Source organism: Pseudomonas sp. RIT-PI-r (assembly GCF_001297015.1).
In the GTDB taxonomy this organism is placed as follows: Bacteria; Pseudomonadota; Gammaproteobacteria; order Pseudomonadales; family Pseudomonadaceae; genus Aquipseudomonas.
This window is the reverse complement of record NZ_LIGE01000025.1, coordinates 346,028-403,698: the sequence shown is the minus strand read 5'-3', so window position 1 is coordinate 403,698 and position 57,671 is coordinate 346,028. Positions and strand designations below refer to the sequence as shown.

Sequence of the window (57,671 nt, the reverse complement as noted above, 5' to 3'; positions counted from 1 at the left end):
GAATCGCCAGGCCGCTGTTGCCCTGGCGGATAACGATTTGCGCACGGTCGACCTGCGGCGGTACGGTGATGGCTTCAATCGGGATTTGCGCCCCGGGGCGGGCGCTGCCCAGTTGCACCGGCGTCAGCGTATGAAAGCTGATCGGGTCGCTGCGGCAGGCGCCGAGCAACAAGCACGCAGCGAGCACGGTGATTTTCAGCGGTACAGCCATGGTTAAGCTCCTGTGCTCAATTGCGTGGCGGTCCTTTCAGGTCCAGCGGCGCCGCGTTGTCTGGGCGACCGCGAATCAGCGATTCCGGATGGCGACCAAGGTAATCCGAGAGTTCACGCAGGGAGCGCGACATGCGCCCGAGTTCGTCGAGGGTCTCGGTGAGCTTTTCGCGTTGCGGTGAATCTTCGGCCAGGGTCGAGCTGGCGGACTGTAGGGTTTTGCTGACGTCGGCGAGGGTGTTTTGCACGCCTGGCAAGGTCTTCGCGTTGAACTGGGTCAGGCCTTTGCGCAGTTCGACCAGGTTGCTATCGAGGTTGCTGGCAATGCGATCGACTGGCAGCTTGTTGAGCTTGTCGACCACGGCTTCGAGTTTTTCCTGCAGTTGCTCAAGGCTGCCCGGCACGGTCGGGATCATCACCGGGCGCAACGTCGGATCGAACGCGACTTTCTCGGCTTTCGGGAAGAAGTCCAGGGCAACGTACAGCTGCCCGGTCAGCAGATTGCCGCTGCGGGCCTGCGCACGCAGGCCATTGTCGATAAAGGTACCGATCAGACGAATCCCGGCCGCTTCGTCGTTGGGGTCATGCTTGAAGGCAGTGAGCATTTTGCCGTAGGCCATGCCCAGGCGCTGCGGGTAAATGACGATGCCGACGTTGAGCGGGAAGCTGCGTTTTTTCGCATCGAAATCCAGATTGATCCCGACCACCCGGCCGATCTCCATGCCAAGGAACTCCACCGGCGCATCAACTTTCAGGCCGCGCAGGGATTGGTCGAAGCGCAGACTCAAGTATTGCGCCTTGCCGTTGGGCGGAGCGAGGGCAGTGCTCTGTTCGGCAAACAGTTCGAAGCCTTTGTCTTCGGCTGCTGCGACGTCGTTGGGGCTGTATTCCGGGGCACGGAAGGCGATGCCGCCGACCAGCAGGGTCGAGAGCGACTCGGTCTTCACCGCAAAGCCGTTGGCGCCGACATTGACGTCGATGCCGCTGGCGTTCCAGAAACGCGTGTTTTCGGTGACGAAGGCATCGTTCGGCGCATGGATGAACACTTCGATATTGACGCCTTTGCCGTCGGGGTCGAGGGCGTAAGTGACGACTTGGCCAACCGGAATCTTGCGGTAGTAAACGGGGGAGCCGATGTCCAGCGATCCGAGGTCCGAAGCATGCAGCATGAAACGCTTGCCGGGTTCGCCGTAGGTAATGGGGGGCGGGTTTTCCAGGCCTTTGAAGTGCTTGGCGCGGGCATTGGACTGGCCGATGTCGGCACCGATGTAATCGCCGGAGAGCAGGGTGTCGATGCCGGAAACACCGCCAGCGCCGATCCGTGGGCGCACGACCCAGAACTGTGAGTCTTCACGGGTGAAGGTTTCGGCCTGTTTGGCCAGCTTGATGGTGGCGTTGACGCTTTTCTGGTCATCGCTCAACTCGACATCCGTGACCTGGCCGACAACCACGTTGCGGTACTTGACCTCGGTTTTGTTCGCCGTCAGCCCGCTGCCGGTCTTGAAGGTGACCACGATGGTCGGGCCTTCCTGGAGGATGTTGTGCACCACCAGCGAGATGCCCACCAGCACGGCGACAATCGGCACGATCCATACAAGTGAAATGCCGAAACGGCGGGTTTTGACTGGGGCCTGGCCAGGTGCTCGCGGCTCGTCGGTGGCTGACGACTTCATCCATGTCCTCCTCGATTGATTGGGCACTGAGCGTCAGGAACGCAAAAGCACCTCATCAATATAGAAGTGCTTGGCGATAGAGCAAATCTGTATAGCGCACGCGCCGTGATTCCCCTGTAGGAGCTGCCGCAGGCTGCGATCTTTTGATTGATCGTTCCCACGCTCTGCGTGGGAACGCAGCCGGGGACGCTCTGCGTTCCAAACAAGGTCAAAAGATCGCAGCCTGCGGCAGCTCCTACAGGGATTTGGGGTTTAACCGAGCATTTCCCGCAGCCGATACCAGAACATCCCCAGTGCCAGCAGTGGCGAGCGCAGGGCCGTGCCGCCGGGGAAGGCCATGTGCGGCACGCCGCTGAACACGTCCATACCTTGACTGTGCCCGGCGTGAATGGCCTCGCCGAGCAGTTTCGCGCACCAGTGCGTCACGTTCAGGCCATGCCCGGAATAGCCCTGTGCGTAGAACACGTTCGGGTGTTGCTTGAGCCGACCGACCTGCGGAAAGCGGTTAGCAGTGATGCCGATCTTGCCGCCCCACTGGTAATCGACGCGCACGTCGGCCAGTTGCGGGAACACCTTGAGCATCTTCGGGCGCATGTAGGCGGCGATGTCCGCTGGATCGCGCCCGGAGTAGTGGCAGGCACCGCCGAACAACAAGCGCCGATCGGCCGAGAGCCGGTAATAATCGAGGCCGACTTTCTGGTCGCACACTGCCAGATTGTGCGGAATCAATTGCGCGGCGCGCGCCTCGGACAACGGTTCGGTGGCGATGATGTAACTGCCGGCCGGCAGCACTTTGCCACTGAGTTGTTGTTCGAGTTCATCCAGATGCGCATTGCAGCCGAGCACCAGGCTGCCGGCACGCACTGTGCCATGGGCGCAGCGCACCTGCACCGTCGCGCCGTGGATAATTTCCAACACCTGACTTTGCTCGAAGATCTGCACGCCCAGCGCTGCCGCCAGACGCGCCTCGCCTTGCACCAGATCCAGCGGGTGCAGGTGGCCGGAGCCCATGTCGACCAGGCCACCGGCATAAATGTCGGAGTTCACCACTTGCTGGCGAATCTGCTCAGGGCCGATCAGGCGGGTTTCGTGGGCGTAGCCGAGTTCAGCGAGGTCAAGCCGTTCGTCCTTGAAAGCATCGAACTGCGCCTTGGTGTTCGCCAGATCGCAGAAGCCCCAGCTCAGGTCGCACTCGATGCCGTTGTCGCCGATGCGCTGGCGTACCAGCTCCACCGAATCGATGCCGGCGCGCTGCAAGTAACGCACGCCTTCCTGACCGACATACTTGGCGAATCCGTCGACGTCATGACCGATGCCGCGAATCAACTGCCCGCCATTGCGCCCGCTGGCGCCCCAGCCGATGCGCCGCGCCTCGAGCAAAATCACCGAGAGCCCGCGCTGAGCCAGTTCGATGGCGGTGTTGACCCCGGTGAACCCGCCGCCGATCACGCAGACATCGGCAGTCAGATCACCGTCCAGCGTTGGATACGGTGTGGTCGCCCGCGCTGACGCTGCGTAATACGAACGGGCATGTTCCTGGGTGTACTGATTCATTTGTTCGACTTCACTTTGCTCCAGGACCGGGTCATCAGACGCATGATCGCTTGGGGCGGGGTAGTAGAGATGTAGAGCTTGTCGAGGACTTCTTGAGGCGGGTAAACCTCAGGGTTGTTGACCAAGTCCTGATCCATGTACTGCTTGGCGGCCGGGTTCGGGTTGGCGTAACCGACGGACGCGCTGACCTTGGCGATCACTTGTGGATCGAGCAGGTAATTAATGAAGGCGTGGGCTTCTTTGGTGTTGCTGGCGTCAGCGGGGATGGCCAACAGATCGAACCAGAGGTTGGCGCCTTCTTTCGGAATGGCGTAAGCGATGTTCACGCCGTTCTTGGCTTCCTTGGCGCGGTTGGCGGCCTGGAACACGTCGCCGGAGTAACCGAAGGCGACGCAGATATCGCCGTTGGCCAGATCCGACACGTATTTCGACGAGTGGAAGTAGGTGATGTACGGACGGATGCTCAGCAGTTTGGCTTCGGCTTTCTTGAAGTCTTCCGGGTTCTCGCTGCGCGGGTCCATGCCCATGTAATTGAGCACGGCGGGAAAGACTTCGTCAGCGGAGTCCATCATCGACACGCCGCACTGGCTGAGCTTTTTCAGGTTCTCAGGCTCGAACAGCACGGCCCAGGAATCGATGTGGTCGATGCCCAGCACTTGCTTGACCTTGTCGACGTTGTAGCCGATGCCGTTGGTGCCCCACAGGTACGGCACCGAGTGCGCGTTGCCCGGGTCATTTTTCTCCAGCAGTTCAAGCAGCTTCGGATCAAGGTTCTTGAAGTTCGGCAGTTGCTCGCGATCCAGTTTGAGGAACGCGCCGGCTTTCACCTGACGGGCGAGGAAATGGTTGGACGGCACGACCACGTCGTAGCCAGTGCGACCGGCGAGCAGTTTGCCTTCCAGGGTTTCGTTGGAGTCGAAAACGTCGTAGATCACCTTGATTCCGGTTTTGGCCTGGAAGTCGGCGAGGGTGGTTTCGCCGATGTAGTCGGTCCAGTTGTAGACGCTGACTTGTGGCTGGGCTTGGGCTCCGATGCTGCACATCAGGGCCAGAGCGGCGGGAACCATGGTTTTCAACAGACGCATTTCGACACCTCTTAAATTTATTGGATTTCTCAGGTGGTTCGCTAATCCCTTGTGGGAGCGAGCCTGCTCGCGAAAGCGGTGGGTCAGGCAACATCAATGGTGACTGTGCTGACGCCTTCGCGAGCAGGCTCGCTCCCACAGGGATTTGTGCAGATTTGGGTTAGACGCTCAGCATCAGGAACTCACGCTCCCACGAGCTGATCACGCGCTTGAAGTTTTCATGCTCGGCACGCTTCACCGCGACATAGCCACGCACGAACTTGTCGCCAAGGTATTGCGCGACGGTTTCGCACTCTTCCATTTGCGTCAGCGCTTCTTCGATGGTGATCGGCAGGCGCAGGTTGCGGCGTTCGTAGGCGCGGCCTTGTACGGCGGCGCTTGGCGCGATGCCTTCGACCATGCCGATGTAACCGCAGAGCAGACTCGCCGCGATCGCCAGGTACGGGTTGGCGTCGGCCCCCGGCAGACGGTTCTCGACGCGCATGGCTTCAGGGCTTGAGGTCGGCACACGCAGGCCGACGGTGCGGTTTTCTTCGCCCCATTCGACGTTGACCGGTGCCGAGGTGTCCGGCAGGAAGCGGCGGAACGAGTTAACGTTTGGCGCGAACATCGGCAGCACTTTCGGGATGTACTTCTGCAAACCGCCGATGTAGTGCAGGAACAGCTCGCTCATTTGCCCATCGTCATTGGCGAAGACCGGCTTGCCGGTGGCGATGTCGACCACGCTTTGGTGAATGTGCATGGCGCTGCCCGGCTCATCGCCGATTGGCTTGGCCATGAACGTCGCGGCGACGTTGTGCTTGAGCGCCGCCTCACGCATGGTACGTTTGAACACGGTGATCTGGTCGGCCAGATCCAGCGCGTCGCCGTGACGGAAATTGATTTCCATCTGTGCCGGGCCGTCTTCATGGATCAGTGTGTCGAGGTCCAGACCTTGCAGTTCGCACCAGTCGTAGACGTCTTCGAACAGCGGATCGAATTCGTTGGCGGCATCGATGGAAAACGACTGACGACCGCTTTCCGCACGGCCCGAGCGACCCAGCGGTGCCTTCAGCGGCAAGTCCGGGTCTTCGCAACGTTGGGTCAGGTAGAACTCCATTTCCGGCGCAACAATCGGCTTCCAGCCCTTGTCGGTGTACAGCTGCAGGACTTTCTTCAGCACGTTGCGCGGCGACAGCTCGATCGGGTTGCCGAACTTGTCGAAAGTGTCGTGGATGACGATGGCGGTCGGCTCGATCGCCCATGGAATCACGTAGACCGCGTCAGCCACTGGCTTGCAGACCATGTCGATGTCGGCAGGATCGAGCAGGTCGTAGTAGATGTCGTCGTCGACAAAATCCCCGGTTACCGTTTGCAGCAGCACACTTTCCGGCAGGCGCATGCCTCGCTCATGCAGGAACTTGTTGGTCGGTGCGATCTTGCCGCGGGCAATGCCGGTCAGGTCACTGACCACACATTCGACTTCGGTAATCTTGTGATCTTTCAGCCACGTGAACAGCTGATCGAAAGGGGCATTCATAAAGACCTCGTTATTGGTTTTATAGACGCCGGGGAGGGCGGGTTTCATCTTCCGCCCCTTCCCCTGTGGCGCGTTGACGACTATCTTGGGCGAGCCTTGCAGTTCCATCTATCCACTTTAAGCAGCACCAAAGCGCACCAAAAGAGTGCGCAAGGTCACCCCATGACAATGTGCAATCCGCTACAAGTCCAAGCGTTCAACACCGCCGATGTCGCCGAACAAGTCCGTGCTACACCGGGCTGGGTCCAGCATTACCAACAGATGTCGCCGGGGCATTTTGCCGGGCAGATCCGCTATCTGGATCTGCAGGGCGTCGAGGTCTATGAAGAGCAGATGAACACCCGGGTCGAGCAGAATTTCAGTGCGCCGTCGGGTGCTTTGGCGTTCTGTTTTGATCGCAGTGACAACGCGCTGTACCTGCTCAATGAAGAGAGCCGCAACATCTGGATTACCCCGGAGAACTATCAGGAAATCGCCGTGGTGTTCGGTCCGGAGTTTGTCCGTCAGCACGGTCTGGATGTGGCGAAACTCGAAGGGTTGTTCATGACGCAACTCAACTGCGGACAGAATGCCCTGTTCAGTCGCTGGTTAAGTTCGACTCTCACGAAGTTGTCGCAAACTGTTGATCCGCTTGATAAAGATTCGCTGACAAAGCAGCTGCTCGAAGACTGTTTGTTCATCCTCGACAACGCTCATACCAGCCTTGATCGCGGCGGGTTACAGAAACGTAGCGAAGAACGAATGATCATGAAACGGGTCGGGGAGTGGGCGGCGGATTCGCCGGAAGATACCCTCAATCTGCTCGAACTGTCGCACGTGGCAGGGGTACCTTTGCGGCAATTGCAACAAGCGTTCAAGGCCTACACCGGGATGACCCCGAGTCACTGGCTGCGCTTGCGTCGGTTGAACAGTGCACACCGCGAATTGCTCAAGCGCCGGCCCACGGAAACGACGGTTGCCGAGGTGGCGATGCAGTGGTCGTTCTGGCATTTGGGAAGGTTTTCCAGCAGTTACCGGGCGTTGTTCAAGGAGTTGCCGAGCGAGACCTTGAAGCGCTCATGAATGCCGTCGTGGATAAAAAGGCTTTGTGTCGGCGCGCAAGTTAAATAGAATCACTCTCATTTGAAACTGACTTCGCGCAGGACTCTTGAGATGACTGAAGCAGCGACGCCATCGCCGCAGCACCTGCACGAACTGTATCGCGATCACCGAGGCTGGCTGGAAACCTGGCTGCGGCGGCGCATGGGCAATGCGTGGGATGCGGCGGACTTGAGTCAGGACACGTTCCTGCGCGTGCTGTGCAGCGCTCAGCCGATTGTCGATATGCGCGAGCCGCGCGCGTACTTGCTGACCGTGGGCAAACGCCTGCTGAGCAATTTCTACACGCGCCGCAGTCTGGAAAAAGCCTATCTCGCAGCCCTCGCGCAATTGCCGGAGGAGTGCGTGCCGTCGCCCGAGCAGCGCTGGGTGCTGCTGGAAACCCTGCAAGCGCTGGATGAATTGCTCGATGGCTTGCCACGGCCAGTGCGCCGGGCGTTTTTGTGGAGTCAGCTGGAAGGCCTCGGTTACCGTGAAATCGCCGAGCGTCTACAAGTCTCTGAACGAACTATAAAACGTTATATGGCAACGGCTTACGAGCATTGCTTGATGTTGGATCTATGATGCGAATAGCGCCCAACGTACAAGCGCGCGATGTTGCACGTGCCGCTGCGCAATGGTTGGCGTTACTGGAATCCGGTGATGCTACCGATGACGATCACGCGCGGCTGCAGCATTGGCGCAACAGCGATAGCCGCCATGAAAACGCCTGGCAGAAGATTCAATTGCTGCGCCAGCGCTTTTCCAGTCTGCCGACAGAATTGGCCATGGCCACACTCGATCGCCCGGATCTGGCGCGGCGTGCAGCATTGAAAAGGGCGCTGGGGCTGGCGGCGTTGGTGCCTGCGGCGTGGTTGATCAGTCGCCAGTTGCCGCTCGACGTTTGGCGCGCCGATTTACAGACCGCCACTGGCGAGCACACCCGAACACGGTTGGCCGACGGCAGCACCTTGCAACTGAACACCGCCAGTGCGGTAAACGTCGATCTGGCCAGCCGTCAGTTGACCTTGGTGCGCGGCGAAATGGCGCTCAACGTTCCGGGTAGCACGGCATTGACGGTCAACGCGGCGTACGGTCGGATCATCGTCAGCCGCAGCGAAATCTGTGTGCGCCTCAACGAGCGTGATTGCGATGTTTCGGTGGTCAGCGGCTCGGTGCAATTGCAGCCCTTGCACGGGCCGGCGCTGCAGTTGAACGCCGGGCAACAGGTCAATTTGCAGGCCTCCGGCGCCGCACCGATCGCGCTGTTCGACGCCAAAATGCCGGGTTGGCGTGACGGTGTGTTAATGGCGCAAAACCAGCCGTTGGGGGATTTCCTGCGCGAGTTGAGCCGTTATCGCTCGGGCCTTTTGCGCTGGGAGCCGGCACTGGAAGGTCTGCGTGTCACCGGCAGTTTCCGTCTCGACGACACCGATAAAGTCCTGGCCCTGCTGGCGGCGAGCCTGCCGCTGGAGGTGCATTCGCGCACGCGTTTCTGGGTAACGCTGACGCCGCGAAAAAATATCGTCTGAAGCCTGTCCCTTTTTTTCGCCTCACCGGTCATTGCAGGTAAGTGAACAAAATCGAGAGCTTCTTCCAATGCCCGCAGTATTCCCAAGTCGTTTGCGTCCGTTGTTGCAATTGAGCCTCCTGCTGAGCCTGAGTGCCAGCCCTGTGTTGATCCAGTCCAGTTGGGCCGAAGACGCCGCTCGGCGCAGTTACCAGGTACCGGCCGGTAGTTTGAGTGCAGCACTGACCCGCTTTGCCGGGTTGGCCGGGGTCAATCTGTCGGTCGATCCGGCACTGGTGAGTGGCCGCAACAGCAACGGCTTGTCCGGCGAATTCGCTGTGGAGGAGGGGTTTGCTCGCTTGTTGCTGGGTTCCGGTCTGCAACTGCAACCGTTGGGCGATCAGGCCTACACACTGATTCCAGTCGCCGAGGGCAGCAGCCTGCAACTGGCGCCGACGTCGATTCTTGGTGCCACCGGTTCCAGTGATGCTGATGTGTTTGCCGGCGGCCAGGTCGCGCGCCGTGGCTCGCAGGGTTTGCTGGGGTCGAAAGATTTCATGGAAACCCCGTTCAGCATGACCACCTACACCAGCGAGGCGGTGAAGAATCAGCAGGCGCGCACCTTGGGCGATCTGATTGCCAGCGATCCGTCGGTGCGCGCGACCAACCCGGCCGGTGGCCGCTACGAGCAGTTCACCATCCGTGGTTTCAGCCTGTTCAACAGCGACGTCGCCTACAACGGGCTCTATGGCGTGCTGCCCACTTACACGATCGACATGGAAATGGCCGATCGCGTCGACATCCTCAAAGGCCCGAGCCAACTCATCAACGGGATTTCGCCACGGGGCAGTGTCGGTGGCGGGATCAACGTGGTGCCCAAGCGTGCCACCGACAAACCGATCACCTCACTGACGGCCAATTACGCCTCGAACAATCAGGTCGGCGGCGCGGTGGATGTCGGCCGGCGCTTCGGCGAGGACAATCAATTTGGCCTGCGTTTCAACGGCGTCAAACAATCCGGCGACACCGAGTGGGATCATCAAAGTGTCGACCGTGACATGGCCGTTCTAGGCCTGGATTTTCGCGGTGAACGCCTGCGCCTTTCGACCGATATCGGCCACACCGAACGCGACACCGACGCACCGCAGGAGCGCGTGCAAGTCGCGGCCAACGCCAAGGTGCCGAGCGCGAACAGCGTGCATCGCAACTACGCGCAACCGTGGAGCCAGGCGAAAACCGAGGACACCTTCGGTACGTTCAACGCCGAGTTCGACGTCAATGATTCGGTGATGCTGTACGGCGGCGTCGGTGCGCGCAAAAGTAACCATGACTTCTTGCGCCACGCCGTTTCCGTGACCAACGACGCCGGTGATTTCAGCGTTCTGCCACGCGACTTCACCCGCGACGAAAACGTGCGCACGGCCACGGCGGGCGTGCGCAACTGGTTCCACACCGGGCCGGTGAGTCACGAGGTCAATCTGGCGGCCAGCTACTTCTACATGGATTTCGAGAACGGCGGCGCGCGTTACGCGGCAGGGCGCAGCAACCTGTATGACCCGGTGGAAACAGCAAAACCCGGCACGCCGACACGCAATGACGCCAAGGTCTACACCGAAAACCGCTTCAGCGGCGTGGCGTTGTCCGACACCCTGGGCTTTTTCGATGATCGCTTGCTGCTGACCCTCGGTGCGCGCTGGCAGCGGGTGAAAGTTGATGACTGGAGCGATGACGTTAAAGGCGACACGGCTTACGACGAGGAAAAGGTTTCGCCATCGGGCGGCATTCTGTTCAAGGCGACCGACAAACTGTCGTTGTACGCCAACTACATGGAAGGTTTGAGTCAGGGCAAGATCGCGCCTTCGACATCAGTGAACGAGGATGAGATCTTCCCGCCATTTATCAGCCGTCAGGTTGAAGTCGGTGCCAAGTACGACGCCGGCGCCTACGCATTGACGGCTGCAGTGTTCCGCATCAAGCAACCAGCCTATGAAACCAACGCCACCACGCGGGTCTTTGGCCCCAATGGCAAGCGCGAGAACAATGGCGTGGAGCTGAGCGTGTTCGGTGAACCGCTCAAAGGTTTCCGTTTGCTTGGCGGCGTGATGTACATCGACAGCGAACTGACCCAGACCAGCAACGGCACCTTCGACGGCAACCGGGCGCCGGCGACGCCGAAATACAACGTCAATCTCGGCGCCGAGTGGGACGTGCCGACCGTGCAGGGGCTGACGCTGACAACGCGGGGCATCTATTCGAGTTCGCAGTACCTGGATCAGTCGAACGAGAAGGAGATCGACTCGTGGGAGCGCTTCGACGTGGGCACGCGCTATGCCTTCAAGGTTGACGACAAGACCATCACCTTGCGTGGCAATATCGAGAATGTGCTGGACAAGCGTTATTGGAGTTCGGCCGGGGCCTCGGATGACAGTGAGCCGGGGTTGACGTTGTCGACACCGAGGACTTATCTGCTGTCGGCCACGGTGGATTTCTGACTGAATGCACTGCTCACCGAGCGTGGGCAGTCACACTCCCGCCGGGCTGGAAAAGCTTCGACAGAGGGCGCAGCGCTCTACTGCCTTGAGACGCCCGGCACATCCATATTGATCTTGCGCCAGAACGCTTCAGAGAAACTGTAAACCGAGAAGGCAATCAGCCCCGCGGCCATCACCATTAGAATCAGCCATCCCGCTGGCAGGTTCTGCAGGGCGTCGAGGGCTTCCTTCATACCCGGTGGGTCCATGGCTTTATAAGCGGAACCGCTGATGGCCAGCAGCACGGCAATTTCGATAAACACCACGCCACGGGCGATCAGACCGAACCGCGACACCGGGCGGACGTAACGCATGACGTCTTCGTCGGCCTCGAAATATTGCTCGAATGACGCCTTCCAACCTTTGATGATGTGAGCGATTCCAACACCCAGCGGAATGAGCGCGATCAGATACACCAATAAGTTCGAGTCTTCCCAAGACAAAAAATGCGCCAGCCAGTCCTTGCTCTGGCCGCCGGAAGCGCCCGAGCTTTTAATGCCGCTGATCAGCAGGCCCAATGCAAAGAATGCCAGAGCACCGTTGACCAGACCGCCGGCGAACAGACCGGCGCGAATCACCAAACCCTTGAGGTTTTTGCCGTGATGGTCGACATCGCGGGTCGCTTGCAGGAAACGCCAGGCGGCAAAAGCGAGCAGGCCGGCTACGACAATCCCAACGAGAAAATAGCCGAACGGCTGAGCCAGCAAGGCCTCGAGGCTCCTGTGGCTGTCCTTGGGTTTTGTCGAATCATGGGCTGCCAGCAACGCGAAGATACCGATGATCAGGTAAAGCACACCTCTAGCGGCGTAGCCTCCCCGGGCGAGTATGACAAGGCTGCGTTGCGCGGACATTGGATGGATTCTCGAGAGTGATTCAAGAGCAGACCCTTCTCACTTGGAGGGGTTCTATTGCCAAAGGGGAAAACTGTCGGGCCACATCATCTTTGAACTAATCATCCGGCGTGCGCCCCTAATGTCGTGCTGCCAGCCACGCGGTTAGGGCTGTCGGCATTCCCCACTCATGCACGCAGGGTTGATCAATCATGAAGAGCGAACAGGTAGAAGGTGTAGCAGAAAAGCTGGCCGGCAAGGCGCAGAGCGCGGTCGGTAGACTGATGGGGGACTCGGCAATGGAGGCTGAAGGTGTTGGTCGTCAGGCGGCTGGCCAACTGACCAAAACCTACGGCGATACACTCGACAGCGTTTCAACGTTCGTTAAAGAGAAACCCGTCGCCGCACTCGCCATTGGCGCGGCCGTCCTGCTCTTGGTCAATCGACTGCTGCGCCGCTGAGCCTAGGTGTAGGGAGTTGCCAACCTGAGTCATTCCTCGCTGGTGCCTGGTATCGTTATTGACGATACCTGCCAGCGATACAGGCGATTGGTACATCGGTAAGCCGCTGGTTAAGGTCATGATTGGGGTGTGGACCATGCCCGCCATTCCGGGCAAACACCTGACCCACGCCCATCAGCGGAACCGACATGCGATATCGACGCCTCGACCTTAATCTATTGGTTGCGCTGGATGCTTTGCTGAGCGAATGCAGCGTCAGCCGGGCGGCCGAGCGTCTGTGCCTGGGGCAGTCAGCTGCCAGTTCGGCACTGGGCCGCTTGCGTGAACATTTCAACGACCCGTTACTGGTACAAGTGGGACGCCGCCTCGAACCCACGGCGCTGGGCCTGGAGTTGCTGCCAAAAGTGCGTGCTGCGTTGGCGTTGACACGGGAAGTCGTCGACGCGCCGCTGAATTTTGACCCGGCGAACTGCGACCGACACATCACTCTGGTAGCCTCCGATTACGTCGCCGATGTGCTGCTCTCAAAGGTCAGCCGTGTATTGGCGCGTATCGCTCCGAATATTCGCTTGAGCCTGCGCGACATGCCTGTTCCGCGCGACGGCGATGTCGTCAGCGAAGCGCTCGATTATCGGCGCAGTGATTGCGTGATCGTGCCGCAGCGACGGTTGAACCCGGCCTATCCCCATGTGTCGCTCATGACGGATCAGCTCTGTTGTATCGTCTGCGCCCAACAGCCAGAGTTTAGCGAGCAACTGAGCATGGCCGACTATCGCACCGCGGCGCATGTGGTGCGCGAGTTTGCCGACGGGCACAACCTGGCGATGGATGCCATGCACCTGCATGAACTCGGCATTGAGCGACAAGTGGCCGTGACCGTTGAAAGCTTTGTACTAATGCCGCAATTCATTGTCGGTACCGCACGCATTGCCACGGTGTTTCGACGACAGGCGCAACGCTTCGCCCAGTGTTATCCATTACGCGTCCACCGGGCGCCGTTGGCTTTTCCCGAGGCCGTTCAAGTCTTGCAATGGCATCCCTATCAAGAGCATGACCCGGTCATGCAATGGTTTCGCGGCCTGCTCCTGGAACAGGCCGCATTGCTCGATCAACCCTCTGCCTGATCGCCGCTGTCGGCGACCAATCCGGCCTTGGCGATGGCCAGCAATGCGCAGCGTTCGTCGTTGTCCGAGGTATCGCCACTGATGCCGATGGCCCCGAGCACCATGCCCTCGGCATTACGAATCAGCACGCCGCCCGCTACGGGAATCACCTCGCCGCCGGTCAAACTGTTGATCGCGTCGAAAAACGCCGGCATGGCCTGCGCGCGTCGCGCCAGTTCGCGCCCACCAAAACCCATGCCCAGGCAACCGCGTGCCTTGCCGGTGGCGATTTGCGGGCGCAGGAAAGTGGCGTGTTCGTCGCGCAAAACCGCCAATGGATGGCCGGCGGCATCCAGCACAGCGACGCCCAGAGGCTTGATTCCGGTTTCCCGAGCAATGCAAATGGCATCGCTGGCCATGTTCGTCGCAGTCAGTAGATCAAGTTGTTGCATGGCCTCTGTCCTCATACGGCCCACTTACCCAGTTGGGCCACGCGGTCGCGGGTGTAAAGATCGGTCCATTTCAGCGAGTTGAAATCGGACACTTGCTTGGGGTTGTAGGGGCTGCGATCCATGCGTACCGGTTGGCCGGCCTTGTACACCGCTTTGAGGCGCGAACGATCCTGAAGGATGCGGATGTCATCCAGCGGTGAACCGTCGAGCACGAGGAAATCTGCCTGTTTGCCCACTTGCAGCGAGCCGAGGGTTTCACCGCGCGGCATGCAGCGCGCACCAACAGCGGCCGCGGCGTATAACGCTTCGGCCGGGGTGAATCCAAGCCGAGTCACCAGCAACTCCAGTTCACGAGCATGCCACTCTCCGTAAGGCGTCACCGCGAAGCCGCTGTCACTGCCGCAGGCAAAGGGTACGCCAGCCGCTTTGGCCCGTTTGAGTACCGCCGAACCGACCTCCAGTGTGCGAGCACAATAACCGGCATAACCGGTGCTGATCGCCGGGTCATGGGGCTGGCAGAAATCCACGGTGTTCTGCGGGAACGTCATGGTCGGGGCAAGGATGCTGCCGGCCTCAAGCAGCGCTTCGATGCAGGCGTCGTCCATGTAAAAGGCATGAAAGACCAGATCAACGCCCGCGCGCGCCGCGTACATCACAGCTTCGCGTCCGTACGCATGGGTGGCGACCTTGCAGCCCAGACGATGCGCTTCCTCGACCATTTCGAAGGTTTCGTCGGCAGTGAAGGCCGCAATGATTTCGCCGTTGGGGCGGCGGTGCGTGCCGTCCATGGCGATCTTGATCAGGTCGACGCCGTCCTTGGCCTGCTTGCGGATCTCCGCGAGGGCGTCGCTACGGCTGGTGACCAACTGCGCGGTGAAGTATTCCGGGGCGCCCACCCGACTCGGGAACCAGTCATTGAGACTCTGCCGATTGGTGATGACGCGGCTGCTGGCTGCGATCCTCGGCCCTTCAAATAAACCTGCGGTCACCGCATTGCGCACCGCAATGCTGAGCTGGCCACTGTCGCCGGGGCAGACCATGCTGGTCACGCCGGCGGCCAGCACGTGTTGCGCGAAGAACATCCCGCGCAATGCGCGAAATTCGTCGCTGGTCCACAGATCAATATCTTCCTCGCTCTGCGCGTTACCAAAGGCCAGATGTGTGTGCACATCGACCAGCCCCGGCATGACGAAATTATCCCCTGCATCCACCTGTGTATCGCCTGGATTGGGAGCGGGTGCCAGTGCGGTGGGCCCGACGTAACTGAGCAGGCCGTTTTCGACGATCAATGTCTGTTGTTGGCGGGTTTGCAGTCCGGTGCCGTCAAACAGGGTCTGGCATTTCAGGTGCAGGGCAGTCATGGCGTCTTCGCTTTGTGATTGTTCTGCACATGAGGCTAAAGAGCAGGCGAGGGGGCCACCAGCAGATTGCATCGATGGCTGAGTATTGACGGCGTCAATAGGTGCGCCAGCGCTTGAATCCGGTAATGCAAAACGCCGGACAATCGAGAGATTGTCCGGCGTTTTGCATGGCGTGTTTTTTCAGTGATTCAAGCAGTACGGCCGCCCAAGGTTTCGGCGATCCAGTCAGCAATGTAATGCCCGGCATTGATGCTGTTGTCGAAGCTCGAATGCTGCACGCCACCTTCACGTTCGGTGAAGACTTTCAGCTCACATTTTGGACTGTTGACCAGTTGTTCGTAGGTGCGATGCGCCCACTTCAACGGAATCTGCGAATCCTGCTCACCATGGGTCACGAGGAAGGGCACCTTGATGCGGTCGAGCACGCCATCGAGGTGGACGTCTTCGGCGATGCTCATGAACTCTTCGACGTCCTTGGCGCCCCACACCCAGCAGACATGCGCCCAGTAGTGCGGTACCGGGAAGCTGCCTTCCTTTTCCAGTCGACGCTTTTGCACATCACGCCAGTCATGGTTGGCGCCCCATACGACGCCGCAGGCGAAGCGTGGTTCGAAGGCAACCGCGCGCGGGCAGTAATAACCGCCCAACGAGACACCTTCCAGACCGATACGTTTGGCATCAACGTCGCTTCGGGTTTCCAGCCAATCCACCACGCGACTGGCCCAGTGCTCACTGTCGAATCGTGCAGTCAGGCCATGCAGGCGCAGCGCTTCGCCGGTACCGGGCTGGTCGATGATCAGCGAAGAGATACCGCGTTTCGCCAGCCAGGCTGGCAGGCCCACGCGGTATTTCATTTCTTTGGTCGAGTCCAGACCGTTGACCTGTACCAGTATCGGCGCCGGCCCCTCGACGCCTTCGGCGCGCACGAGCAAGCCGGAAAGATGTTTGCCCTCGTAAGGAATTTCCACCCGTTCGCAGTTTTCCCGCGACAGTTCGATGCCGCGCTTGAAGGTCTGCAGAAAACGTTGATAGAGCTCGGTACGCCCCGGTGCGCCGTGGGCTTGCAGGCGCTCGCAGGTCAAATAATAGGTGGCGGCGCGGTTGTATTTTTCGCCAGCCGAGAGCATCCGGCCGTTGCCTTCGTCTTCTTCGGCCAGACCGCAGAGCTTGTCGGCCATTTTCGCCCAGGTTTCGCGAAAGGCACGGGTGCCGGCCGCGTCTGGCTGTTTCGCAGCCTCTTGCAGTGGGGCGCACATCTCTTCGATTTCACCCATGCGCGCGCCCATTTCAATGGCCAGGTCGACAGAGAGATTCCAAACGTAGTTGGTCGGGAAATAGCGAAACATGATTATTGTTGTCCTTATGGTTGCCTTGGCATTCCCAAGGCACGTTAAGGATCACCCGACTAATTGGCCAATCGTGACGGCGGATACGAGGTATCGCGAGATACGATGGGCACGTGTTGCAGATGCTGGATGGATTCGCTGATGCGTTCGCGCAGCCAGCGGTGCATCGGGTCGCCGTCAACGCTGCGGTGCCACAGCATGTACTCGCGCATGACCGGAATCTTCACCGGCGGCGGCAGGATGCGCAGCGGCAGATAGTGCGCGTAGAGGTTCGCCAGGCGCTGGTGCATCGTGGCGATGCGCTGCGTGCCGACAATCAATTGCGGCAGGGTATTGAAGTCGTTCGTGATCACTTCAATGCGCCGATTGAAACCGTATTGATTCATGAACCATTCTTCGATGCTCATGTGTCGGGTACGGCCAAAGCCCACCGAGACATGGCCCATCTCCATGTACTCCTCAAGAGTAAGGCTGTCGCCGACATGCGTATTGCCTTGCCACACCACGCACACGTGTTCTTCCTCGAACAGCAGGCGCGAAGGGTGGCCGTCAATGATGTAGCGCTCGGGAACGATCATCAGGTCGACCTCGCCACGCATCAGCAACTCGCCGGAATTGTCGCTGGGGCCAAGCATTTCGAAAGTGATGTTGGGCGCTTCCTGATGAATGTTCTGGATCACTTGGGCGAACAGCACGCTGATCAGATAGTCCGAGGTCACCAAGCGAAAATGACGCTTGCTGGTGGCCGGGTCGAACACCGGTTTGGCGGTGATTGATGACTGGATCGTCAGCAGGACTTCACGCACCGGTTTGGCCAGTTCCGTGGCATAGGGCGTGGGCTGCATCTTGCGTCCCACCTGCACCAGCAACTCATCCTCAAAGTAGGCGCGCAATCGCGCGAGCACGCCGCTGGTGGCGGATTGGGTCATGTGCAGGCGTTCAGCGGCGCGGGTGATGTTCTGCTCTTCGAGCAATACATCGAGCGCGACCAGCAGGTTCAGGTCCAGATGGTTGAAACGCATGGGCAGGTCCGTTTTTGTATTTATTTTCGCAATACATTCGAACGAATCCATCGGCGCGTCAACCTTCGTTGCAGGTATCGCGTTTGCCGATAGGTCGCATCCCGACTCGCGATTAGTCAGCTGTCAGCCCTTGCGCCAATCTTCGCCGCAGTCGGCCCTGCTGCCGACACCACCACCGGTTTCCAGTCAGGCCCGGCGCGCTGCAAGGCGTCCATGGCGGCAGTCACCGGATCATAATTTCAATGGAGTGGTAAGCCATGAACATCATTGGCCTTGATGCCCTGATTTTTGGCGTCGATGACATTCAAGCCTGCACCGATTGCCTGCGCGACTACGGCCTTGCGCCGGTCGGCGTTGACAGCAACGGCGGGCGTTTCGAAGCGCTGGATGGCACCGCGGTGATTATCCGTCGAGCCGACGATCCTGATTTGCCGGCGGCGATCGGTCCGGCGCCGTCGATTCGCGAGACGGTCTACGGGGTCGCTGCGATCAGCGATCTGGATGCCATCGAAGATGAGCTGGCCCGTGACCGCACCGTCCGTCGTGATCAACACGGCGTGCTGCACAGCGTTGACGACATGGGTTTCGCCATCGCTTTTCAGGTCAGCGTACGCAAGCCGTACAGCGCACCGGATGACCTGACCAACGCCGCCGGCCATGCGCCACAGCGGCCGCTTAACCAGCCGGGCATTACCCTCGATATGGGCGCCGTCCCGCGCACTTTGTCGCACGTGGTGTATTTCGTCCCTGATGCGGCAAAAGCTGAAGCTTTTTACGCCGAGCGCCTGGGTTTTCGCACCACCGACACCTTCATTGGCGCCGGGCCGTTCATGCGTCCGGCAGGCTCTGACGATCACCATTGCCTGTTCATGATCCAGACCCCACCGCACATGAAAGGCTGCGAACACTTCACCTTCCACATGGGCAGTGGCACCGAAGTGCTGCTGGCCGGGACGCGTTTCGAGCAAAAAGGCTGGACCAGTTTCTGGGGCCCGGGCCGTCACCTGTTTGGCTCCAACTGGTTCTGGTACTTCAACAGTCCGCTGGGCTGCCACATCGAATACGACGCCGACATGGACAAGCACGATGATGCCTGGGAGGCCCGTCGCGCACCGCTGTCGGCGGATAACTCGCAGCTGTTCCTGTTCAGCGCCAAAGAAAAATGGGCCCCCGGTGGCCCGCCGCCAAAACTCGGTTGAGGCCGGCGCTGATCATGAGCGCTATTGCGCAGCCATTGTGTCGGCTGGACGAACTGGAGGAGGGCCGGGCGCGCGGATTCGATCCGTTGGCGCAGGGCCGCGACAGTGTGTTTGCCCTGCGTCATGACCATCAGGTGCGGGTCTATCGCAACCGTTGTCCGCATCTGGACGTGCGCCTGGAGTATCGCAAGGACCGTTTCCTGTCCGCCGATGGCCAGTTGATCGTCTGTTACGCCCACGGTGCGCAATTTCTGCCGGCGACGGGTGAGTGCATCTACGGCCCGTGCCTGGGCCAGAGACTGGAGGCGCTGCCGTTCTGCGAGAAGGATGGCTGGCTGCTGGTGCAAATGCCTGAAGGCTTGCCGTTGCCGGGATAAATCGAGGTATCGCGTACGGCGATACATCGCATCCTTACTCGCGATTAGTCAAATCCCTGCTTTGCCGGGAAGCTTCATCCAACGATGCCGTGCCCGACGCAGCATCGATCACAAGAATAAAAAGAGAGAACACCATGAGTGCAGTGAACAACGTTCTGATCGTGGGCGGTGGTATCGGTGGCTTGTGTGCGGCCATCGCCTTGCGACGTAAAGGTATTGAGGTCGACCTGATCGAGCTCAAGTCCGAATGGACAGTCTATGGCGTCGGGATTATTCAGCAGAGCAACGTCGTCCGTGAGATGGCCAAGCTGGGCGTTCTTGATGGTTATCTGGACGCCGCTTATGCCTTCGAAGACGTCGCCATCTACGGCCCCGGCGGGCAGCAACTGGCGCGCATTCCGGGTCAGCGACTGGCCGGCCCGCAGTATCCCGCCAACGTCGGCATTTCTCGCTTGGCGCTGCATAAAGTTCTCAGCGAAACCGCTCTGCAACTCGGCGCCAACGTGCGTTTGGGCCTGAGTGTGGAAGCGCTGGACGACAACGGCACAGAGGTCGACGTGTTGTTTACCGACGGCAATCGCGGCCACTACGACCTGGTGGTCGGTGCCGACGGACTGTTCTCGAAAGTGCGCAGCCTGGTCTTTGGCGATGCGTACACCCCGCGTTTCACTGGTCAGTCGGTGTGGCGCTATAACTTTCCCCGCGCGCCCCAAATCGACCATCTGGCCAACTATCAAAGCGCTGACGGCAACGCCGGGCTGGTGCCGCTGGCCGGCAACTTGATGTACCTGTTTCTGACGTCCCACGAACCGTCCAATCCGTGGATGGATCCTGCCGATCTGGCCGCGCAGATGCGCCAGCGCCTGCAAGGTTTTACCGGGCTGATCGGCGAACTGCGCGAGCAAATCACCGACAACAGCCAAGTCGTCTACAAGCCGATGGAAGTGGTGTTCGTCGATGAACCGTGGCATCGCGGACGCGTCCTGCTGATCGGCGATGCAGCCCACGCGACCACGCCGCACCTTGGTCAAGGCGCCGGCATGGCCATCGAAGACGCGATTGTGCTCAGCGAAGAACTCACTCACGAGCAGTCCGCCACCACCAGCGTCGAGCAGCAGTTGCAGCGCTTCATGGCGCGGCGCTTCGAACGTTGCAAATACATCAGCGAAAGCTCGGTGCTGGCCGGTGACAAGGAGATGCAGCACGACCGCGCCTTCGATCGCATTGGCCTGGTCAAGCAAATGCTCGCGCGCACCGCCGAGCCGATCTAAGCCCCACCTGCGCCTCATCCACAGCAGTTACCACTATAAAAACAAGAGGTTAACGCGATGGTTAGTTCTACGACTGCGGCGCTCGCGCGTCGCTCGGTCTGCTCGTCTGCACCCTTTGGTTTGAGCGTTGCTGCGCTGCTGGTGCTGTGCAGCCAGGCCGCTCACGCTTTCGACATCGATACCGGCAACCCGGATTTCAAGTTGCGCTGGGACAACACGATCAAGTACAGCGCTGCCTGGCGCACGCAGAATCCGAGCAGCAAGTTGACCGAGGGTCAGGTGGCGCTCAATCAGGACGATGGCGATCGTGCCTTCAAAAAAGGCCTGATCTCCAATCGCACCGACATTCTCTCGGAACTGGATCTGTCGTTTCAGGACTTCGGCGCGCGTTTGAGTGGTGCAGCGTGGTACGACAGCGAGTACCAGGGCAACAACGACAATAACGATCCGTCCCGCGCCAACGCACGTTCGGTCGGCTACGACGAGTTCACCGATGACACCCGTCATTTGCACGGAGGTGACGGCGAAATTCTCGACGCCTTCGTTTATTGGAACGGTGAACTGGCCGACCGCGCAACGTCGGTGCGCGCCGGCCGTCATGGCCTGATCTGGGGCGAAAGCCTGTTCTTCGGCGCCAACGGCATTGCCGGTGGCATGGCCCCGGTTGACGTGGTCAAGGCGCAGTCGGTGCCTAACACGCAGTTCAAGGAAATCACCCGTCCGGTCAATCAACTGTCTGGCACCTTCCAACTGACGGACGACGTATCGCTCGGCGCTTATTACCAACTCGAATGGGAAGAAACCCGACTGCCCGCCGCCGGCAGTTATTTCTCCACCAGCGACACCATTGGCGAAGGCAATGAGCGCTTGATCGTCGGTGCGCCGTTTCCGGCATTCCTCGGCGGCAACCCGGCCAGTCCCGCGGCGTTTTTTCACGGTAATGACAAGGAAGCGCGCAGTTCGGGGCAGGGCGGTCTGCAACTGAAATACAGCGCTGAGACCGTCGAGTACGGCCTCTACGCCATTCAGTACCACGACAAGACGCCGAAGCTGTATCTGAAACCGTCGACGGCGGCGCCGAACTTCAGCACCGGCCAGATCGGCGAGTACTACTGGGTTTACCCCGAAGACATTCGCGCGCTGGGCGCGAGTTTTTCCACCACCGTGGACGAGTACAGCTTCGCCGGTGAAGCGTCGATGCGCTGGAACATGCCGCTGGTCTCGAACGGTCAGACCGTGCTGCCCGGCGTCATCGCCGACAACGATGATGACGCGCTCTACGCCGTGGGTCGCACCGCTCACGTCAACCTGAACGTGTTGGCGTCGTTTGGCCCGAACTTCCTCGCCCGCGAGTCCGGACTGGTTGGTGAAGTGGCGTGGAACCGCCTGCTCAGCGTCACTAAAAATCGCGCCGCGCTGGACCCGAACGCCACTGATGATGGCCTCGGTTTCAAAGTCGTCTACACGCCGACGTACCGACAGTTCTTCTCCGGCATCGATATCAGCATTCCGGTCGGCGTCAGTTATTTCCCGCTGGGTAAATCCGCGGTGGTCAGCTCGTTCGGCCCGGACAACGGCGGCGACATCAACATCGGTATCACCGCTACTTACCTCGATCGCGTCACGGCCGGCCTGACGTACACGCATTACTACGGCGCCGAGGACACCAACCTCAACGGCCTCAGCCAGTTCAATTACAAGCAATCGCTGAAGGATCGGGATTACCTCGCCTTCTCCGTCAAGACCACGTTTTAAGAGGACTTGCGCATGACTTCTCACCACCACAATCGTGTCCCGCGCCTTACGGCCCTGTGCTTTGCCTTGCTCGGAACGCTGACCGTCCTGAGTCAGGTTGCAACTGCGGCCACCGCAGAAGAGGCGGCCAAACTGTCGAGCAGTCTCACGCCAATGGGTGCCGAGCGCGCAGGCAATGCCGACGGCAGCATTCCGGCCTGGCAGGGCGGTTACACCAAGGTCGACCCGGCGTACAAACCGGGCGGCAAGCGCGGTGATCCGTTTGCGACTGACAAGCCGCTGTTCAGCATCACCTCGAAAAACCTGGCGCAATACGCCGGCAAGCTCAGCGATGGCACCAAGGAGATGTTCAAGCGTTTTCCTGACACCTATCGCATCGACGTCTATCCGACCCGTCGCACGGCCGCCGCACCGCAATGGGTGTACGACAACACTCTGAAAAATGCCACCCGCGCCAAGCTAGTCGACAGCAGCGCCGGACCGGTGCCCGAAGGTGCGTTTGGCGGTATTCCATTCCCGATTCCGCATAACGGCGCCGAAGCCATGTGGAACCACATCCTCAACTGGCGCGGCACGTCACTGGCCATGCACTTTCGTCATTACCTGATGACCGCAGACGGCAAACAAGTGATGACCACCGACGGCCAGGCGATCCAGGACATGCCGTATTACTACCAGGACGGCACGCCGGAAAGCTTCGCTGGTGATTACTGGCTGTTCCGCCTGCTGAACGTCGGCCCGCCATTGCGTGCCGGTGAGCAAATCATGGGGCGCACCAATATCAACGGCGACAAGTCCCAGGCTCACGTCTATCTGACCGGCCAGCGCCGCGTGCGCAAGTTGCCGAATGCCTGCTGCGACACACCGACGCCGGCCACCGCCGGGGTGATGTCGTTCGACGAGTTGAGCGTGTTCCAGGGGCGCATCGATCGCTTCGACTGGAAGCTGGTCGGCAAGCAGGAAATGTATATCCCCTACAACACCAACAAAGTCCTGACCGCAGGCAAGCCGGAAGATTTGTTTCTGGCCCATCACATGAATCCTGATTACGTGCGCTGGGAATTGCATCGCGTGTGGGTGGTGGACGCCGAACTCGCACCGGGCAAACGTCACCAACTGCCGAAGGGCCGTTACTACCTCGACGAAGACACCTGGCAAGCGATGCTCGGTGATCGTTGGGACGCCAACGGCCAACTCGCCAAAACCTTGTGGTCGCTACCGGCCGTGCTGCCGGATCTGCCAGCGCAGGCGCAGCTGTCTTCGGGTTTCTACGACCTGACCTCCGGCGCCTGGTTTATCCAGAACGTCTACACCGGCCTGCCTGAGCAATACGGCGTGGTCGATCGCTACAAGGCGTCTGAATTCTCGCCGGCGGCGATGGCGGGTGCCGGGGTTCGTTGAATCGGGCCGGATCGCCACACGGTGTGGCGATCCGGTTTCACAGGTGGTTTCGAGGTCGGTATGAACAGAATCTGTCAGGTGCTCGGGCGGTTGTTAGCGCTGCTGGCGCTGCCTTGCGTATTACCCGTAAGCCAGGCTCAGGCCGCTGCCGTCGGTGATGTCTTGCACACCCCGGCGATGCGCGCGCCGCAGGCCCGGCAAGCGGTCTTGCTTGATCTGGCGCGGGCAGGTGCGCGGTTGGTGGCGGTCGGCGAACGCGGCATCGTCTTGCTCTCCGATGACAACGGCATCAGTTGGCGGCAGGCGCAGGTGCCGGTCTCCGTCAGCCTTACGGCGGTGCAGTTTGTCGATACCAACACGGGCTGGGCGGTCGGCCATGCCGGTGCGGTGCTGGTCTCCCACGACGGCGGTGAAAACTGGGCGTTGCAACTGGACGGCAATCGCGCGGCGCAACTGGAGTTGCACGCCGCACGCGAGCAAGTGCCGACAGCCACTGACCCCGACGCAGCGGCGGCGCGCGTGCAAACCGCCGAACGGATGGTCAGCGAAGGCGCGGACAAACCGTTTCTGAGCCTCAAGTTCACCGATGCGCGTCACGGCCTGATCGTCGGCGCCTACGGCCTCGCGTTTACCACCGAGGACGGCGGCGTGAGCTGGCAGTCGCTGATGGGCCATATCGACAACCCCATGGGCGCGCACCTTTATGCCATCGCGCAACAAGGCGAGCGTTGGTTCGTCGCTGGCGAGCAAGGCTATGTGGCGCGTTCCGAGGACGGCGGACAATCCTTCGTCGCGCTCGACAGCCCGTACAGCGGCAGCTTTTTCGCCCTGCAAGTACGCGATGACGGCGCGCTGCTGGCGGCAGGATTGAAAGGCAACGCGTTCATTTCCACCGACGGCGGCGACAGCTTTTTGCCCGCGCCCGTACCGATGCCCGTGTCCTTCAGTGAAGCGATCCGCACCGCTGACGGCCAGCTGTTGGTGGTCAATCAGGCGGGCGCGATGTTTCGCACCACGGGCGACGCACCCACCCTGCAGCCTTTCGGCAAACCGCTGGGCAAACCGATTGCCAGCGTCGTGCAGGCCGCCGATGGCAGCCTGGTGCTGGCCGGTTTTACCGGGTTGACGCGCCTGGCGTCGCCCACCGCTACAGCTTCGGAGTGAGGTTATGAAACCATTCGACAACGCCACGGCCAGCCTGGCGAGTTTCGACCCGCGCTCCGGCTCGGTCGTGGAACGCACTTTGTTCAATCACCGGTTGTGGGTGTTGCTGGTGTGCCTGGTGACCACGCTTTTCCTGGGCTATCAGGCCACGCGTGTCGAGCTGAACGCCAGTTTCGAAAAGATGATTCCCACGCAACAACCCTACATCGCCAATTATCTGCAACATCAAAAGCAGCTCAGCGGTCTGGGCAACTCCTTGCGCATTGTCGTCGCCAATCGCCAGGGCGATATCTACGACGCTGATTACCTGAAAACCCTACAGGCCTTGAGCGACAAGCTGTACCTGCTGCCTGGCGTTGATCGCGCCTACATGAAATCGCTGTGGACGCCGGCAACTCGCTGGGTCGCAGTGACTGAAGACGGACTGGATGGCGGCCCGGTGATCCCGGACGATTACGCTGGCACACCGGCCGGTCTCGAGGCTTTGCGCCGCAACGTGCAGCGCTCCAACGAGCTTGGCCAACTGGTAGCGTTCGATCAAACCTCGAGCATCATTTACGTGCCGTTACTGGCGACGACCTCTGACGGCCAGGCGCTCAATTACTCGGTGCTGTCCGAGCAACTGGAGGCGTTGCGCAGCGAGTACCAGAACGACAGGATCGACATTCACATCACCGGTTTCGCGAAAAAGGTCGGCGACCTGATTGCCGGGCTCAAGCAGATCCTGCTGTTCTTCGCCGTCGCGATCCTGATCACCACCGCCGTGCTGTTCTGGTACACACGCTGCCTGCGCAGCACGTTGCTGGTGGTGTTCTGTTCGCTGGTGGCGGTGGTCTGGCAGTTGGGCCTGTTGCCGTTGCTCGACTATCAACTGGATCCGTATTCGGTGCTGGTGCCGTTTCTGGTGTTCGCCATCGGCATGAGCCACGGCGCCCAGAAAATGAACGGCATCATGCAGGACATCGGTCGCGGCATGCACCGGGTGGTGGCCGCGCGCTTCACCTTTCGACGGCTGTTTCTGGCCGGGCTGACGGCATTGCTCTGCGACGCAGTGGGTTTTGCCGTGCTGATGCTGATCAAGATCCAGGTGATTCAGGATCTGGCCGTGATCGCCAGTATCGGTGTGGCGGTGCTGATTTTCACCAACCTGATTCTGCTGCCGGTGTTGCTGTCCTACGTCGGCGTAACGCCACGTGCGGCGCAATTGAGCCTGAAGAGCGAGCAGAACGATCAGGCCGGCGCGCGGCGTCATGGCTTCTGGCGTTTTCTCGATCTGTTTACCCGACGTCGCTGGGCCAGCCTGTGCATTGCCATCAGCCTGGCGTTGGCGGCATTGGGCTTTGTGGTCAGCCTGCAATTGAAGATCGGTGATCTGGATGCCGGCGCACCGGAGCTGCGGGCCGACTCACGCTACAACCAGGACGATGCGTTTTTGACCCGGCATTACGGCGCCAGCAGTGATTTGTTCGCAGTGATGGTCAAGACCCCGGCCGGGCAATGTGCGCGTTACGACATCCTCGCCAAGGTCGATGCGCTGGACTGGCAACTGCGTGCATTGCCGGGGGTGGATTCGACCAACTCGCTGGCCTTGCTCAACCGGCGCATGCTGGTTGGCCTTAGCGAAGGCAGCGCCAAGTGGTACGAGCTGCAGAACAATCAGGCGATGCTCAACATGATCACCGCCAGTGCGCCACGCGGCTTGTACAACGAAGATTGCAGCCTGCTCACGCTGTACGCCTACCTCACCGACCACAAGGCTGAAACGCTGACGCGGCTGGTCGAGCACGTTGAGCAATTCGCCGCCGCCAATAACGACCAGGACGTGCAGTTCCTGCTGGCAGCGGGCAATGCCGGCATCGAAGCGGCGACCAATATCGTGGTCAAGCAAGCCAATCGCGAGATGTTGTTCTGGGTCTACGGCGCGGTGATCGTCCTGTGCCTGATCACCTTCCGTTCGTGGCGCGCCACGCTGTGCGCGGTGATTCCGCTGATGCTCACCTCGATCCTCTGCGAAGCATTGATGGTCTGGCTGAACATCGGCGTGAAGGTCGCGACGTTGCCGGTGATCGCGTTGGGTGTCGGCATTGGCGTCGACTATGCGTTGTACGTGATGAGCATCCTGCTTGGTCATCTGCGCCAAGGCGCGAGCCTGTCAGAGGCCTATTACCGCGCGCTGGTGTCCACCGGCAAAGTGGTGATGCTCACCGGCATCACGCTCGCCATTGGCGTGGCCACGTGGATCTTCTCGCCGATCAAATTCCAGGCTGACATGGGCGTGCTGCTGGCGTTCATGTTCGTCTGGAACATGGTCGGCGCGCTGCTGCTGTTGCCAGCGCTGGCGTACTTCCTGCTGCCTGCACGGCGCACGAACACCGACGCAGAAATGCCGGCGGAGGCGATCAATCTGAGCCTGCCGTCGCGAGCCGTGGCGGTAGATAGTCATCAATCGCGTCATCGGGAGACCTGTCATGGCCGTTGAGTCTTCATTGGAAAACAGCGGCCGCCGCGCCGGTTGGACGCAATCGTTGCTGTTGCTGCTCGGCAGTTGCCTGCCCGTGCTCGGCGCGGTATTGCTCGCACCGGTATTACCGCGCATGCAGGCCCATTTTGCCGAGGTCGCCGGCAGCACCGTGCTGGTGCCGATCGTGCTGACCTTGCCGGCATTGATGATTGCAGTACTGGCGCCGTTTGCCGGGGTCATCGTCGATCGGCTCGGACGCAAACCGCTGTTGTTGGCGAGCATGGCCCTCTACACGCTTTGCGGTGTGTTACCGCTGTGGCTTGATTCGCTGCAGGCCATCGTCGCCAGCCGCGCCGGGATCGGTCTGGCGGAGGCGGGGATCATGACCTGCTGCACCACGCTGATGGGCGACTACTACAGCGGCGCCCGACGCGAGCGCTTGTTCGCCTTGCAAATGGTCGCGACCTCACTGTCCGCTGCGGTGTTTATCGCGCTGGGTGGTTTTCTCGGTCAGGACGACTGGCGCGCACCGTTTGCGCTGTACGCGGTCGGTCTGGTTTTTCTGCCGCTGATGGCGTGGAAACTCTGGGAACCGCAACCCCGCGTGCAACCGGCGACAACGGCGCCGGTGCCAGCCCCGCGCGCATTTCCATGGCGGGCACTGACGCCCCTGTATGCATTGTCGCTGCTCGCGGGACTGAGCCTGTTCATCGTGCCGGTGCAGGCCGGCTACTTGCTCAACTTGTTGCACGTGGATGCGCCGCAGCAGATCGGCATGACCATGGGCGCCAATCAACTCGGCGTGCTCGTCGGGGCCTTGAGTTTTCGCTTGTTGAGCGGTCTGCGCAGCCAGCATCTGTTGCTGATTGCCTATGGCCTGGCCGGCATCGGCGGCCTGTTGATGGCCGCTGCCGGCAGCCACGCGCAAGTGGTGGTCGCGGTCTTGGTCAACGGTCTGGGCATCGGCCTGATGTTGCCGACGTTGATCACCTGGATCATGGCGCAAGTCGGTTTTGACCAGCGTGGGCGCGCGGCGGGGTGTTTCACCGCGGCGATTTTCGCTGGCGAATTCATCAGCCCGCTGGTGGTACTCGCCATCACATCCGGAGCTTCCACGGCATTGCCGCAAGCACTGGCCATGATCGGTTGGCTGCAACTGGTCGTGGCGCTGTTTTGTCTGTCCGTGCCGAGGCTCGGTGGTCTGTTGAAACGCGCCCATGTCGGCGGTCACGACTCCATCGGCAACGGCCATTGAACGAGGATTTTCCATGCAAGCGCTTCCCCCTTTCAAACGCGTGGTCACCGGGCATGATGCCCACGGCCGCGCCGTCGTCGCCAGTCTCGGCGCAACCGCTAACGTCTTCGCACTGCAAGCGGTGCCAGGCACGGTGTTTCATGAGATATGGAACAGTAGCGGCAGTCCGGCACTGCTGGACAATGCCGATGATCCAACCAGCAAACCTTTACAGCTGAGCCCCGGCCCGCAGGGCAGCGTGATTCGTGTCGTCGACATTCCACCAGACAGCGTGCAGAACCAGGTCAATGATGCCGCTGCTGCGGCCGCATTTGCCGAGATTGGCCAAGCGCATGCCGGCACCGGCCAGGCGAACTCGCGGCACAAACTGATGCACCGCACCGAAACCCTCGATTACGGCATCGTCACCGAAGGCGAAGTCTGGCTGGTGCTCGACGATGAAGAGGTCCACCTCAAGCGTGGCGACGTGGTGGTTCAACGCGGCACCAATCACGCGTGGAGCAACCGCACCGAGGCCATGGCGCGCATGGTGTTTATTCTGCTGGACGGGCGCTTTACCGCTGAACTGCAAGACTGCCCGGGAGAAAAAGCATGAAGCTCGCAACCTTGAAAAACGCTAGCCGTGACGGCCAATTGGTGGTGGTTTCGCGCGACATGTCTCGGGCTATTGACGCCCGTTCGGTAGCGCCGACCTTGCAGCAAGCCATCGAAAACTGGGCTGAAGCCGAACCGCGTTTGCAAGCCCTGGCGCGTGAACTTGAAAACCACGATTGCCGCGAGGCCTTTGCCTTCGACCCCGCGCAGGCGATGGCGCCGCTGCCGCGTGCTTATCAATGGTGCGACGGCTCGGCGTTTCTCAGTCACGGCGCACTGATGCAGAAAGCGTTCAATCTCGACCCGATCGAAGGCGCTGACCGCACGCCGTTGATGTACCAGGGCGCCGGTGATGACTTCATCGGCGCACACGATGACATCCAACTGCCGAGCGAAAGCCAGGGCATCGATTTCGAAGGCGAATTTGTCGTGCTGGTCGATGATGTGCCGATGGGCTGTTCGGCCGAGAGCGCGTTGCAGCACATCAAACTGATCCTGCAGATCAACGATGTCAGCCTGCGTGCGCTGGCACCGCGGGAAATGCGCACCGGGTTCGGTTTCCTGCAAGCCAAACCGTCCTCCAGTTTTGCCCCGCTGGCGATTACCCCGGATGAGCTCGGCGAAGCCTGGCGCGATGGCCGCGTGAATTTGCCCCTGCAAGTGCAGTGGAACGACGAATGGTTTGGCCAGCCGCACGGCGCGCAGATGAACTTTCATTTTGGTGAGCTGATCGCCCACGCGGCCTTAACCCGTCGCTTGCGCGCCGGCACCCTGATCGGTTCCGGCACGGTGTCGAACGTCGAGCGCAATGTCGGCTCGGCGTGCATCGCCGAACGTCGGGCCATTGAGATGATCGAGCACGGCGCACCGGTGACAGGCTTTATGCGTTTCGGTGATCGCGTGCGCATGGACGTCACCGGCAGCGATGGCCAGTCACTGTTTGGTGCGATCGATCAACGCGTCGTCAAGGCCCACGGCTAAGGAACGCCCATGCGTGTACTGATTACCGGAGCCAATGGCTTTGTCGGTCGCGAACTGCTGCGTTGTCTGCTCGCGCGCGGCAGTTTGCGCGGGCAAGTCATTCGCTCGTTGCTGGTGCTCGACACCGATGTGCAAGGACTGCCAGACGATCCGCGCTTGCGTCGACACAGCGGCAGCGTGACGGATGCAGCGTTGATGCGCCGGGTCTTGGCCGATGGCATCGATGTTGTGTTTCACTTGGTCAGCGTCCCCGGCGGAGCGGCGGAGGCGCATTACGAACTGGGTTATCAGGTCAACCTGCTGGCCAGCCTCGAACTGCTCGATCAACTGCGCAACAAGGCGCGACCTCCGGTGTTGGTCTATGCCAGCAGCGTCGCGGTGTACGGCGCGGATCTGCCAGCGAAGATGAACGAGCAGGCTGAACTGCATCCGCAACTGTCGTACGGCACACACAAGGTGATGGTCGAGCGCGCGCTGATCGATCTGGGTCGGCGCGCTGAAGTCGACAGCCGCGCGGTGCGTCTGCCGGGCATTGTCGCGCGCCCACGCGAACCCAACGGCTTGCGCTCGGCCTTTATGAGCGACTTGATGCGTGCCTTTGCCGAGGGCGCTGAGTATTGCTGTCCGGTATCACCGCAAGCAACGGCGTGGTGGATGTCGGCGCGCTGTTGCGTAAACAACCTGATCCACGCCGCTGAACTGGATGACGCCGCCGCGCAACAGCGGGTCTGGCAACTGCCGGTGCTGCATTTGTCCATCGCCCAGGTCATCGATGCACTGGCGGCAACTTACGGCGAGCAACGCCGTGGGCTGATCAGTTTCGCCGCTGACCTTGACCTCGAAACCCTGTTCGGGCGCATGCCGCCCTTGAAAACCCCGCAGGCCCGCGCTGCTGGCTTCAGCCATGACGGCAGCGTCGCCACGCTTATTCGCAACGCCCTCAATCCAGCCCCTTATCGGCCTCTGCCGTTGAACGGAGATACGCCTCATGTCACAGCCCATCCAGCGTAAACGTCGTCTGGTCGACCTTTCGGTGACCCTCGATAACAACCCGTACACAGACCCGCCGCCGCTGTTGCCAAAAATCGATTACATGGACCACCAACAAGGCTGGCCGGAAATGGCCGCGATGTTTCCGGGTCTGCAACTTGAGCAGATGCCCGGCAACGAATCGTGGGCCGCCGAGCGTTTGCAGATCACCACCCACAGCGGCACCCACATGGACGCGCCGTGGCATTACGCCTCGACCACCGATGGCGGCGAGCCGGCGTTTGGCATTGACGAGTTGCCGCTGGACTGGTGCTTGCAGCCGGGGGTCAAACTGGACTTTCGCCATTTGCCCGACGGTCACGTGGTCACGGCAGAAGAGGTTGAAGCGGAACTGGCGCGTATTGAGTACGCGTTGCAGCCGCTGGATATCGTGCTGGTCAACACACGCGCCGGGGCGTTGTTTGGCCAGCCGGGGTATCTCGATGCCGGCATCGGCATGGGGCGCGAAGCGACGATGTATCTGCTGGAACGCGGCGTGCGCGTGGTCGGCACGGATGCCTGGAGCTGGGACGCGCCGTTCAAATACACCCGTGAACGTTTTGCTGCCAGCGGCGATGCCTCGATCATCTGGGAAGGGCATAAGGCCGGGCGCGATATCGGCTACGGGCAGATGGAAAAACTGGCCAACCTCGAATCCCTGCCAGCGAGCGGCTTCACGGTGTCGTGTTTTCCTTACAAGATCCGCCATGCGTCAGCAGGTTTTGTGCGTGCGGTGGCTATTTTCGAAGAGTGAATTCCGGACACTCCTTCAACGACAATAAGAGAAAACCGATGGCTCTATCGCGATTACCGCTGACGGCACTTTTTTGCGCCCTGAGTATGGGCAGCGGCTTGGCTCTGGCGGCCAGCCAACCGAATATTCTGCTGATTGTGGCGGACGATCTCGGATATTCGGATCTGGGCAGCTATGGCGGCGAGATTCACACCCCGAGGCTGGATGAACTGGCCCAACAGGGCGTGCAGTTCACCAGCATGTACGCGGCGCCGACCTGTTCCATCACCCGATCGATGTTGCTGTCCGGCACTGACAATCACCTCGTCGGGCTGGGCACCATGGCCGAAGCCTTGCAACCGTTTCAACAGGGTAAACCGGGGTATGAAGGGTTTCTGAGCGGGCGGGCCTACTCGGTTGCCGAACTGCTCAAAGCGGGTGGATACAACACGCTGATGGTCGGCAAATGGCACTTGGGTCTGGAAACCGATCAAGGCCCGGATCGGCGCGGTTTCCAGCAGTCATTCACCTTGCTGGAAGGCGGGGCGACGCACTTCAAACCCGCCAGCGTTGCACCGACGCCGTTGGAGCAAGTGCATTACCGTGAAAACGGCCAGTCGGTAGAGGTTCCCGAGACGTTCTACTCCACAGACTTTTACACCGACAAGCTGATTGGCTATCTGCAAAACACCCAACGTGAAGGCAAACCGTTTTTTGCCTATGCCGCCTACACGTCACCGCACTGGCCGTTGCAAGCGCCCAAGGAATACCTCGACAAATACCGCGGCCGTTTCGATCAAGGCTACGACACCGTGCGCTCATCGCGCATTGATCGGCTGAAAAAGCTCGGCCTGGTGGACAAAGACTTTCAGCCAGCGCAACCGTTGCCCGTTAACCCACGGCTGCCCGGTTGGCAGCAACTTACGGCTGAGCAGCAGAAAGTCGAAGCGCGGAAAATGGAAATCTACGCGGCAATGGTCGACAACCTCGACCACAACATTGGCCGGGTTATCGACTACCTGCGCCAAAGCGGCCAGTACGACAACACGATGATCGTGTTCATGTCCGACAACGGCGCAGCGGCGGAAAACCACGCGCAGTTCTATCCACCCGGGGTGAACACCGATAACACCCTGGCCAATCTGGGCCAGCCGGGCTCGCAGATCGATTATGGTTTGCGCTGGGCGGAGGTCAGTGCCGCGCCTTTCCACTTGTTCAAGGGCACCACGGCCGAAGGCGGAATCAGCGTGCCGGCGATCATTCAACTGCCCAAGACACTGCGTCGTCAGGGCGTAGAAAGGGGCGTGGCGCGGGTGGATGATCTGGCGCCGACGTTCCTTGATTTGGCGGGCATCGCCTTACCGAGCGAAGCGGACAAACATCCGATCACCGGCCGATCCATCCTGCCAATGCTCGAAGGCAAGGGCAGCCCTCACGACGCTGAGAGTCTGGGCGGAGAGTTGTTCGGCAATGCTTATTATCGTGAGGGCAACCTCAAATTGTTGGGCATGCGCCCGCAAGCAGGTTTCGGCGATAACACGCAACCGCTGCAATGGCAGCTGTTTGATGTTGCACAGGATCGTGGTGAAACCCACGACCTGGCGGCGGCTCAGCCGCAGACGGTCGAACGGCTCAAAGCCGCGTGGCTCAAATATGCCGATCGGGTTGGCGTAGCGTTTGCGCCGCGTTAGTACGGCAGAGGCGTTGAATACAGTGGACGGCGTTTGCCGCCGCCACTGTGTTGGGGCCATCAACTTGTCGGATTGCGCAGTCGCTCGATGATTCTGCGGGCACGATTGGCTCCGACGTCGACATGAATATCAATCATCGGGCGCGTACCGAACCGGCACATGTTCTGGTACTGCGCTTCGATCACCACTTTGTCTTCATCAAACGTCAGTTTCGTTTGTTCGATCACTTTGGCTTTGACCGATTCAGGATCATGCTCAGGATTGGTCGCCATGGTCCAGAAATAGTGGCTTGTGGTGTCTGTTTCCGGCGTCACGCCGTGAAAACCGCGCATATGAAAACCGCCTCGATCCGGGTTGTTCAGGTCGTCCGTGCCTGCATTGATCGCGCCGGTCCAGATGCGCAGGTGATTGAAGTGAAATTCGATCTCCTGCCAGCGGTCGATGTTGCCTTTGAACGGGTAGGCCGCGGTGTAGGTCGGCGGCGGAACGGAATCGGGCATGTGGCGAACCACGCGAACCGTCGAGTCATCACCATCCACGTTCATCTGCGCGTTCATGTGAATGCTGGCGTTGCCACCAATGGTGTGCAAATGGACGTAGCCCAGATGACTGAGATCCATGAGGTTGTCATGGATGAGTTGATAGGGCGCGTCGTAGTGATAGACATCACCGTCGAACAGGTATTTGCCGCTGCTGTGCACGTCGTAGACCGGTGGCGCGAATGTCGGCTCTGGATGCTCAGCGCTGCCAAACCAGATCCAGATGATCTGATCCTGCTCCCGGACAGGGTAGGCAGGCACTTTGGCTTTGCTCGGGATCTTGTCCTGGCCCGGAATTTCAATGCATTTACCGCCTTCATTAAATAGCAGACCGTGGTAACCGCAGCGCAAACCGCGTTCCTCCACTGTGCCACCGGACAGCGGCAGTGCGCGATGGCAGCAGCGGTCTTCCAGCGCGGCGATCTGGTTATCTGCCGTGCGGAAAAGCACCACGGGTTTGTTCAGTAACGTGCGGCCAAGGGGCTGGTCTTTCAGCTCCCGGCTCAAGGCTGCGACGTACCATTGATCGAGCGGGAAGCTCGGCACAGTGGCCGGGGCGATTTCATGGGCAAGGGGTAGGGCAGCAGTTGTCATGGTGTTCTCCGGCGAGCGGTCGATGCTCGGTTCAGGTCAAAGATCCAATACCAGGCGGGGCGATTTGGCACGTGAGCAGCAGGGCGTGAAACGGTCATTGGCAGCGTGTTCGGCAGCCGTCATGAACTGGTCACGATGATCGCCAATGCCTTCGAGCAGGCCCGTGACACAGGTGCCGCAGACGCCTTGCTCGCACGATGACTCGATGGCAATCCCGGCCTCATCGAGCACTTCGAAAACAGTGCGATCGGCGGGGATGTAAAAAATCTGCCCTGTGCTCGCCAGTTGAACTTCGAAGGGCGCATCAGCGCTTGCATCGACAGGTGCGGCGGCGAAGAACTCTCTGTGCACGCGATCTTCCGGCCAGCCAGCGATCTGCGCGGTGTCGAGGATGAAATTCATGAAACCGGCAGGGCCGCACACGTAAAGGTGAGTCGTGGTATCTGGCGCGGCGAGGAGGGCGGTTGCATCGAGTTTCTGTGCGGGCGATCCGCTGTCGTCATGCAAATGCACGTGGCTGGCGAACGGCGCTTGTCGCAGGTATTGGATAAACGCGGCACGCTCGCTGGATCGAAAGCAGTAATGCAGCTCGAAATCCGCGCCTTGATGATGCAGCTCATGAGCCATTGCCAGCATTGGGGTAATGCCAATACCACCGCCAAACAGCAGGTGACGGTTGGCTGAGTCCGCTAGTGGAAAGAGGTTGCGGGGTTCGCTGATGCTGAGTGTCTGTCCTTGGCTGATGGTGTCGTGCATCGCAGTGGAGCCACCGCGAGAGGCGGGATCCTTCAGCACACTAATTACGTAGCGATGACGTTCTTTTGAGTCATTGCACAGCGAGTATTGCCGGGTGAGGCCGCCGGCAATATGGATGTCGATGTGAGCACCGGCATTGAACGGTGGTAACGGCCGGCCGTCTGCTGCGCACAGCTCAAAACTGCAAATACCCTCGGCCTCGACAACCTTGCGGGTGACGCTGACTTGAAGCATGACTTCTCCCTCCACATTGAAGTGGCTGCTGAAAAACGTATGGCAAAAAGGGGGGCGAGCGGGTGACGAATCAGCCGGGCGCGAAGAAGCAGAAGGAGTGGCTAATCATGGGCGCCAGGAAAGGGCACTGTTGGCGAGGGTTCATAAGCAAGACCTGTTAATTATTTTTTTGAGGTTGTGCTAGGGCGTATCATGCGGCGCATCGTCCGCAATGCCAGGCTGAGTGAATCCTCAGATAATTTAGTTGCGGTGTCAACCAAATTGCAAGATCTTCGATCTACGGTGTGTTCTCAATGCCTACCGATACACAGCTGAACCTGTCGCGTTATGTACCTGGCCTGGTGACATTCCTGGCGAACAAACTCGCCACCGGGGCTTCCCAGTGCTATCGCAAACACTTCGGAATCGGCGTGGTTGAATGGCGGATGCTTTCAATGCTGGCGGTTGAATCCGACATCACCGCCAATCGAATCTGCCAGGCGATCGGTCTCGACAAGAGCGCTGTCAGTCGTTCATTGCAAACGCTGGAAGCAGCGGGGCGGATCACCAGCCAACTTGATCCCAAGGACGCGCGGCGTTACACCGTGCGATTGACGGCCAGCGGTAAAGAACTGCATGACCGCGTGCTGAAAGTTGCACTGGAGCGAGAAGCGCGACTGCTCAGCGGATTGACCCCGGCTGAGGTTGATACGTTGGTTGACTTGCTTGGGCGCCTGCATCTGCAAGTGCCTAATGTGAACAGTTACGACCCGAGTGAGGAGTGAGTCGCGGCAGACTGCAGCGTGAAATTGAGGGCAGCAGCCCGACGAGAGTTGGCGCGCTGCTGATTGGATCAGAGGTTGTAGACCGTCCAAAAGGCTGGGAGGCTAGCGTGACATTTACCATAAGGACATGCCGGAATGAGCTCAGGAAAAATCCTCGTCACAGGTGCGGCAGGAAAAATCGGCACTGCTTTTTGGCAAGAGCGCAACGATAAATCCGATTTGCGTTTGGCCGATTTAGACGTAACTCAACTTCCGGAATCGGCACAGCGTTTCGCTCTGGATGTCACGGATCAAGCCACTTGCCTTCGAGCTTGCGAAGGTATCCATACCGTCATCCATCTTGCTGCTGACCCTGACCCGGACGCCGATTTCATGGCCTCACTGCTTCCAGTGAACATCGTGGGCACTTACAACATGCTGTTCGCCGCAAAGGCACAAGGCTGCAAGCGCTTCATATTTGCAAGCAGTGCCCAAGTGATCGAAGGATATCCAACGGATGTTCAGATACAGGAATGCATGGCCCCTAAACCAGGCAATCTTTACGGCGTCAGCAAGGCGTTTGGAGAAGCTTTGGCTTCGATGTATGCAAACGATGGACAGATGACAACCATCGCAGTTCGTATTGCCAACGTAGCCAAATTTCAACAAGGGGAGACCCACAGTCCCAGAGACGTCGCCGCCTTCATCAGTTTTAGAGATGTTGTCGCGCTACTCAATAATTGCGTTGAAGCCGAGCTAAAGGGGTTTCACGTTATCCATGGGGTCTCAGATAACCGCTATAAGCGCCTCTCTATTGATCAGAGCAGAAAAGTTGTCGGATATGCTCCCATTGATGACGGGTTTGAGATTTTGGAAGGGGGCGCTCAATCTGATTGAACGCACATTTCCTCTGATAATCTCACAAGTGATCAACTGTTCCGGCGGAAGTATGGCCGATTGCTGCCCATCGTTATGGAGGAAATTCGGCCAGGAATGGTCATCGTGATGCGTCGGGAAAACGTGCTGGTTTAATGATTGGCAAAGTTGCTCAAGCGTTCAAGCCTGGGCCCGCTCCTGACCCAGGCAAAACCACTCTCAAAGGAGACGTCCCCATGACCAAACCAATGCCTTGGCGTCTGAACGGTCGGCTATTTTGATGAGTGAGGATTATTGGCTCTCAAGGATCTACCCTGATCAGATCCAATCAGTGGCCGATTACGTGAGGCTGGCGCGTCAGATTCGGGCACTGGTGGGCCCGCTTGTCATCGATGTGCTGAAGGCTGGCGTGACTGTGGTTCTGGATTTCCCGGCCAACACGCCAGAGGATCGGCAGTGGTTACGCGGTCTGGCGGACGCTGCCGAAATTCCCCACTGTTTCCACTACATCGAAGTGGATGATGAGACCTGTCGGGGCAGGCTACATCGGCGCAATGGCCGCGCCGAGCATGAGTTTACAGCAAGCGACGCAGAGTTCGATTTGATAACGAGCTACTTTCGTGCTCCAGATACGAATGAGGGGATACGGATTGAAATTCACCGATTCTGAAGGGCCGTCATATTACTTGGAGTGAGTTATCTGGAACGTCTGCTTCTGGCGTCGCAGGTGATCGTTGATGCAATGTCGCCCTCAGATCTTTACATCCCGAAAACAGCTTCGATGAAAGCGCCGATCAATTTGGCCGGGAATATAAACGGCTGTGGGACGAGCAACCTCGTAATTTGACGTGACTTGGGTAGCGAATGCGTGAATCTCCACTCTGTTTTGCTCAGGATGAAAATCCTCGGAGCACTTCTGTCGGATAGGGTTCTGAAAGTGTTATCAATAGGTCTGGCATCGGATGATGAGAGGGTAATCATGAACAACAGCCGAACTGCACTGGTCACTGGTGCAACCAAAGGGATCGGTTTTGCACTCAGTACTCAGTTGAATCAGGCAGGCTGGAATGTCGTCGGCATCGCCAGGCATCCGGTTGATGATTTTCCCGGGAAGCTGTTGCTCTGTGATTTAACCGATGCTCGGCAAACGGCAGAAGTGCTTGAGAAACTCCTGGAGCAGACCTCTATTGATGCCGTCGTCAATAACGCAGGCGTCGCGTCCCCGCAAAGCCTGGAAACGCTTGAACTTGAAACACTCCAGAAAGTTTTTGACCTGAATGTCCGAGCCTCGGTACAAATCGCCCAGGCTTGCCTGCCGTCTCTCAAGCGATCTTCTGCAGGACGCATCGTGAATGTCTGCAGCCGTGCCATTTTTGGAGCCCGGGACAGAACCGCTTACGCGGCGGCAAAAAGTGCATTGGTGGGGGTCACGCGTACGTGGGCACTTGAGTTGGCGCCCATTGGCATTACGGTCAATGCCGTCGCACCGGGCCCTATAGACACCGAGCTTTTTCGAAAAAACCGCCCCGTGGGAAGTGAGGGTGAGCGTCAGATACTGTCCACGATTCCGATGCAAAGACTGGGCACGCCATCAGAAGTGGCCTCGCTGATTACCTTCCTGCTGAGCGAGGGAGCATCCTTCGTTACCGGCCAGGTGATCAGCGTCGATGGGGGAGGGAGTCTCGGTGGCAAATAGCGATACGAAGCCGATTTCCGGCCTTCGTTCCCGATCATGGAATTCAACTGATGAGTCTGATGCGGCAGTTTAATGAGGGAAATTCATCAAAATACGCTGATGTGATCCGTAGAATCATCTGACGTGGTCGCTCGTCCGGCTTCCATCCCGAATTCAAGTTGTGAGGCCTCATGAATGTAAGCCGCGCCAACGTCGCAGACTTTGTCTACTTTCTCGCCATTGCCCGCCATCAAAGCTTTAATCGCGCAGGCAAAGAGGTGGGCATCAGTGCTTCCGCCTTGCCACACAATGAAGAGGGGGAAACCTGATGGGTAAACGTTTATTAGGAGTGGTGGCATTGGCTGGATTACTGGCAGGACAAGCGCTGGCCGCCGAGGAAAATGGCTTGGTGGTGCGCATCGCGCAGCTCGAAATCGATCCTGCACAGGTTGCGGCCTATCAAGCCGCAGTCAAGGAAGAGATCACAGAGTCGACTCGAACAGAGCCGGGCGTCATATCAATCTACGCCGTCGCCGAAGTCGACCGCCCGAACTGGTTTCATTTCTTCGAAATCTACGCCAGCGATTCGGCATACCGAAGCCATATCGAATCGCCGCACTTCAAAAAGTACGCTGTTATCACGCAGTCGATGATTCTGTCGAAGCGCTTGATTGAAACCACGCCAATCGAGCTAAGCCCCCGGCCTGCGCCGTAACAGGCCAGTTCGAAAGAGATTTGCGCGCTGGGCAGCGCTGGTTTTTTAAATGGGGGAAAGCGATGAAAAATTTGAAGGTGATGGCGATCTGATGAGGTTTTGCATTGAGGGTAGGGCGGCTCCGTCATGATTGCTTGGAGATACCAGCGGCGTAGTGAATTTCAAAAGTAGTGGCACGAGCATGGACCTTTATTCACTAGAAATCATGTTTAACTACACTAAATGGTCGTTTAGTCGAGTTAACGTAAATTAGCAGCATATTCGGCGGAGAAGAGCCCTTGATCAAGCTTGAAGCCAAGGCTGGAGACATTATTAGAACATTGGATCTGCAGCCTCACCTCGAAGGTGGCTACTTCCGCAGAACCTATCAGGCCGATCATCGCGACCCACTCGAAACCCCCAGCGGCCCACGGTATCTGATGACTTCGATTTACTATCTGCTGGATCAGCAATCACCGGTGGGCCAGTTTCATTTCAATCGATCCGACATCCTGCATTATTTCCACCTGGGCGACGCCATTGAGTACAGCCTGATTCATGCTGATGGCTCATTGCAGACATTGGTAATGGGCACCGACATTCTGGCAGGACAGCTTTTGCAATTACACGTACCGGGTGGAATATGGAAAGCTTCACGGTTGCTCGAAGGCGAAAATGGATTTGGGCTGATCAGCGAAGCCGTTTCGCCAGGATTTGATTTTGCCGATATGGAAATGGGTGATCGGCAGAAACTCGCGCAGCAATTTCCACAGCATCGAACGCTGATTGAAAAGCTGGCGCGTGATGAGGGTTGAGCGCCGTCGAATTCAAGGAAACGCAGTGGATCGGATTCAGGGCGATTCTGCAGGTTGAAATCCACTGTGCAACCGGGCTGATCTCGAAACATCTTGTTACGTGTAATGTATATTATGTTAAATCATGTATTGCGCTATGCGCCCTTGCAGCATGTCCACCCTCACTGTTCATTAAAAATGAGAGCGATTTCATCTGAATTGAGAACAACGAACCTCACGCGGTTGGAGATTGAATCCCTTGTGCCAGTGTAAACATCTATCGGCTAGTCCTTCGTAACCAAACCGAGATTACCTGTGAGATCGTGACCATCCTCATTGAACAGATTTTGAGTTCTCCGCTCCTGCTTGAGGTGGGCCAGAGTTTGGAAGAAACATTCCTCGCACAGGTGCAGTTCATAGCGCTCCCCAGCATGGCTAGTGCCATAGCCCCAGTGAGCATGCAGTGTGCCGAACTGAGGCACGCCGACCAAGGAAGTGGAGCAACGACAAACATCGCATAGGACATCTGTCACGGCCTCGACTTCGACGCTTTCAGTTATTTTCATCGTTACCCCCTTCAAGCATTTCGGTTGACGCAGCGAATTTCTAGCAATAAGGTATCCTGACTTGCTCTGGGACTCGCGGGCCAAAAGCCTCCCCCTAGAGACATATGACAGGCTCACCGTGATAGTGGGTCTTTTTTATGTCCGTAACTCTACTCCCATGCTAGCCATGCCCCAATTGCTAGTCGAGATGGGGAGGAGTGAACACCATTTGCAATTTCAGCCCTTATCATTAGGCATCGCCCGGAATAGAAATCCGTGAAAACGCGGATTCATAACCGCGATTTCTCCATGACTATTACTCTCGGTGAACCCTTTCGCAACCTGGTGCGGCGACTAGGGTGACCGCCTACACTCCACGCCTAAGGCGGCTGGCAACGTCACGTGAATGATGTCCTTGGTCTTACGAACTATGAGTTCGACAGTCGCGGTTTCGAAGTATCTTCCCTCCTCTATCACAGCGATTCTGATGGTTGCGGGGAAGGCATGAGAGGATACCAGGTGCGCTGTGGAATGACTTTTCCGCCGTCGGGAAGCCTGCTACCTGTTAATCTAAAAATTTTCAAGTGTATCGAAATTAGGGAAATTATCCTTTGGACATAAACTCTCTAATTTTAGTACACATGCGCTGCATCCATGCAGTTTCACCTGCGCTGGAATTATTGCGACGGGCCTTCCTCCAAATCAAACGCAGCAAGGGAAGAGTTAACCGTAATCATCCGCTGCCTCCGTCGGATGCATCTCATTCACGATACGACTGATGACGGTCGACAGCCATACCTGATGAGCAACCAGTTCAGTGTCGTTGGGACCCTCTGCGCTAGCAACCTGATAGAGTGATCGCCACTCAACAACATTAGATGGCTCAATTCTGGCGCCGTCCATAAACAATCCGTCAGACGCTAGTCGGTACGCATACGTATCTACGCCACATGCATCAGCACCAAGAAGTTTGACTCGCGCAAAATCCACTATGGCTTCTGCGGTCCATCCTGAAGTGCCGTTTAGCTCAGGAGAGATTGCTAGCTGGACGCCTATGATAGCTTCGTCTGAATCAGGTCGATCCATTTCGTGAAAAAGGTCGATCAGATCCTGGCCTGAGTGACGCCTAACAATACCGACACGCTCATCTGGTTGAGCGCGGAAGGCTACGGCTACGAACACTATCGTTGATGGCGCGTTGCCCTCTGCCGATGACAAGTGGCCGCGATTCTGATGTACGGGCATATAGCTTTCCAAAAAAATGAACACTATAGATTGTAGCTCTATAGAGCTCAAAAAGGCTTCATCGTTCCTTTTGTGGATAAAGCAAAATGGAGCTGAAGGAAGCGTTCGCAATTGCGTTACGCAATACCCGGGTTCGACACGGTTTGACCCAAGAGGACTTCGAGATCGTGAGCAGCCGGACCTATCTCAGCACACTCGAGCGCGGCCTCAAAAATGTGACGCTAGAGAAGGCTTCAGAGCTCGCACGAAGGATGGACATTCATCCGTTGACTCTCCTGGTTGAGTGCTTTCTAGTTTTGGATCCAGATGCTGATCTGAACTTGCTCTTTGAACGGATACGACGCGAAACTGAATTAGGCGCATGTAGTTAGAGACCAGATGGATTCGAAAACCGAAATCTATTTTTGTTAACTACAATTTTGACTTGTTAACTGCGGTAGCTAACAAGTCAAAAAAACAAACTCACAGAGTAATACTGAACTTGCGAGTTAGCCCTTGATTCACCTGGCACTCCTAGGATTCAAAGCTTCGTATTTCTGTTCGGACTCCGGGGTTTGCCAGACGAAATGTTTACACTTATTATTGCTCGCATTGCACTGATTATCGGGGCCCAAGGCTCAATTTTTGTTCCCCTAACGATTTATTGTTGAAATCACAAAATCTATAAATCTACGATTGGCCAAGGACAAATGCTCGTTTGCATGCCAGCACAGGCTAAAGCTGAGCGGTTGCGGCGGGGCAAATGGGATACTCACCAATCCAGTTTCTCGTTCCACGTTGGATTGAAAAAGCGTAGTTGCTCCCATCCCGTTTTGGGCGCTTTTAATCATCAGCGAAACATGATTGCTTTGCACGACGGGCCTAAACTGCACGCCATAACTGTCGCAGTACTCATCCAGCATCACCCTCTGTGCAAATCGACCATCCAATACAGCCATGCCCAATCCCTGCAAATCCGTGGGGCCTACCTGGGCTTGATTTGCCAAAGAGTGCTGCGGGTGAACGCACAGCATCAGATGGTCGGAAGCGACTGTGATCGAATTCCAGTGGGGTTTGACCCGCCGGGAATTCATCAACGCAATGTCGATCTGTCGGTTCTCGAGACGCTGCGCAACTTCTTCCCCTCCCCCCTCAATGGCCGTAAGGAGTACACCTGGGTAAACCAGATGAAAAGCATGGAGCCAATCTGGCAGCGCACCGAGCCCGAACATGGGAGGAAAGCCGATTCGCACTTCGCCACTCTGCAGTTGGCCCAGATCAGTCATTTCCTGCTTGGCGATATTGATATCTAGCAGTGCACGCTCGACTCGATCCAGAAAACGACGCCCCTCTGCGGTAACACTCACCTGTCTGGATGTCCGATTGAACAGCGGCACTCCCAACTCTTTTTCTAAACGGCTGATGGCCATGCTCAGTGCTGACTGGGCGATAAACAGACGCTGTGCAGCCAACGTGAAGCTGCCTGAGCGAGCGACCTCGACAGCGTATTTCAAGGCTTTAAGGTTCATAAAATTTCAACACTGTTTTTATCCAAATCATCACAAAAATCGAATCGCCTCTCCACAAAACAATATTTTATGTTTCCTCGCGCACTACCTACGATGGTGGCCAACTTTATCCCGCAGGGTGATAAAGAGTTTTGGAGACCATCTACATGCAGTACGCCCGCTCCACACAGATTGCCTTACTGGTTGCCGCAACTTTTTTCATGGAAAACCTCGATGCTACGGTGATTGCCACTGCCTTGCCAGACATGGCCAAAAGCTTCGGCGTGGCGCCAGTTGATTTAAACGTGGCCATGAGTAGCTACATGCTCGCATTGGCAGCGTTCATTCCAATCAGCGGCTGGTTAGCGGACAAATTTGGCGCTCGGCGGGTATTCTGCTCGGCGATCGCGTTATTTACCTTATCTTCACTTTGGTGCGGTCTGAGCCACAGCATGGCTGAATTCATTGCAGCTCGAATTCTTCAAGGCTTTAGTGGCGCGATGATGGTTCCCGTCGGTCGGCTTGCCGTGCTCCGCACAACCGACAAAAAAGATCTCGCGAAAGCAATCTCCTATATAACTACACCCGCACTCATTGCGCCGGTGCTAGGCCCCCCACTTGGCGGCTTTATCGTTACACATGCGCGTTGGGAATGGATCTTCTTCCTCAATTTGCCCTTAGGGGTTATTGCGCTGCTGGCTGCGATGCGACTGATCCCCGACCACTCAGAGATACGCCAGCGACCTTTTGACTGGCTCGGTTTCATGCTGCTCAGCGGAAGTTGTTTCATGGTGTTATACGGCTTGGAGCGACTCGGCGAAAATCTGAATCAATATTGGCACGGCCTGCTACTGACCTTGATTGGCGTGGCGATGGCCGCTGGCGCGGTCATGCACATGAAGCGTCGAGAAAATCCGTTGCTAAACCTTGAGGTAATCGGTGTGCCTACGTTTCGAGTCAGCCTGATTGGCGCCTCGTTGTTTCGGGTCGCCATCAGCACACTTCCCTTCCTGTTGCCTCTTATGTTCCAGCTCGCATTCGGGCTGTCCGCATTTGATGCCGGGCTTTTGATACTCGCGGTGTTCGCCGGCAACCTGGCGATGAAGTCCTTCACCACTCCACTCCTCAACCGCTGGGGTTTTCGTAAGGTACTAATAGTGAACGGGGCAATAGGTGCGTTAGCAGTGGTTGCCTGTGCGTTGTTCGAATCAGGCACGCACTCAGGGGTGATCATATTTATCCTGTTTGCAGGGGGACTTTCCAGATCACTTCAGTTCAGTGCGTACAACACACTGGCATTTGCCGATGTCGCCCAACCTCGAATGAGTGACGCGTCGACGATTTTCAGCATGGCTTTCCAGCTCAGCATGGGTATGGGGGTGGCCATCGGGGCATTGTTACTCAGGACCGCCATGGCTTTTCACGCCAACGAAGGACAAAGCACCGCGTCTGATTTTCATCTGACATTTCTGCTCGTGGCTGTCATTGCAGTGGTAGCGATGTTTGACAGTTTCTCTCTCAAGCAGTCGTCTGGAGAGTCGGTACTTCGGACCAAAGCCTGAAGCCCTGTACAGGGTGGATTGCAGCATGACAGCGCCGCATCCTGTGAAGCGGCGTGTTTGCTATAACGGTACCTTCACTCCCCGCCCCTCTGAACCGACCCGCAACGTGACTCGCCACGCCGAAGATGAAACCCTCAATTCGGTCATGATTTTATATTGAATTTTATCGCGCCAATATGCGATTCTTCAAACCTGTTATCCAGAAATACCTTGCAACACCTGAGCTACGGCAGCCGATCAAAAACCATTGAATCCAATGTGATTAGGTAAAGAATAAATTCGAAAACCGAAAAAAATGCTGTTTTTAGATTGCTTATTTAAGTGCAAATATTTATTGGGTGGAGGGTCGCAGCATTCAGTAAATCAGATCATCCGTAACAGTATTCAACCTACTGATAACAAGGAAAAAAATGAACAGTATGGAAATGAGTCGGCGTAGGTTTGTAAAAACCATGACGACAGTTGCAGGCGCAGGTCTGGCAGTGTCTTTCGCCTCGTTCAGCAATGCAGGCGCGTTATATCCGTTCAGCGAGGGCTCTGAATCGCCAATGCTCAAGGTGCCTCACTTGGCGTGCGACTGCCACCATCATATCTATGACAGAGCCTACCCATACATTGATGATCGAAACCTGCCTACAGCAAGCGTCGCGGATTACCTTAAATTGCGCTCACGACTGCGTCTGACGCGCAGCGTGGCAATCCAACCGTCCTCCTACGGTACTGACAACCGTTGTCTGGTGGCCGCTCTTTCCCAGCTTGGTTCCAGCTCACGAGGAATTGCGGTGGTCGATGACACTGTCGAGTCAGGCGAACTGAAAAGGCTGGAAGCAGCCGGGGTACGCGGTCTGCGATTCAATTTGGGCGTAGCAAGCGTGACTACCCCCGAGATGATCAAGCCGTTGGCACAACGGATCGCGGATCTGGGCTGGCATATAGAGATTCACATGCGCGCTGATGAACTGCTGGGGATGAAAGAAATCTTGGCCGATCTACCCGTTCAGATTGTCTTCGACCATTTTGGGCGAATACCCCATCCGGCTGGCATCAATCATCCCGCCTATGCACTCATTGCAGACCTTGTGAACCAGGACCGTGCCTGGGTCAAGATCTCGGGCGCGTATCAGGATTCAGTGTTGGGTGGGCCGGCTTACGACGATGTCAAATCGCTCGCGCAAACCATGATCGAGCTTGCACCAAACAGGGTGATTTGGGGCTCCGACTGGCCTCATCCCAGCCTGCAGTCCAAGCATCAACCCATGCCTGATGACGCGGGCATGATGGACCTGCTCAGCGTTTGGGCCCGATCCGAGGACGACGTGAACAAAATCCTGGTTGATAACCCGGCACGCCTCTACGGATTTTGAAAACCATTGTAATGGCAGCCCATTGCCCTGCACCGTCCCACGCTATTCGGTCATTTGGGGAAATGTTGCTGCCTGCCCTCCTCCCTACCATAACCACACCACAAATCGCAGAAGTCACTATGAAAAAGACGTTTCGCGTTCTGTTCCTTGCTGCTGTTATCCCTACCATCGCTTTGGCAAACACTTCATCCACCTCGCCCCCCATTGAGGCGCATTTACTCTACGCCAGCGTGGGAGAGAAATTACTGGGTTACAGCATTGACCCTGACAACGCATCGCTCACTTACCTGAGTGAGACCCTTGCACCGGCCAACGTCCAATTCGCAGTAAAAAATAATGCCGGCGACATTCTTTACGTTGTCTCCAGTAATGCCGGGAACGGTACTCTTGGCGCCAAGGGTGATACCCATGTGCTGAGCAGCTACCGGATCGATCTCAAGACCGGCGAACTCAAACAGTTCGGTGCTGCTATCGCGTTACCGGAACGCCCGATCAATGTGGGGCTCGATCATCTAAACCATTTTGCGGTGGTGGCCTATAACCAGTCAGCCACTCTAAGTGTTCACCCGATCAATGAAGATGGCAGCGTTAGCCCTGCCGTAGCCCAACATCAGGTGCCGCAAGCCGGTATCTTTACCCATCAGGTAACCTTCACGCCTGGCGACAAGACGGTGATCGCGCTGGCGCGTGGCAATGATGCGGTAGCCAACGTCCCGGATCAGCCGGGTAGCGTCAACACGTTCACGATTGATGAACAGGGCCACCTGTCAAAACTCCTGACCGACTCCATCGAAACGGGTATTGGTCCTCGCCATCTGGCGTATCACCCGAGCAAGCCCTGGGTCTATGTGTCCATGGAGCGCGGCAGCAAGTTGTACATGTACCCGCTGGAAAGTAATGGAACTCTTGCTGCAAAACCCGCATTCCGTAAAGAAACCCTTCAAAACAAGGCCAACCTTCAGACAACTCGTCAACGCGGCGGGGTAATCCAAATCAATCCTAATGGTCAATACCTATACGTGACCAACCGTGCAGACGCCACGGTTGAGCAAGATGGAAAACAGGTCAGTGCCGGCGGTGAAAACAACGTCGCGGTTTACAAAATTGATGCCCGAACAGGTGAACCGCGACTGATTCAGATCATTGACGGCCAAGGTATAGAAGGACGGACGATGAAGGTTGATCCGTCAGGCAAACTGCTGGTGGTGGCGAATCAGAAGACCCTGTGGGTGAAAGATGGCAAGACATTGAAAAAGGTTCGTTCCAACTTGGCCATTTTCAGGATCAAGCAGGACGGCAAGCTTGAGTTCGTCCGCAAGTATGAAATGGACGACGAAAAGAAAGCACTGCTCTGGATGGATATCTAAACAGGCGATCAAGGCTGAGCACTGCACATTCATGCTCAGCCTTGTCCGCGTACTCCGCTAGGGTTTTGAAGCCAGATCCATCCTTTGAGTTTTGACAGTCGCAGTAGAGACCTCTTCTGCAGCATTACCCCAGGTATTTCTCAGATAAGTAGCCAATGCCGCGACCTGAGTATCATCCAGCCGCCACCCGAAAGACGGCATGGACGGACCTGTCGGAGCAGCATCAGTGGCAACAGCCTGAGCTCCCTGCAAGATCACACGAATCACCGTAGTCGGGTCCTCTGCCAATACTGATCCCGAGTTCTTCAGCGATGGAAAGAGCTTTGCCACGCCCTCGCCGTTACTCATGTGACACGCCGAACAGTTATCAGTATAAAGTGCCTTACCGGCGACCATACGAGGGTCTTGGGCGTCAAGTTTCGGCGGCCGTTGCAGATCTGATTTTTGATCCTTGAGGTAATTCGCGATCGCGAGCAGATCGGTGTTCTCCATAAACTGCGTGGAGTTGGTGACCACTTCCGCCATTGGTCCGGACGCTGCAGCATGGCGGTTACGACCAGTCTTCAGATATTCGGCGATCTCCTCCTCACTCCATAAACCGATGCCACGGTAGTCATCACCCGTGATCGCAGGTGCTACCCACCCCTGCAGCGTATAGCCTTTCAAATGACCATCCGAGGTGTCGCCGCCGAGGAAATTCTTGGAGTTATGGCAGGTGCCGCAATGCGCCAAGCCTTCGGCAAGATAGGCGCCACGGTTCCACTTTTTCGTTTTGGCCGGATCAGGCTGAAACTCTCCAAGAGTGAAGAACATCATGTTCCAGCCCATAAGGCTTGTTCTGATGTTGAATGGGAAAGGTAACTGATTGGCGACGACCTTGTTGTGAACGGTTGGCAACGTAGCCAGATACGCCCTGATGGCCAGTAGATCGTCACGCTTTACCTTGGTGTATGCCGTGTATGGAAACGCGCCATACAGATACTCGCCTTCATGACCGATACCTTGCTGAAGCGCCCGGACAAATTGATCATCCGTCCAGGCACCAATGCCAGTCTCACGATCAGGCGTCAAGTTAGGCGCAACCAGCTTGCCAAATGGTGTCTCGATAGCCCGCCCACCCGCCATGCTCGGCCCGTTTTCCACTGTATGACACGCAGCACAGTCTCCAACGGTTGTCAGGTAGCGCCCTTTTTCAATATCCGGGAAAAATGTGTTCGCCGCGTCTGCCAGGGGCGACAGTATCAGCGCCCCACACATAGCTGTCACTGCTGCCTTATTCATGCTTGCACCAGTGGGCCAGGGTTTTTCAAGTACTGATTGCGAATGGCATTCGCCGCCCAATAAGCCAAAGCACCCACCGTTGCGGTCGGGTTATAACCGGCATTTTGTGGAAAAGCCGAGCCGCCGATTACAAACAAGTTAGGTACGTCCCAGCATTGAAGGTATTTGTTCACCACACTGTCGCGCGGGTTATCACCCATGATTGCGCCGCCGGTGTTGTGAGTGCTTTGAAACGGTACGATGTTGTACGGTCCTTTTGGCGCCTTAGCGACGATCTGTTTCGGGCCCATGGCGCGCGCTACCTCGGCAGCCTTATCAGTCACGAAGGCTGACATCCTTAAATCGTTCTCAGGGAAGTCGAATGTCAATTGCATCATGTTGCGACCATGCCGATCCTTGTAGGTCGGATCGACCCCCAAATAATTCGCGCGCGTGGGATAGGAACTGCCCTGGGTGCGCACCACTGTAGTGCTGAGGTAATTGTCTTTGGTCGCCTGCTTCCACTTCTTGCCCCAGCGAGGAGTGCCGGGCGGTGTCATGCGATTACTGATGGGCCAGCCACTGGTCACGTTTGACATGATGCACGCGCCACCAAAGAAACCGAGGCCCGAGTGGTCAAAGTTGTCGCCGTTAAATTCGTCACAAGCCTGGCCGACACCACCGCCTGCAATGAAAGGGTTAAAGTTTTTGTTATTGAAAAACAGTTGAACGCTGGAGTTGGTCTGATACGCATAGTTTTTGCCGATCAGTCCTTTCTCGGTAACCGGATCGTAGGCTTGACCAATCCCAGAAGCGAACAGCAGACGGACATTAGGTACAGAGAAAGCGGTCAAGATAACCAGATCTGCCGGTTGCTCGTACTGCTGGCCTGTGGAATCGACGTAGATCACGCCAGTGGCGCGCTTGCCTGAAACATCCATCTGAACCCGCAAAACCTCGGACTGCACTTGGGCGGTAAAATTGGGTTTACGCATCAGCGCCGGAATGATGTTGGTTTGCGGTGTGGCCTTAGAGTAGTTCGCGCAGCCGCAGCGTGAGCAGTAACCACAATAGGTGCAGGGCCCCATGGTGACGCCATACGGATTGGTGTAAACCGCAGAAGCATTACCGCTAGGTGTCGGAAAGGGGCGCATGCCCAGGTTTTTTGCGGCTTCAGCAAACAAGGTGGGCGCATAGGTCATCGGCATCGGTGGCAGCGGAAACTCGCTGGAGCGGTTGCCTTCAAATGGATTGCCCCCTTCCTGATAAACGCCGTTCAAAATGCCAGCTTTGCCGCCAATACCGGCCATTTTTTCGAACTTGTCGTAGTACGGCTCAAGTTCGCTATACGTCACCCCCCAATCACGAATGAGCAAGTCTTTTGGTATCGAGTGTGCGCCGTAGCGCTCTGTCAGATGGCTGCGCAACTGGAAGTCAGTAGGGTTGTAGCGCCAGGTCAAGCCACTCCAATGCGCACCTGATCCTCCGACTCCGGTTCCCAGCAAAAAGGAACCGTACTCACGAATTGGCAACGCTGTCTGGTGCGCTGCATTTCGAAACGTATAAGTGTCTTCGGCCGCCGTGATCATCAGCTCCTGCTGGATCACATAACGCAGTTCATCCTGAACATAACCGACGTTGAAGTCGGTCGCTGTATCGCGCCAAGGGCCCCGTTCAAATGCAATGACGTCCAAGCCCGCCTCCGCCATTTCGATCGCCATGATCGAACCGCACCAGCCCAGCCCAACGATAGCCACATCTTTTTTTGGTAGTTTTTTGATCATGATCAGGCTTTAACCTTCCAGTCAGGGCGACCGGAGATGCTTACAGGAGGATGGGGGTAGGTTTCGTTGTGGCGATCAATCCAATCCAGATAGTCATAACGTGCGCCCGGATAGCCGAGCATCGTCCAGCTCACCATGTCGCGGTTTCCGCCGTAGATCGGATCAGCGAAGAAGCCTTCCATCGTCCTCGAAAGAAATACGTCGAAAAAAGCCTTTCCATCGACGTCATTGGGCAGATCAATGTGTCCGTCCTCCAGTCCATGCAGGACAGACTCGCGCTCTTCAACCGAAAGCTCAGCAAAGCGTCTGCCGGAAAATGCCGACACGCAGTGCCATTCCAGCGCAGCCAACCCGACGCGCATTTGTTCTGCCGGAGTCATTGCTGATTGCGGACCTTGCGTTGGTAATCCTTTCGCAAACGGTCCTTGCAGATAAAGGCGTGCCCCCTGCCCTTGAGGGCCAGACATCTGCCTGTCGATATACACCGCGCAGCCCGCGTCTTTACCGCTTGGGCTCAATTGATCGGCTGGAATCAAGGTCTCGACGAGCGCTTCAACTTGGACACGCTCACGCTCGGAAAAAAACGTCCAATTGTGCGGGTCAATGTTCTTAGGAGGGGCAGCAGCATCGGGTGCCCACGGTAGCGGACTTCCGCCAAGAATCGTTGCCGCATTGGCAAACGAGGAGCTGACTGCGATCAGCGCACCAGCGCCTAATAGCTGCCTGCGGCTGATCTGAAAACGATCGTCAGACATGGGTACCTCATAGAGCAGGAGAACGTGAGGCGCCATAATATTGCACTTCATGGTAGCGACGTACAATTTTGTAACATTAAAATTCATTCATCCCCTTATTTTTGGCTCTTTTCCTCATTTTAACTGGCCGAAATTCCTGATCAGCACATGTCGTAGGGTTCGACCAAACAGCAACAAGCGGTGTTACAGCGCACGTTGGCACACCATTGTGGATGACCCCTGCCAATAGCCGTCTGCATGTCTATCTAAAAAATTAGTTAAAGAACAGACATTTACCTGAAGGCAAACTGCGCGCGTTTGCCTACCAAGGACTCTGTATGACCCGTATTTTAACCATTGAAGATGATGCGGTTACCGCCGAAGAAATCGTTGCCGAACTGAGGGACCACGGCCTCGAGGTTGATTGGGTGAACAACGGCCGAGAGGGTCTGGTGCGTGCAGTGAGCGGTGATTACGACTTGATTACGGTCGATCGCATGCTGCCAGAAGTGAACGGACTCACCATTGTCACCACCTTGCGCGCGCTGGGTATTTCGACGCCTATTCTGATGATCAGCGCCCTCTCCGATGTTGACGAACGGGTGCGAGGGCTACGCGCAGGTGGAGACGACTATATGTCAAAACCCTTCGCGTCCGACGAGATGGCCGCCCGTGTTGAGGTACTGCTACGCCGCAGCAATCCAGGCCACCCAGCACAGACCGTATTGCAATTGGCAGACCTGGAATTGAATCTGATCTCGCGCGAAGCCCGACGCGCTGATCACCCGCTCAATCTGCTGCCTACTGAGTACAAGCTGCTGGAATTCCTGATGCGTAATAGCGGGCAGATCCTAACCCGCATAATGATTTTCGAAGAGGTCTGGGGTTATCACTTCGACCCAGGCACCAACCTGATCGATGTACATATCGGGCGCCTGCGCAAAAAAGTCGATGCGCCCGGCCTTCCAGCCTTGATCAGGACCGTCAGAGGATCAGGCTATGTCATTGCTGCCCCCCTCTAAGGATTGGCGCTCTTCAAGCAGTCGCTTGTTGGCGCTTTACAGTTTTCTATTCGTTGCATGGAGTGCAATTCTGATGGGCGTGTTGTATTGGGAGGTCACCGATTACTTGAGCACACTGTCGCGCCAGTCGCTGATGCAACGGCAGCATTTGTTCGCGCGTTTTCATGGTGAACAACTGGAGGAGGCTTTGGCGACCAGCATGACTTTTGATGTGCGGACAGTAGATGCCTATGGGCTGTTCGACGCAGATAAAAAGCCACTGATGGGATCCATTAACAGTGTCCCGCTGGACCTGCCCATGGACGGTCAGATCCACCAACTGACCAACTGTACTCAGTCCGATAATCCGGATTTGCCTCACGGTAGTTGCGATGCGGTGGCCATGCAGACCGATGCCGGGCGCTTGCTAGTGTTGGTGCGCGATAACGGATCGCTGTTCGCGGTCAACACGATAATCTGGCACGCATTACTCTGGGCAATTTCCTTGACCATTATTCCCGGAGCAGCAGGTTGGTGCCTGCTACGAAGGCGTCCCTTGCGACGGATCCATCACATTCAGACCAGCGTGGAAGCCATTGCCGCCGGCGAAATGACCCGACGCCTGCCCGTGTCAAACCGACGTGATGAACTGGACATGCTTGCGGTGATTGTCAACACCATGCTCGACCGAATCGAAAAACTCATGCACGAGGTAAAAGGTGCCTGTGACAGCATTGCCCACGATTTGCGAACCCCGCTTACCCGACTGCGAGCCCAACTTTATCGTCTCCAACAGCAGTCGATGGAGGGTTCGACGATTGCGATGCAGATGGCTAAGGTTATCGGCGAGGCGGATATGTTGATGGCACGCTTTCGAGCTCTCCTACAGATTTCCGAACTGGAAGATCGTAACCGCCGCGCCGATTTTGTTGAGTTACATACCCAACATTTGTTGCACGAACTGCATGAGTTCTATTTGCCGATGGCTGAGGAAAATCTCCTGACACTGAATATGAAAATGGATACAGAGCTACCCCCCATCATCGGGGATCGTGCCCTGCTCTTTGAAGCCTTGGCCAATCTATTGAGCAACGCCCTGAAATTCACTCCAAGCGGAGGTACGGTATCACTTGTTGCGAGATTTGATGGCGTTAACACAGTCATCGAAGTGCAGGACGATGGCCCCGGCATATCAGAAACCGATCGAGAAAAAGTATTTCGACGGTTTTACCGTTGCGAGGCGACTCAGGAGCAAGCTGGTTTCGGGTTGGGCTTATCCATCGTCGCTGCCATCGTTGACCTGCACGGGTTCACAATACAGATCGGCACCAGTCCCTCCGGTGGTGCCAACATGAAGCTGGAGTGCCGACATATGGGCGTGTTGATGTAGCTCAGCATCGTCTTGCGTGATGCGTCCCACCTACTTCAAAAAGCCCATGAGCAAGGCTCATGGGCCTGTCAACGATAATCGATGGCCTCACCCAGGCTGGCAGTTGAACTCTTGCGTTTTGCCTAACTGGTGTCCGGCTGCGTCATACAACCTCGCCCGATAATCCTCACCCAAGTTGCTTTCCACCAGTCGGTAGTGTTTTCCGGCCTGGAAGTTTGCGAAGTCTATTCGAGCCGAGCATTGCTCTTCATTGATATCGCCGGGCCCGTTGGTGAACAGCGCTACATCCAATCTGTGTGCCCCTGGAGGGACTTCAAAAAAACGGCCGTCGTTAAGGCGTTGACCATCGAGCTTTTCCGCCAGCAGGGAGCCTTGGGACTCTTCTCTGAAGGAGACCCAGGCCTTGCTCGGATCAGCCTTTGGCATGGGGCCGGCGCAGCCACTGAGCAACGCCGCCAGAGTCAATATTGGGATCAGCAAACGCGAATTGAATGACATGCAGTACATACCTCGACAGTGGAAAATATTCCCGGTTAGCCGGACTTCCGGTGGGCATAAGCTTGTCGAGGCACCTATTCGCAGACAAATGAAACCCCGTGAAACTTAGTTAAACGAATCACTAAATTTAAGTTCATTTCCCTGCAAGCCAAAATTTAAGTCATGACAGCGAAACTATCAGCATTCCACACTGGAGGTTCCTGGCATGCTAGGGCTGGTAAAGACCGCACTGCTCAAGCCATACACGTTTATCGTGGTGGCAATTGTCATTTGTATCATCGGCCCACTGGCCGCCATGCGCACGCCCACTGACGTTTTTCCCAATATAGGCATCCCGGTGGTGGCGGTGGTCTGGCAATACAACGGACTCTCACCGGATGCGATGGCCGGTCGAGTCATCTACACCTACGAACGCTCGTTGAGCACCACCGTTAACGATATTGAGCATATCGAGTCGCAATCGCTGCCTGGCATGGGAATAGTTAAGATTTTCTTCCAGCCTGGGGTAGATATTCGCACTGCCAACGCGCAAGTCACCGCAGTTTCGCAGACGGTACTCAAGCAGATGCCAGCGGGCATCACTCCACCGTTGATCCTCAACTACAGCGCGTCAACAGTACCGATCCTGCAAATGGCATTTTCAAGCCGGACGTTGTCGGAAGCACACATTCGCGATCTGGTTCAAAACAGCGTTCGCCTCCCGCTGACTTCGGTTCCCGGCATTGCATTGCCTACTCCAATGGGCGGAAAACAACGCCAAATTACGCTTGATCTGGATCCACAAGCGCTGGCTGCGAAAGGTTTATCGGCTCAGGACGTGGGCAATGCGCTGGCTGCACAAAATCAGATCATTCCAGTGGGCACGGAAAAGATGGGTGGCACCGAATACACCGTGCTGCTCAACAACAGCCCGCAATCCATCGATGCACTCAATGACTTGCCCATTAAAGCTGTCAATGGTGCGTTGATCACCATCGGCCAGGTTGCACATGTGCGGGACGGTTCACCTCCGCAGACGAATATCGTACGCGTCGACGGTCGCCGGGCGGTTCTGATGCCGGCCCTTAAGAATGGCAACACCTCAACACTATCGATCGTCGACGATATCCGTAGCATGCTACCTCTGATCAACGAAACCCTGCCCCCTGCGTTGAAAACTTCACTGTTGGGCGACGCCTCGGCCTTCGTCAAGGACTCAATCAGCAGCGTGGCTCGCGAAGGAATTATTGCTGCCTTACTGACCAGCGTGATGATCCTGCTGTTTCTTGGCAGTTGGCGCTCCACCCTGATTATCGCCGCCTCCATTCCACTGGCGGTGTTATCAGCCATTGCTCTACTGGCAGTCACCGGGCAAACCCTTAATGTCATGACGCTCGGTGGATTGGCCCTTGCAGTCGGGATCTTGGTGGATGACGCCACCGTTACCATTGAGAACATCAACTGGCACCTGGAACAAGGCAAGTCGGTGAGAAAGGCGATCCTCGACGGAGCAAAGCAAATCGTCGGGCCTGCTTTCGTCTCGCTGCTGTGTATTTGTATTGTATTCGTTCCAATGTTCCTCCTGCAGGGCATTGCAGGCTTCCTGTTTCGGCCAATGGCTCTGGCGGTCATCTTCGCGATGGCGAGTTCTTTCCTGCTCTCACGAACGCTGGTTCCGACCTTGGCAATGTTCCTGCTCAAACCACATACGCTGGAGCAAGGCGCGGGCGCCCATCCAGATGACATCTTTCTCAATCACCACGAAGGTGATCGTCATGAACGCCAACGCAATACTTTGCTGCGTGGAGCACTGTACTTTCAGCAACATTTTGAGCACGGTTTCTCGGTGGTTCGTGATGCGTACCAACGCCTGCTGATGCTGGCGCTGGCTAATCGCAAGACTTTTTTAGCTGGTTTCCTCGCGTGCGTATTAGCCAGTTTCCTCTTACAGCCAACCTTGGGCGAAGACTTTTTCCCGGCCACTGATGCGGGAGCTCTGGCACTCCATGTACGCCTGCCTCTAGGTACGCGTATTGAAGAAAGTGCGGCGGCTTTTGATCGCGTCGAAAAAAGGATTCGCGAAATTATCCCGGAGGAACAGCTCGATACGATCATCGACAACATCGGCATTCCGCTAAGCGGCATCGACATGGCCTATAGCAGTAGCGGCACCACCGGGCCGCAGGACGGTGATATTCAGATATCGCTCAAGCCAGGCCATACGCCGACGGCTGACTATGTCAAACGCCTGCGTGAAGTGCTTCCCAAGAGTTTTCCCGGGAGTGAGTTCGCATTTATGCCCGCGGACATCAGCAGTCAGATCCTTAACTTCGGAGCGCCCGCACCGCTTGACGTGAAGATCTCCGGTCCAGATGGCGCCGCCAACCGAGCTTTTGCACTGGAGCTTCAACGACGTATAGCCCACGTCCCCGGCATTGCTGACCTACGAATTCAGCAGTCCACCGGTTATCCGTCCTTACAGGTAGATGTTGATCGGTTGCGGGCCAAGCAACTAGGCATTACCGAGCACGATGTGACTACGAGTCTTGGCGCGTCTCTGGCCGGGACTTCGCAAGTGGCGCCAACATACTGGCTGAACCCGAAGAGCGGCGTTTCATACGCCGTAGTCGCCGCCACGCCTCAATATCGCCTTGATAACCTGCCGAACCTAGAAGCACTGCCGATTACCGGAAGCAATGGTCAAACAGCAATCCTCGGCGGCCTGGCGACCATCAAACGCGTCAACAGCGCCGCCGTCATCAGCCATTACAACATCATGCCGACGCTGGACATCTATGCCAGCGTGCAAGGACGTGATTTGGGCAGCGTCGCCAGTGACATTCAAAAGGTGCTCGATGATGCCGCTAACATTCGTCCAAAAGGCACGTCTTACAGCCTGCATGGG

50 protein-coding genes and 2 pseudogenes (2 of these 52 running past the window's edge) are annotated in these 57,671 nt (G+C 57.5%); 33 read left to right on the top strand and 19 right to left on the bottom strand.

Annotation, left to right across the window (positions count from 1 at the left end):
- The 5 genes from AK821_RS13675 to AK821_RS13655 all read right to left on the bottom strand — a co-directional run.
- Positions 1-211, bottom strand: partial view of a PqiC family protein gene (locus AK821_RS13675; protein ID WP_064390138.1) — the 5' portion only. 344 nt of this gene lie to the left of the window's left edge; only the first 211 of its 555 coding nucleotides appear in the window; it begins with the start codon at positions 209-211; its stop codon lies off the left edge, out of view.
- Positions 212-227: 16 nt separating this feature from the next.
- On the bottom strand, positions 228-1,883 hold the full coding sequence (locus AK821_RS13670; RefSeq protein ID WP_064390137.1) for a PqiB family protein: 1,656 nt from the start codon (positions 1,881-1,883) through the stop codon (positions 228-230).
- A 252-nt stretch (positions 1,884-2,135) separates the two neighbouring features.
- Positions 2,136-3,437, bottom strand: coding sequence for an NAD(P)/FAD-dependent oxidoreductase (locus AK821_RS13665; protein ID WP_064390136.1), 1,302 nt, complete (start codon positions 3,435-3,437; stop codon positions 2,136-2,138).
- Positions 3,434-4,522 (bottom strand): polyamine ABC transporter substrate-binding protein, encoded by a 1,089-nt coding sequence (locus AK821_RS13660; RefSeq protein ID WP_064390135.1) that lies wholly within the window; start codon positions 4,520-4,522, stop codon positions 3,434-3,436. The genes AK821_RS13665 and AK821_RS13660 overlap by 4 nt, the downstream gene beginning before the upstream one ends.
- A gap of 160 nt (positions 4,523-4,682) precedes the next feature.
- Entirely contained in the window at positions 4,683-6,041 is a 1,359-nt protein-coding gene (locus tag AK821_RS13655; protein ID WP_064390134.1) for a glutamine synthetase family protein, read from the bottom strand.
- Positions 6,042-6,203: 162 nt separating this feature from the next.
- Between AK821_RS13655 and AK821_RS13650 the strand changes: the two genes are divergently transcribed.
- From AK821_RS13650 to AK821_RS13635, 4 genes are all read left to right on the top strand, one after another.
- Positions 6,204-7,103, top strand: coding sequence for a helix-turn-helix domain-containing protein (locus tag AK821_RS13650; RefSeq protein WP_064390133.1), 900 nt, complete (start codon positions 6,204-6,206; stop codon positions 7,101-7,103).
- 90 nt (positions 7,104-7,193) lie between these two features.
- Entirely contained in the window at positions 7,194-7,703 is a 510-nt protein-coding gene (locus tag AK821_RS13645; RefSeq protein WP_064390132.1) for a sigma-70 family RNA polymerase sigma factor, read from the top strand.
- A complete protein-coding gene (locus AK821_RS13640; RefSeq protein ID WP_064390131.1) occupies positions 7,703-8,650 on the top strand; it encodes a FecR domain-containing protein in 948 nt (315 codons plus the stop codon). Before AK821_RS13645 ends, AK821_RS13640 begins: the two co-directional genes overlap by 1 nt.
- Before the next feature lie 67 nt (positions 8,651-8,717).
- Positions 8,718-11,120, top strand: coding sequence for a TonB-dependent receptor (locus AK821_RS13635; protein ID WP_064390130.1), 2,403 nt, complete (start codon positions 8,718-8,720; stop codon positions 11,118-11,120).
- A gap of 77 nt (positions 11,121-11,197) precedes the next feature.
- Here the strand turns inward: AK821_RS13635 and AK821_RS13630 are convergent, their stop codons facing one another.
- Positions 11,198-12,010, bottom strand: coding sequence for a DUF1206 domain-containing protein (locus AK821_RS13630; protein WP_064390129.1), 813 nt, complete (start codon positions 12,008-12,010; stop codon positions 11,198-11,200).
- Between the two features lie 191 nt (positions 12,011-12,201).
- Between AK821_RS13630 and AK821_RS13625 the strand changes: the two genes are divergently transcribed.
- Both AK821_RS13625 and AK821_RS13620 read left to right on the top strand, forming a co-directional pair.
- The gene (locus AK821_RS13625; RefSeq protein WP_064390128.1) at positions 12,202-12,450 is read left to right on the top strand and encodes a CsbD family protein; all 249 of its coding nucleotides are present in this window, start codon (positions 12,202-12,204) and stop codon (positions 12,448-12,450) included.
- A 188-nt stretch (positions 12,451-12,638) separates the two neighbouring features.
- A complete protein-coding gene (locus AK821_RS13620; protein ID WP_064390127.1) occupies positions 12,639-13,574 on the top strand; it encodes a LysR family transcriptional regulator in 936 nt (311 codons plus the stop codon).
- On the opposite strand, the gene AK821_RS13615 is transcribed toward AK821_RS13620, so the two are convergent.
- The 4 genes from AK821_RS13615 to AK821_RS13600 form a co-directional block, all read right to left on the bottom strand.
- Positions 13,559-14,005 carry a GlcG/HbpS family heme-binding protein gene (locus AK821_RS13615; RefSeq protein ID WP_064390126.1) on the bottom strand — a complete coding sequence of 149 codons (447 nt, stop codon included), beginning with the start codon at positions 14,003-14,005 and terminating at the stop codon, positions 13,559-13,561. The two genes, AK821_RS13620 and AK821_RS13615, sit on opposite strands and share 16 nt — an antisense overlap.
- An 11-nt stretch (positions 14,006-14,016) precedes the next feature.
- Complete coding sequence (locus AK821_RS13610) at positions 14,017-15,366, bottom strand: metal-dependent hydrolase family protein (protein WP_064390125.1); 1,350 nt, start codon at positions 15,364-15,366, stop codon at positions 14,017-14,019.
- Between the two features lie 188 nt (positions 15,367-15,554).
- On the bottom strand, positions 15,555-16,712 hold the full coding sequence (locus AK821_RS13605) for an alpha/beta hydrolase family protein (protein ID WP_064390124.1): 1,158 nt from the start codon (positions 16,710-16,712) through the stop codon (positions 15,555-15,557).
- Positions 16,713-16,771: 59 nt separating this feature from the next.
- A complete protein-coding gene (locus AK821_RS13600) occupies positions 16,772-17,734 on the bottom strand; it encodes a LysR family transcriptional regulator (protein ID WP_064390123.1) in 963 nt (320 codons plus the stop codon).
- 257 nt (positions 17,735-17,991) lie between these two features.
- Between AK821_RS13600 and AK821_RS13595 the strand changes: the two genes are divergently transcribed.
- The 13 genes from AK821_RS13595 (at position 17,992) to AK821_RS13535 (ending at position 33,645) form a co-directional block, all read left to right on the top strand.
- Positions 17,992-18,933, top strand: a complete 942-nt coding sequence (locus AK821_RS13595) for a VOC family protein (RefSeq protein ID WP_064390122.1) — start codon at positions 17,992-17,994, stop codon at positions 18,931-18,933.
- 14 nt (positions 18,934-18,947) lie between these two features.
- Positions 18,948-19,310, top strand: coding sequence for a Rieske (2Fe-2S) protein (locus tag AK821_RS13590; protein WP_064390121.1), 363 nt, complete (start codon positions 18,948-18,950; stop codon positions 19,308-19,310).
- A gap of 134 nt (positions 19,311-19,444) precedes the next feature.
- The gene (locus AK821_RS13585) at positions 19,445-20,581 is read left to right on the top strand and encodes an FAD-dependent oxidoreductase (RefSeq protein ID WP_064390120.1); all 1,137 of its coding nucleotides are present in this window, start codon (positions 19,445-19,447) and stop codon (positions 20,579-20,581) included.
- Positions 20,582-20,638: 57 nt separating this feature from the next.
- Positions 20,639-22,336, top strand: a complete 1,698-nt coding sequence (locus AK821_RS13580; protein WP_064390119.1) for a DUF1302 domain-containing protein — start codon at positions 20,639-20,641, stop codon at positions 22,334-22,336.
- Between the two features lie 12 nt (positions 22,337-22,348).
- Complete coding sequence (locus tag AK821_RS13575) at positions 22,349-23,737, top strand: DUF1329 domain-containing protein (protein WP_064390118.1); 1,389 nt, start codon at positions 22,349-22,351, stop codon at positions 23,735-23,737.
- 60 nt (positions 23,738-23,797) lie between these two features.
- Complete coding sequence (locus tag AK821_RS13570; protein ID WP_064390117.1) at positions 23,798-24,901, top strand: WD40/YVTN/BNR-like repeat-containing protein; 1,104 nt, start codon at positions 23,798-23,800, stop codon at positions 24,899-24,901.
- 4 nt (positions 24,902-24,905) lie between these two features.
- Positions 24,906-27,380, top strand: a complete 2,475-nt coding sequence (locus AK821_RS13565; protein WP_064390116.1) for an efflux RND transporter permease subunit — start codon at positions 24,906-24,908, stop codon at positions 27,378-27,380.
- On the top strand, positions 27,370-28,617 hold the full coding sequence (locus AK821_RS13560; RefSeq protein WP_064390115.1) for an MFS transporter: 1,248 nt from the start codon (positions 27,370-27,372) through the stop codon (positions 28,615-28,617). Before AK821_RS13565 ends, AK821_RS13560 begins: the two co-directional genes overlap by 11 nt.
- 13 nt (positions 28,618-28,630) lie before the next feature.
- Positions 28,631-29,212, top strand: a complete 582-nt coding sequence (locus tag AK821_RS13555; protein ID WP_064390114.1) for a cupin domain-containing protein — start codon at positions 28,631-28,633, stop codon at positions 29,210-29,212.
- The gene (locus tag AK821_RS13550; RefSeq protein WP_064390113.1) at positions 29,209-30,192 is read left to right on the top strand and encodes a fumarylacetoacetate hydrolase family protein; all 984 of its coding nucleotides are present in this window, start codon (positions 29,209-29,211) and stop codon (positions 30,190-30,192) included. The genes AK821_RS13555 and AK821_RS13550 overlap by 4 nt, the downstream gene beginning before the upstream one ends.
- Positions 30,193-30,201: 9 nt before the next feature.
- Positions 30,202-31,203 (top strand): NAD-dependent epimerase/dehydratase family protein, encoded by a 1,002-nt coding sequence (locus AK821_RS13545; protein WP_064390112.1) that lies wholly within the window; start codon positions 30,202-30,204, stop codon positions 31,201-31,203.
- Entirely contained in the window at positions 31,181-31,975 is a 795-nt protein-coding gene (locus AK821_RS13540) for a cyclase family protein (RefSeq protein ID WP_064390111.1), read from the top strand. The genes AK821_RS13545 and AK821_RS13540 overlap by 23 nt, the downstream gene beginning before the upstream one ends.
- 38 nt (positions 31,976-32,013) lie before the next feature.
- Complete coding sequence (locus AK821_RS13535) at positions 32,014-33,645, top strand: arylsulfatase (protein WP_064390110.1); 1,632 nt, start codon at positions 32,014-32,016, stop codon at positions 33,643-33,645.
- Between the two features lie 59 nt (positions 33,646-33,704).
- On the opposite strand, the gene AK821_RS13530 is transcribed toward AK821_RS13535, so the two are convergent.
- Positions 33,705-34,778: an aromatic ring-hydroxylating dioxygenase subunit alpha gene (locus tag AK821_RS13530; RefSeq protein WP_064390109.1), complete on the bottom strand. Its 1,074-nt coding sequence runs from the start codon at positions 34,776-34,778 to the stop codon at positions 33,705-33,707.
- Positions 34,779-34,814: 36 nt separating this feature from the next.
- Positions 34,815-35,768, bottom strand: coding sequence for a PDR/VanB family oxidoreductase (locus AK821_RS13525; RefSeq protein ID WP_064390108.1), 954 nt, complete (start codon positions 35,766-35,768; stop codon positions 34,815-34,817).
- Positions 35,769-36,061: 293 nt separating this feature from the next.
- Between AK821_RS13525 and AK821_RS13520 the strand changes: the two genes are divergently transcribed.
- From AK821_RS13520 to AK821_RS13495, 7 genes and pseudogenes are all read left to right on the top strand, one after another.
- Positions 36,062-36,532 carry a MarR family winged helix-turn-helix transcriptional regulator gene (locus AK821_RS13520; protein ID WP_064390107.1) on the top strand — a complete coding sequence of 157 codons (471 nt, stop codon included), beginning with the start codon at positions 36,062-36,064 and terminating at the stop codon, positions 36,530-36,532.
- A 135-nt stretch (positions 36,533-36,667) separates the two neighbouring features.
- Positions 36,668-37,408: an NAD-dependent epimerase/dehydratase family protein gene (locus AK821_RS13515; protein WP_064390106.1), complete on the top strand. Its 741-nt coding sequence runs from the start codon at positions 36,668-36,670 to the stop codon at positions 37,406-37,408.
- 229 nt (positions 37,409-37,637) lie between these two features.
- Positions 37,638-38,057, top strand: a pseudogene (locus tag AK821_RS13510) (AAA family ATPase); the annotation flags it as partial.
- 309 nt (positions 38,058-38,366) lie between these two features.
- The gene (locus AK821_RS13505) at positions 38,367-39,083 is read left to right on the top strand and encodes an SDR family oxidoreductase (protein WP_064390706.1); all 717 of its coding nucleotides are present in this window, start codon (positions 38,367-38,369) and stop codon (positions 39,081-39,083) included.
- A 170-nt stretch (positions 39,084-39,253) separates the two neighbouring features.
- Positions 39,254-39,382, top strand: a pseudogene (locus tag AK821_RS31040) (helix-turn-helix domain-containing protein); the annotation flags it as partial.
- 8 nt (positions 39,383-39,390) lie between these two features.
- Entirely contained in the window at positions 39,391-39,777 is a 387-nt protein-coding gene (locus tag AK821_RS13500; RefSeq protein WP_064390105.1) for a putative quinol monooxygenase, read from the top strand.
- A gap of 278 nt (positions 39,778-40,055) precedes the next feature.
- A complete protein-coding gene (locus AK821_RS13495; protein WP_064390104.1) occupies positions 40,056-40,571 on the top strand; it encodes a cupin domain-containing protein in 516 nt (171 codons plus the stop codon).
- Positions 40,572-40,834: 263 nt separating this feature from the next.
- Here the strand turns inward: AK821_RS13495 and AK821_RS13490 are convergent, their stop codons facing one another.
- Together AK821_RS13490 and AK821_RS13485 are read right to left on the bottom strand one after the other, a co-directional pair.
- The gene (locus AK821_RS13490; protein ID WP_064390103.1) at positions 40,835-41,116 is read right to left on the bottom strand and encodes a hypothetical protein; all 282 of its coding nucleotides are present in this window, start codon (positions 41,114-41,116) and stop codon (positions 40,835-40,837) included.
- Positions 41,117-41,818: 702 nt separating this feature from the next.
- The gene (locus tag AK821_RS13485) at positions 41,819-42,340 is read right to left on the bottom strand and encodes a hypothetical protein (protein ID WP_064390102.1); all 522 of its coding nucleotides are present in this window, start codon (positions 42,338-42,340) and stop codon (positions 41,819-41,821) included.
- Between the two features lie 86 nt (positions 42,341-42,426).
- Between AK821_RS13485 and AK821_RS13480 the strand changes: the two genes are divergently transcribed.
- On the top strand, positions 42,427-42,711 hold the full coding sequence (locus AK821_RS13480; RefSeq protein WP_064390101.1) for a helix-turn-helix domain-containing protein: 285 nt from the start codon (positions 42,427-42,429) through the stop codon (positions 42,709-42,711).
- A 261-nt stretch (positions 42,712-42,972) separates the two neighbouring features.
- Here AK821_RS13480 and AK821_RS13475 read toward each other — a convergent pair whose 3' ends face one another.
- A complete protein-coding gene (locus AK821_RS13475; protein WP_064390100.1) occupies positions 42,973-43,848 on the bottom strand; it encodes a LysR family transcriptional regulator in 876 nt (291 codons plus the stop codon).
- 146 nt (positions 43,849-43,994) lie between these two features.
- Between AK821_RS13475 and AK821_RS13470 the strand changes: the two genes are divergently transcribed.
- From AK821_RS13470 to AK821_RS13460, 3 genes are all read left to right on the top strand, one after another.
- Positions 43,995-45,389 carry a DHA2 family efflux MFS transporter permease subunit gene (locus AK821_RS13470; RefSeq protein WP_064390099.1) on the top strand — a complete coding sequence of 465 codons (1,395 nt, stop codon included), beginning with the start codon at positions 43,995-43,997 and terminating at the stop codon, positions 45,387-45,389.
- 410 nt (positions 45,390-45,799) lie between these two features.
- Entirely contained in the window at positions 45,800-46,753 is a 954-nt protein-coding gene (locus AK821_RS13465; protein WP_064390098.1) for an amidohydrolase family protein, read from the top strand.
- 119 nt (positions 46,754-46,872) lie between these two features.
- Positions 46,873-48,120, top strand: a complete 1,248-nt coding sequence (locus AK821_RS13460; protein WP_161806651.1) for a lactonase family protein — start codon at positions 46,873-46,875, stop codon at positions 48,118-48,120.
- Between the two features lie 57 nt (positions 48,121-48,177).
- Here AK821_RS13460 and AK821_RS13455 read toward each other — a convergent pair whose 3' ends face one another.
- Genes AK821_RS13455 through AK821_RS13445 form a run of 3 tightly spaced genes read right to left on the bottom strand, consistent with a single transcriptional unit; the run spans position 48,178 to position 51,919 of the window.
- Positions 48,178-49,401, bottom strand: a complete 1,224-nt coding sequence (locus AK821_RS13455) for a c-type cytochrome (protein WP_064390096.1) — start codon at positions 49,399-49,401, stop codon at positions 48,178-48,180.
- Positions 49,398-51,164: a GMC family oxidoreductase gene (locus tag AK821_RS13450; protein WP_064390095.1), complete on the bottom strand. Its 1,767-nt coding sequence runs from the start codon at positions 51,162-51,164 to the stop codon at positions 49,398-49,400. The genes AK821_RS13455 and AK821_RS13450 overlap by 4 nt, the downstream gene beginning before the upstream one ends.
- Before the next feature lie 2 nt (positions 51,165-51,166).
- Positions 51,167-51,919, bottom strand: coding sequence for a gluconate 2-dehydrogenase subunit 3 family protein (locus tag AK821_RS13445; protein ID WP_064390705.1), 753 nt, complete (start codon positions 51,917-51,919; stop codon positions 51,167-51,169).
- Between the two features lie 317 nt (positions 51,920-52,236).
- On the opposite strand from AK821_RS13445, the gene AK821_RS13440 reads away from it, so the two are divergent.
- Together AK821_RS13440 and AK821_RS13435 are read left to right on the top strand one after the other, a co-directional pair.
- Positions 52,237-52,920, top strand: coding sequence for a response regulator transcription factor (locus tag AK821_RS13440; protein WP_064390094.1), 684 nt, complete (start codon positions 52,237-52,239; stop codon positions 52,918-52,920).
- Complete coding sequence (locus tag AK821_RS13435; protein ID WP_064390093.1) at positions 52,898-54,289, top strand: sensor histidine kinase; 1,392 nt, start codon at positions 52,898-52,900, stop codon at positions 54,287-54,289. Before AK821_RS13440 ends, AK821_RS13435 begins: the two co-directional genes overlap by 23 nt.
- Before the next feature lie 87 nt (positions 54,290-54,376).
- Here AK821_RS13435 and AK821_RS13430 read toward each other — a convergent pair whose 3' ends face one another.
- On the bottom strand, positions 54,377-54,787 hold the full coding sequence (locus AK821_RS13430; RefSeq protein WP_064390092.1) for a PA0061/PA0062 family lipoprotein: 411 nt from the start codon (positions 54,785-54,787) through the stop codon (positions 54,377-54,379).
- Positions 54,788-54,992: 205 nt separating this feature from the next.
- Here AK821_RS13430 and AK821_RS13425 point away from each other — a divergent pair, with 205 nt between their 5' ends.
- A protein-coding gene (locus tag AK821_RS13425) for an efflux RND transporter permease subunit (protein WP_064390091.1) crosses the window boundary here: on the top strand, positions 54,993-57,671 show its 5' portion. Its footprint extends 543 nt past the window's final position; the window shows 2,679 of its 3,222 coding nt (coding positions 1-2,679); its start codon is at positions 54,993-54,995; its stop codon lies beyond the right edge, outside the window.

What these genes read in the sequence shown, in the direction of transcription:
- AK821_RS13585 (WP_064390120.1), top strand. Translation starts at nt 19,445, where the DNA reads ATGAGTGCAGTGAACAACGTTCTGATCGTGGGCGGTGGTATCGGTGGC.
- AK821_RS13475 (WP_064390100.1), bottom strand. Translation starts at nt 43,848, where the DNA reads ATGAACCTTAAAGCCTTGAAATACGCTGTCGAGGTCGCTCGCTCAGGC.
- AK821_RS13465 (WP_064390098.1), top strand. Translation starts at nt 45,800, where the DNA reads ATGAACAGTATGGAAATGAGTCGGCGTAGGTTTGTAAAAACCATGACG.
- AK821_RS13440 (WP_064390094.1), top strand. Translation starts at nt 52,237, where the DNA reads ATGACCCGTATTTTAACCATTGAAGATGATGCGGTTACCGCCGAAGAA.
- AK821_RS13615 (WP_064390126.1), bottom strand. Translation starts at nt 14,005, where the DNA reads ATGCAACAACTTGATCTACTGACTGCGACGAACATGGCCAGCGATGCC.
- AK821_RS13670 (WP_064390137.1), bottom strand. Translation starts at nt 1,883, where the DNA reads ATGAAGTCGTCAGCCACCGACGAGCCGCGAGCACCTGGCCAGGCCCCA.
- AK821_RS13605 (WP_064390124.1), bottom strand. Translation starts at nt 16,712, where the DNA reads ATGTTTCGCTATTTCCCGACCAACTACGTTTGGAATCTCTCTGTCGAC.
- AK821_RS13520 (WP_064390107.1), top strand. Translation starts at nt 36,062, where the DNA reads ATGCCTACCGATACACAGCTGAACCTGTCGCGTTATGTACCTGGCCTG.
- AK821_RS13490 (WP_064390103.1), bottom strand. Translation starts at nt 41,116, where the DNA reads ATGAAAATAACTGAAAGCGTCGAAGTCGAGGCCGTGACAGATGTCCTA.
- AK821_RS13635 (WP_064390130.1), top strand. Translation starts at nt 8,718, where the DNA reads ATGCCCGCAGTATTCCCAAGTCGTTTGCGTCCGTTGTTGCAATTGAGC.
- AK821_RS13630 (WP_064390129.1), bottom strand. Translation starts at nt 12,010, where the DNA reads ATGTCCGCGCAACGCAGCCTTGTCATACTCGCCCGGGGAGGCTACGCC.
- AK821_RS13620 (WP_064390127.1), top strand. Translation starts at nt 12,639, where the DNA reads ATGCGATATCGACGCCTCGACCTTAATCTATTGGTTGCGCTGGATGCT.
- AK821_RS13435 (WP_064390093.1), top strand. Translation starts at nt 52,898, where the DNA reads ATGTCATTGCTGCCCCCCTCTAAGGATTGGCGCTCTTCAAGCAGTCGC.
- AK821_RS13450 (WP_064390095.1), bottom strand. Translation starts at nt 51,164, where the DNA reads ATGATCAAAAAACTACCAAAAAAAGATGTGGCTATCGTTGGGCTGGGC.
- AK821_RS13590 (WP_064390121.1), top strand. Translation starts at nt 18,948, where the DNA reads ATGAGCGCTATTGCGCAGCCATTGTGTCGGCTGGACGAACTGGAGGAG.
- AK821_RS13535 (WP_064390110.1), top strand. Translation starts at nt 32,014, where the DNA reads ATGGCTCTATCGCGATTACCGCTGACGGCACTTTTTTGCGCCCTGAGT.
- AK821_RS13570 (WP_064390117.1), top strand. Translation starts at nt 23,798, where the DNA reads ATGAACAGAATCTGTCAGGTGCTCGGGCGGTTGTTAGCGCTGCTGGCG.
- AK821_RS13625 (WP_064390128.1), top strand. Translation starts at nt 12,202, where the DNA reads ATGAAGAGCGAACAGGTAGAAGGTGTAGCAGAAAAGCTGGCCGGCAAG.
- AK821_RS13480 (WP_064390101.1), top strand. Translation starts at nt 42,427, where the DNA reads ATGGAGCTGAAGGAAGCGTTCGCAATTGCGTTACGCAATACCCGGGTT.
- AK821_RS13655 (WP_064390134.1), bottom strand. Translation starts at nt 6,041, where the DNA reads ATGAATGCCCCTTTCGATCAGCTGTTCACGTGGCTGAAAGATCACAAG.
- AK821_RS13470 (WP_064390099.1), top strand. Translation starts at nt 43,995, where the DNA reads ATGCAGTACGCCCGCTCCACACAGATTGCCTTACTGGTTGCCGCAACT.
- AK821_RS13460 (WP_161806651.1), top strand. Translation starts at nt 46,873, where the DNA reads ATGAAAAAGACGTTTCGCGTTCTGTTCCTTGCTGCTGTTATCCCTACC.
- AK821_RS13500 (WP_064390105.1), top strand. Translation starts at nt 39,391, where the DNA reads ATGGGTAAACGTTTATTAGGAGTGGTGGCATTGGCTGGATTACTGGCA.
- AK821_RS13530 (WP_064390109.1), bottom strand. Translation starts at nt 34,778, where the DNA reads ATGACAACTGCTGCCCTACCCCTTGCCCATGAAATCGCCCCGGCCACT.
- AK821_RS13640 (WP_064390131.1), top strand. Translation starts at nt 7,703, where the DNA reads ATGCGAATAGCGCCCAACGTACAAGCGCGCGATGTTGCACGTGCCGCT.
- AK821_RS13555 (WP_064390114.1), top strand. Translation starts at nt 28,631, where the DNA reads ATGCAAGCGCTTCCCCCTTTCAAACGCGTGGTCACCGGGCATGATGCC.
- AK821_RS13545 (WP_064390112.1), top strand. Translation starts at nt 30,202, where the DNA reads ATGCGTGTACTGATTACCGGAGCCAATGGCTTTGTCGGTCGCGAACTG.
- AK821_RS13505 (WP_064390706.1), top strand. Translation starts at nt 38,367, where the DNA reads ATGAACAACAGCCGAACTGCACTGGTCACTGGTGCAACCAAAGGGATC.
- AK821_RS13560 (WP_064390115.1), top strand. Translation starts at nt 27,370, where the DNA reads ATGGCCGTTGAGTCTTCATTGGAAAACAGCGGCCGCCGCGCCGGTTGG.
- AK821_RS13610 (WP_064390125.1), bottom strand. Translation starts at nt 15,366, where the DNA reads ATGACTGCCCTGCACCTGAAATGCCAGACCCTGTTTGACGGCACCGGA.
- AK821_RS13455 (WP_064390096.1), bottom strand. Translation starts at nt 49,401, where the DNA reads ATGAATAAGGCAGCAGTGACAGCTATGTGTGGGGCGCTGATACTGTCG.
- AK821_RS13650 (WP_064390133.1), top strand. Translation starts at nt 6,204, where the DNA reads ATGACAATGTGCAATCCGCTACAAGTCCAAGCGTTCAACACCGCCGAT.
- AK821_RS13515 (WP_064390106.1), top strand. Translation starts at nt 36,668, where the DNA reads ATGAGCTCAGGAAAAATCCTCGTCACAGGTGCGGCAGGAAAAATCGGC.
- AK821_RS13600 (WP_064390123.1), bottom strand. Translation starts at nt 17,734, where the DNA reads ATGCGTTTCAACCATCTGGACCTGAACCTGCTGGTCGCGCTCGATGTA.
- AK821_RS13445 (WP_064390705.1), bottom strand. Translation starts at nt 51,919, where the DNA reads ATGTCTGACGATCGTTTTCAGATCAGCCGCAGGCAGCTATTAGGCGCT.
- AK821_RS13645 (WP_064390132.1), top strand. Translation starts at nt 7,194, where the DNA reads ATGACTGAAGCAGCGACGCCATCGCCGCAGCACCTGCACGAACTGTAT.
- AK821_RS13565 (WP_064390116.1), top strand. Translation starts at nt 24,906, where the DNA reads ATGAAACCATTCGACAACGCCACGGCCAGCCTGGCGAGTTTCGACCCG.
- AK821_RS13575 (WP_064390118.1), top strand. Translation starts at nt 22,349, where the DNA reads ATGACTTCTCACCACCACAATCGTGTCCCGCGCCTTACGGCCCTGTGC.
- AK821_RS13550 (WP_064390113.1), top strand. Translation starts at nt 29,209, where the DNA reads ATGAAGCTCGCAACCTTGAAAAACGCTAGCCGTGACGGCCAATTGGTG.
- AK821_RS13580 (WP_064390119.1), top strand. Translation starts at nt 20,639, where the DNA reads ATGGTTAGTTCTACGACTGCGGCGCTCGCGCGTCGCTCGGTCTGCTCG.
- AK821_RS13540 (WP_064390111.1), top strand. Translation starts at nt 31,181, where the DNA reads ATGTCACAGCCCATCCAGCGTAAACGTCGTCTGGTCGACCTTTCGGTG.
- AK821_RS13485 (WP_064390102.1), bottom strand. Translation starts at nt 42,340, where the DNA reads ATGCCCGTACATCAGAATCGCGGCCACTTGTCATCGGCAGAGGGCAAC.
- AK821_RS13525 (WP_064390108.1), bottom strand. Translation starts at nt 35,768, where the DNA reads ATGCTTCAAGTCAGCGTCACCCGCAAGGTTGTCGAGGCCGAGGGTATT.
- AK821_RS13430 (WP_064390092.1), bottom strand. Translation starts at nt 54,787, where the DNA reads ATGTCATTCAATTCGCGTTTGCTGATCCCAATATTGACTCTGGCGGCG.
- AK821_RS13595 (WP_064390122.1), top strand. Translation starts at nt 17,992, where the DNA reads ATGAACATCATTGGCCTTGATGCCCTGATTTTTGGCGTCGATGACATT.
- AK821_RS13660 (WP_064390135.1), bottom strand. Translation starts at nt 4,522, where the DNA reads ATGCGTCTGTTGAAAACCATGGTTCCCGCCGCTCTGGCCCTGATGTGC.
- AK821_RS13665 (WP_064390136.1), bottom strand. Translation starts at nt 3,437, where the DNA reads ATGAATCAGTACACCCAGGAACATGCCCGTTCGTATTACGCAGCGTCA.